The sequence below is a fragment of the Polynucleobacter sp. Fuers-14 genome (assembly GCF_018882045.1).
Lineage (GTDB): Bacteria > Pseudomonadota > Gammaproteobacteria > Burkholderiales > Burkholderiaceae > Polynucleobacter.
This window is the reverse complement of record NZ_JACVPG010000005.1, coordinates 57,672-112,691: the sequence shown is the minus strand read 5'-3', so window position 1 is coordinate 112,691 and position 55,020 is coordinate 57,672. Positions and strand designations below refer to the sequence as shown.

The following is a 55,020-nucleotide window of genomic DNA, read 5'->3' as shown; positions in this document are numbered from 1 at the left end:
AGTCCCAGATTCTGGGAGGGTTGCTAATAAATCCCGCTCTTAATAAAGCGGGATTATTTTTTGTCTTCAGGGTCTTTAAGAAGACCGTATTGGTTTGCTGCGAGTAAAAAGGCAATAGATGCGCAACCCATAGCAAAAAATTGCCATTGATGCAGCATTGCGGTGCCCACCACCGTCATTAGGACTGTCCAGCCTATTGCCATCTTGGCTTTTTTAGAGAGAGGTTTCATTTTAAGCATCAACTTTATTCAACATACGACGAAGTGTATCGTCCTTTACGACGTAATGTTGCCACAAGCCTGCTAAAGCATGAATGCCAATCAAAAAGTAGAGCGAGTTTCCTAGGAATTCATGGATGCCTTCAACTACTTTTTTCATCTCTGGATTAGGAGTGACTAGTTGAGGCCACACCAGGCCAAAAAAGTAGATTTCTTTGCCGCCATACTGAAAATACAGGATGCCAAAAATAGGCGATATCAAGAGCAGGGCATACAGCAGCCAATGCATGACCTTGGCTAATGAGATGAACAAAGTCTTTGGGTTTGTGGGCTCGGGAACACCATAAGTCAAACGGATGATGAGGCGAAGAGCCATAGCTATAAAAATGAGCTGTCCAATAACGCCATGAATTGATTTGCACAGCTCACGAGGCTCGCTGCCTTTGGGAAACTGTCCTTTGAGCTCAATCACTGCAAAAGCAGCGACAACTAGGAAGAAAACAAGCCAATGAAAGAAGATAGAGGCGGGGTGGTATTTGATTTTCGGCATTGCATATAGATGTTAAGTGAATTCATCACAAATGATAATGAATCTCATTCACATTATTAATGCCAGGGACTTTACCCTTTAAGGCGGAAATTCAGGTTTAGTTATTAAGCCTAACCTTGGCGCTGAGCTCATTTACTAAGCCACGCTTGTCTATTTGGGAGAGCCTAAGAGCCTCAACTTCAAAATCTAGCTGTCCAGGATGAAATTCCTCGTCATTCTGAAGATGGATGACATAGGTCCACACCAGTTCGCGCCCCCGGTTTTTAAAAACATCGACTACTCGTTTCATCTGGGCCGCCTTTAAGGTGAAGCTTATTGATTGCCGATAGATGGACTGGCAATTTTCATCTGTTGGCTTAGGTTATTTTTTAGTGCCACTAAGTTTCTAGCTTCAATCCGAATGACTCCACCCCTTGGACTATCAATATCGGCAATCAAAAAGAAAGATACCGCGATAACAAAAGGGAAGATCATGAATAGGCCGATATTCTTCTCAAAATTCCGCGCGCCAAACCCAACCAATAGATTGGCGCAAATAGCGATTGCTGACATCAGCGCCCAGGCCGTAAGGGGGATGCGATTCCACCAAGCTGCTTGTACATAGCCTTGAGAATTCAAAACATCATTCATACCAGCAGCAACCAATGCAATAGAAGCAGTGTGTTGCGTGCGAACGGTTGGAAGAATCTCATTCCAGAGGGCAGTTTGCAATTGATCTGTTTTACTACGAATCTCTTCAATCTTTTCGGGGCTCTGTTTTGAGTAAAACAGAATGCGTTGATCTGTATATTGAAGTAAGAGGTCCTTGGTAGCCGCTGCAGCCTTTGGGAGCAGCAGATCAGCTCTTAAGAATTCGGTACCAATGGCATTTGCCTCGCCTTCCTCAAAGAGCTCTCGCTGATCATGGCGATTGATAGCCATTGAGAAGGTAAAGCCAATAATTAAGGCTAGCAAGGTTAAGGTGGCGGTCTGAATAATGCCAAGATCTGCAGATGTCTCAGTATCTTTTGTACGGTAGCGACTCAGTGCGGCATATCCAAACCAAACAGAGAAGGCAAATACTGTAAGTGAGACGCCAAAGACAGCAAGAGGGTGGTTGAGGATGGGAAAAATTTAAAAGGTTCCTGGATACAAAATATCTTTAGTCACATTCTGAATATCGCGATGACCTGTGAATGCCATAGTGATATCCAACTCATTGTGAATTAACTCTAAACACTTGGTGACACCAGCCTCACCCATGGCGCCTAAGCCATATAGGAAAGGGCGACCAATCATCGTGCCGCGCGCACCCAAAGCCCATGCTTTTAAAACATCTTGACCTGAGCGAATGCCGCCATCCATCCATACTTCAATATCTTTGCCAACAGCATCCACAATTCCAGGTAAAGCCTGAATGCTAGAAATCGCGCCATCTAATTGACGGCCGCCATGGTTGGAGACAATTAAAGCATCGGCGCCCGAGTTTGCTGCCAAGCGCGCATCACCTTCATCTAAGATACCTTTGATAATGAGCTTTCCACCCCAGAGTTTTTTAATCCATTCCACATCACCCCAATTGAGGCCCGGATCAAATTGCTCTGCAGTCCAAGAAGACAGTGAAGACATATTGCCGACACCAGTAGCGTGACCAACAATATTGCGAAAGGTTCTGCGTGGCGTCATAGCCATACCCAAGCACCAGCGTGGCTTAGTCGCCATATTGATCATATTGGCAATCGTCAGCTTAGGAGGGGCGGAGAGGCCATTCTTAAGATCTTTATGACGCTGACCTAGGATTTGCAAATCCAGAGTCAGAACTAGTGCGGAACATTTGGCTGCTTTAGCGCGCTCAATTAAGCGCTCAATAAAGCCGCGATCTTTCATGACGTAAAGTTGGAACCAAAATGGTTTTGTAGTGTGCTCCGCCACATCTTCAATTGAGCAAATACTCATAGTAGATAAGCAAAATGGCACACCAAACTTTTCAGCAGCCTTGGCTGCCAAAATTTCACCATCGGCATGTTGCATGCCAGTAAGACCTGTAGGTGCCAGCGCCACTGGCATTGCAACCTCTTGGCCAATCATGGTTGTCTTGGTGGTGCGGTTAGTCATATTGACCGCTACACGCTGACGCAATTTAATCTTTTGAAAATCGGATTCATTGGCACGGTATGTTGACTCAGTCCACGATCCCGAGTCTGCATAGTCGTAGAACATCTTAGGGGTGCGCTTTTGATGGAGGACCCGCAAGTCTTCTATATTGGTAATGATTGCCACAATGTATCCTTCTTTTTGATGCTATTTTGTAGAAGCAAAAGCTTAATTTAAGCTCTATCTTAGCAATACCGGGGATTTGTTTCTACAATGCTAGGGTATCCCTTGCTTGGAGACCTCAAATAACTACTTCCCCATTAAGCCCCTCTGTATGTACCAACTGAATTTCGCCACCATTGCCTACTTGCTCACAGCTACCGCTTTATGGGCAGGTAATGCAATCGCTGGGCGAGTATTGGTTGGAAGCATCTCCCCAATTACCTTAAGCGCAGTCCGCTGGGGATTGGCTGCCTTACTGTTACTTCCTTTGGGTTGGCGTGTACTGATGCCGGGAAGTGCTTTATGGCAAAACAAGAAACGTTTCCTCCTCTTGGGTTTATTCGGGGTAGGTAGCTATAACGTACTGTTATATCTCGCCCTTCAAACATCTACCGCTATTAACGTCACCTTGATCGGCGCTAGCATGCCCATCTGGATGCTATTCATTGGCGCTGTGTTTTATCAAGTAAAGCCCGGCATCTTGCAGATGATTGGCGCAGTAGTGAGCTTGCTCGGTGTTGGCATTGTGCTTACTCGTGGAGACCTGTCGGCCTTACTGTCTATGCAAATGGTAGTAGGCGATCTTTTAATAATGTTAGCCACTATCTTGTGGGCCTTTTATAGTTGGATGTTAAGTCGTCCAGGCACCAGCACAGAACGCCAATGGCCATGGGCTGAATTTTTAATGGCGCAAGTAACAGTGGGTCTGTTGTGGACGGGATTTTTTGATGGTTTTGAAATTGCAGCTGGGCATGCTTTTCTGCATCTCAATTGGTGGACCGCCTCTTTAATTGTCTTTGTAGCAATTGGCCCCTCCTTAATTGCTTATCGCTTCTGGGGTCTGGGCGTGAATGGAGCGGGACCTACGGTTGCCGCTTTTTTTGCTAATTTCATACCCTTATTTACTGCGCTTTTATCGGCTGCCATGCTGGGTGAGCCTCCCCAACTATTTCATGGGCTCGCCTTTGGTCTGATTGTGGCGGGTATTGTTATCTCCTCGAAAAGAGGAGGGTAAAACTGCCAAAACTGGCAAAAACGCCCTTTTAAGCAGGGTTTTGGGGTCTAGACCACAAGAAAGCCTTAAATCGGTATCATTTAGGGCTAATCACTGAAATCCCTAGGAAATTACTATGCCAGGCTTACTCCCCAATGTTGATCCAGATGGATTATTGGAATTCTCGGTTGTTTATACCGACCGCTCCTTAAATCACATGTCTGAAGAGTTCAAGCGCGTGATGGTTGATATTTCGAGTGTCCTTAAAGATGCTTATAACGCTAGCTCTGCAGTCATCGTGCCCGGTAGCGGAACTTTTGGGATGGAGGCGGTAGCTCGCCAATTCGCCAACAATGAAAAATGCTTAGTCTTACGCAATGGCTGGTTTAGCTATCGCTGGACGCAAATCTTTGATTTGGCCAACATAACTAAAGACGTGACGGTTATCAAAGGTCATCAGTTAGAAGATTCAACACAGGGCGTATTTGCACCAGCTCCAATCGAAGAAGTAGTTGCCTTCATCAAGAAAGAAAAACCAGCGGTGGTATTTGCGCCGCACGTAGAAACTTCTGCCGGCATTATTCTTCCAGATGATTACCTAAAAGCAGTCGGTGAAGCAGTGCGCTCTGTAAATGGTTTATTTGTGTTGGATTGCATTGCTTCTGGCGCAATGTGGGTTGATATGGAAGCTTGTAATGTCGATGTGTTAATTACTGCACCTCAAAAAGGTTGGAGTAGTTCCCCATGCTGCGCATTGATCGCTCTAGGCGACCGTGCACGTGAGCGCATTGACGCAACCCAAAGCAGCAGCTTTTCTATGGATCTCAAAAAGTGGCTGCAGATTATGGAAGCATATGAAAAGGGTGGTCATGTGTATCACACCACCATGCCTACTGATGCCTTAAAGATTCTGCGCAATGTAATGAAGGAGACTCAGTCGCTTGGCTTCGCTGCATTGAAGGACAAGCAAATAGAGTTGGGCACAAAAGTTCGTAATATATTGGTCTCTCAGGGCTATAGCTCTGTAGCCGCCAAGGGCTTTCAGGCCTCTGGCGTGGTCGTAAGCTACACCAAGGACCCTGATATTCAATCTGGCAAGAAGTTTATTGCTCTGGGTATGCAAACAGCTGCAGGCGTTCCCTTGCAGTGTGACGAGCGTGCAGATTTCCGCACCTTCCGTCTTGGATTGTTTGGTTTAGAGAAGTTGGCGAATGTTGATCGCACAGTTGAACATCTTGCTACTGCATTAGAAAAAATTACTGAGACTGAAGCGCAGCCTGCGTAATCAAGTAATGTAGTTCAGCATTAAGCAATAAAGGCCATCAGATGATGGCCTTTATTACATCTGACAAATTAATTTGATCAGTTGCTTATCTAGCTAATGGATTAGGAGTGGCTTCACCAATCTTATGCAGTGTATTGTTATCAACGTGGTGAAATAACTCTGCTTGATCTTTAATCTTCATCACGGTGTCTTGTTCATAAGACCAAGTACCATCATCGTGAATTGAAATCTGAATGCGAAACTCAATCGTTCTGAAGGCGTAATCCAAAAATGGATTGGATGAGATGCCTGCGCAGCGATCATCTTCCTTTGCATGCAGTTCAAATTGCCTTGCATTTGCAGCAGCATTACCAGAGGCCATCGTAATCATGCCTCGAGGAATACTCAGTGTATGAATGATGTTGCCAGTTGCGGGCTCCCATAACCAATACCCTACTTGGTCATGATAGGTCTTTACTTGATCGGGTTTAGTGATGTGGGTGTGGTATCTCAAGCCATAAAAAAGCTGGGGGCCATTGGTTTGGGGGTCAATAGGCTGAAGCTCAATTCTCTCAACATAAGCTTGCTTCTTAGGTCCTTCTGCTTTGGGCTTTACGTCTAAGCCACGAACTCCTTCCCAGATGCCAGCCATGCCAGTCAAGGGCCCAAGCTGTTCTAGGGTATTGACGGAGTAGCCTTGGGGTTCGGTAAAAATGTCGTTTGGAAAATTACTCATCAGCAACCTTTTAAAAATGAAGCATTTCTCTCAAATTTTTGAGTATTATTAAATTATCCACAAACTATCTTGGAGAATTACATGATTTCTCGTATCGCGCGCTTGAGCCTGGCAACCCTTATTTCTGCTGCTATCGGCATTGCCCCCATCTCTGTGATGGCTGCTGATCCAGCTCCTGCACCTGCACCAGTGGCCGCACCTGCTGCCGCTCCAGTAGCTGCACCTGCCGCCACTCCGGCCGAGAAGTCAGCTGAGAAAAAAGCAAAGAAAAAAGCAAAGAAAGAAAAGAAGGCTGAGAAAAAAGCAAAAAAGAAATCTAAAAAGAAGGCTAAAGCAGCAGCTGACGCCGCAGCTCAGTAATACACTTAAATGAGCCCCTCTTAGTTGAGGGGCTCTGCACCATCGAAGTCATCAGATCTTTTGGGGTCTGGTGACTTTTTTCTTTGCGCATCATTGCGTACTAACAACCACATTGCAGCCATCACCAAAGTCATGCCGCTAATTTGCGTCCAAGTGATTGGCTCCGCAAGAATGAGATATCCCATGAAGATAGTGGAGACAGGGCCAAGTATTCCGGCTTGAGCTACTAATGGAGATCCGATGCGGTTGATGGCAATCATAATCAGCAGCATTGGAATGACCGTGCATAAGCTGGCATTCAGAAGGCTAAACCAATAAATGGGTAGAGGCTGTTCAAATATGGCCATTGGATTATGGATGGTTGATTGCGCTATGCTCAAAAATGCCGAGGCTGAACTGGCATAGACCACTAAGCGCACGCTACCAATACGCTTCACCATTTCTCCAGCGCCAATCATGTAGGCTGCATAGGAGCAGGCACTACCGAATACGAGAGCCATGCCTAACCAAGCGCCAATGCCAGTGGAGCTAGTATCTTGAATAAAGACAATGAAAACGCCAATGTAGCCAACGATGAGAGAGAGCCACTGTAGTTTAGAGACCGGTTTCTTTAAAACAAAATAAGAGATTAATAAAACAATGGTTGGCGTGAGGTAGAGAACAATTCTCTCCAGGCCAACCGAGATGTATTGAAGTCCCAAGAAATCAATGTAGCTAGATAAAAAGTAACCTAAAAATCCGAGGAAAAATAATTTGGAGCGATCAAGCCAGGTGATGGGGCTCATCGCCTTGCGGCGCGACTCCCACCAAAAGATCCCCCAGAACAAGGGGAGCGCCATGAGCATGCGTAAGGCTAGGAGGGTCTCCGCATTTGCACCGTAACCAAAGGCGAGCTTAACCAAAATAGCTTTGCCGGAAAATAGCATAGAGCCTACTCCGGCTATCAAAATGCCATAGAGGTAGCGTCGGTGGTGATGTGCTGCGCTTACTGAATGCATAACGATTTATAACAGCTTATTGAGTAGCGCTCGCATTTCTAAAATAGTCTCAGAGGGCGTTAGACCTATAGGACCAATCCCTTTACTCACTAGACTATCTGCCGCGCTGGCGTGCAACTCAACTGCAATCCCAGTGGCTTGCCATAGATCTAGTTGATGGCGTATACCTTGAGCGGCGATAGCGGCAATGCTTCCCGTCAGAATATCTCCCATGCCTCCAGTGCCCATACCGGCATTACCGGCAAGGCATTGAACTGGAGAATGTTGGGATGAGGCAATCAGAGTGTGCTGCCCTTTAAGAACCACGATCGATTGGGTTAATTCAACTAACTTTTGAATGGCGTCCACACGATCTGATTGCACTTTTTCTGTGGTGGTCATTAAAAGCTTTGCCGCTTCGCCGGGGTGAGGGGTGAGAACAGTCAACCCTGGAAGTGCTTGATTACGAACTTGTAGCTTCTCGAGTAGCTCAGTAGATTCACTGATTAAGTTGAGAGCATCAGCATCAATTACTAGTGGAATGTTGGAGTATGAAAGTGTTGCACCTAGGCATTGAATTGCTAAAGGAGATTTGCCAAGGCCTGGGCCAACAGCAATAACATCGGGCTGAGCGGTATTCAGTGTTTGACGAATATCGTCTGTCGCAAGACGAATCATGAGCTCGGGGTGATCGAAATCTGCGTGTGCTGAAGCAGGATCTAAGATTTCTAAGATAGTCCAGCCTGCGCCTAGATGTAAGCAAGCATTACCCGCCAAAATCAGAGCGCCCGCCATTCCTGGTGCGCCACCTATTAAAACAACTTTGCCTGCATTGCCTTTATGTTCTGAAGCCTCGCGCTCAAGAAATTTAACCAATTTAAGAGCGTCAAGGGTGTCTGGTTTGATGGTCATATTAATAGTATCGCTCTGATTTAAGAGGTCTTGAGCAAATTACAGGAAAGAGTATGCTGAGTATATGAAGATCCAATTTCTTGGTGCGGCAGGTGAGGTAACAGGCTCTCGCCATTTGGTTGAGGTCATGTTATCTGGCATGCCAAGGCGTTTCATGGTTGACTATGGCATGTTTCAGGGTGGACGCGAGGCAACAAATAAGAATCTTGAGCCCTTACCATTTTCACCAAAAGATCTTGATTTCGTGGTGCTAACGCACGCGCATATTGACCACAGCGGTTTATTACCTCGTCTATGCGCACAAGGTTTTGCTGGACCCATTTACTGTACAAATGCCACCTTTGAGTTATTAAAAATTTTATTGCTCGATAGCGCCCATTTGCAGCGCGCAGACGTAGAGAGGGCCGAGAGAAAAATCAAGGTTGGAAAGTGGCGTGGAGAGGTGCCTGTTGCCCTGTATTCCAGAGAGGAAGTTGAGATGACTCTGGCTCAATTTGAGCCTTTGGAATATGGGCAGTCATTAGAGTTGATGCCTGGAATTCTGTTGGAATTTCATAATGCTGGACATATTTTGGGTTCTGCTATCGCTGTAATCGATATTGCAGAAGATGAGCTTGAGAAAAAGCGTTGTGTATTTTCAGGTGACATCGGCATGAAGGGTAAAGTCTTAATGCCTGACCCTGATTTAATTCAAGAGGCTGATATTGTTGTGGTTGAATCTACTTATGGAGATAGATTACACCGCAGCTTGCAAGATACCGAGGATGAGTTAGTTGAGGTTATCACCTCAACCATGACCGCGCATGGCAATGTAGTAATGCCAGCTTTTGCAGTAGGACGCACCCAAGAAATTTTATTTCTCTTAATCGACTTAGTAAGAAGAGGGCGTCTACCTCATTTGAGCATTTGGGTTGACTCACCCATGGCTACTGCAGCGACACATCTCACTCAGCACTTTTTCTCCCAATTGGATGGTCAGTCTCAAGCTACTTTTGAGTGGTACAAAAATAACCCGGAAGCTGTGGATCTTCGCTTTATTGCGGATGTGGAAGAGTCAAAGGCCTTGAATAAAATTAAAGGTGGAGCAATCATTATTTCAGCGAGTGGCATGTGCGATGCTGGCCGTATTGTTTATCACTTAGCCAGTAATTTGCCGCGCGAACAAAATGCCATTGTCATCACTGGATTTCAGGCATATGGAAGTCTGGGTAGGCGATTGGTGGATAAGGTGGAGAAGGTTCGACTATTTGGTGAGGAGGTTCCGGTAAAGGCCTCGATTCACACAATTGGTGGTTTATCTGCTCACGCTGATCAGGCGGGTTTGCTAGACTGGCTTAGAGGATTCAAGCAGGAACCAAGTGCTGTCTTTGTTGTGCATGGTGAACCAGAATCATCATCAGTTTTAGCTCAATGCATCAGGGATGAATTGCATTGGACTAAGGTCATAATTCCTGAGCGCTTGCATTCTTATCAGTGCTAACCCAATTATCTTATTTAGTCGGCTACTTTTGCGCCTTGGATATTGTGACGCTTCATGGCGTCTGCCACAAACCCAGACTGCTTGAGTTCCGCGATGACATTGCTTAAATAGGCGTTTGTACTTTCATAATTGGCTCTAGCCTTCGGAATGCCAATCGCTTGATTGATCACCATGAAACGACCGGGCAGCATCCGTAAGCCCCCATAGCGCTTGGCATCACTCTCTAGCTGCTGTTTGACACCTGCTGCAACATTGCCTGTTCCAGACATAAAGTCATCCACTACGGCTTGTGAGCTAGCGGCTCTTAATAGGGCGGCATTTTTAATCTCACGCGTAAGGTAAAGATCATAAGCGCTGCCTTTGCCTACGACAATTTCATTGCCGGCAGCATCTACTTCATCATTCGTCTTTAAAGCAGAGGAGGCCTTCACCATATAGGCGCCTTCAATTTGTATATAGGCTGGGGTATAGCTAATATCAGCGCCACGAACTGGGTCGATCGCCACAAATACCAAATCAATTTCTCCGGTCTTCACTGCATCGACTGTTGCCCCCGCCGTTTTGAATGGGATCAGTTGGACGGGTAATGAAATATGTTTCCCAATCTCATTGGCAATATCAATGGTTACTCCGTATAAGCTTTTGGAGTTTGAATCCTGATTGGCCAGAATCGGATTGCCTAAATTAATGCCGACGCGCAGAACGCCATTTGGCGCAAAAGAAGTTAAGGTGGATTGGTCAATAGTTTTCATAGTCTTAGGTGATTGACTTATAGCGAGTTGTGATAAGCACAAAAGCGTCAGAGATAGGAGTGAGGAAAATATCAGCTTCATTAAAAGATGGAGATAAAAAAACCGCGGCGGACCGCGGCTTTTTGTGCAAAAGAAGGAATTACTTCTTAGCGTCAGCCGCTGGAGCAGCAGCAGGTGCTGTTGGAGCAGCGGCGGGAGCATCTTTCTTAGCTTCTTCCATATGAGCAGCTTCTGCACCATGCTTCTCGCCGCCCATATCCACGTTGCCGTCGCCTTTGAGGAGTAAGTAGGCGGTGGCACCAATTAAGACTAGCACCATGATGATAATTGAACGGTTGCTCATTGCTTTTCCTTCGATTTAGTTGAGATTCAGCCAATCTTAACTCTGCTTAAGTGCTAGGTAAATCCTGATAAGCCCTAAGCCCTCATATCCTTGGTTAATCTAGGTGTTAATACTGATTTAGTTCACAGAGTAAGATGACCCTAAATAGATGTCAAAAGGTTGCAATATGAGTCCAAAACTCCCCATTAATAACTCACAGACGATTACTGAGTTTTTAAATCTACACAAGAATCAAATATCGGAAGAAGATTCCGAGGATTCTTATAAGTTTGCTTTTGGTGACGAGGCTTTTTTGTCGCGCAGGGAAACGATTGGCATTCGTTTTGAATTGGAGTTATTAAAGCCAGAGATCCTACTCAAGGAGCATGGTATCGAACATACGATTACCGTATTTGGGTCGACTCGATTTATCAGTCATGCTGAAGCATTAACTCTGAAGGAAAATGCAAAGACACCAGAGAAGATTGCAGATGCCAACAGAGCGCTTCTGCATAGCAAGTATTACGAGTCAGCCCGAGAGTTCGGCTCATTGGTTGCTCATTACAACGCTACTCAAGAGAATAACTTTAATAAACTTCATATTTGCACAGGCGGCGGCCCCGGAATTATGGAGGCTGCTAATCGAGGTGCATTTGAAGCGGGCGATAAAACCATTGGTTTTAATATCAGTCTACCTAGGGAGCAGCACCCCAATCCTTATGTCAGCCCCGGCTTAAGTTTTCGCTTTCATTACTTCGCGTTGCGCAAGATGCACTTCATGTTGCGTGCTAGAGCGATTGTTGCCTTTCCTGGCGGATTTGGGTCCTGTGACGAGTTATTTGAGGTGTTGACACTGATTCAGACCAAAAAAGTCGTCCCCATCCCCGTGATTCTGGTGGGCAAAGAATATTGGAATGAGATGATTAACTTTGATCACATGGTGGAATTTGGTGTGATTGATCAAGAGGATATGCAAACCATTCACTTCTCAGAGACTGCCCAGGAGGCTTGGCAGGTGATTCAGGATTGGTATCAATTGGGTTAACAAGTACTCGCCTGTAAAATCCCACTATGAATCCAGCGCAAACTAGCATCGCCACATCTCTAGATCTTCCGGGCTATCTCTTGGGTGGTACCATGCTTTTATTGGTTATGATTTTTCATGGAGTGGTGCTGCTGCAGATTTCGAAGCGCTATGAAGTCAAAACTTTTCTATATTTGGCCGAAAAGAAATACTCTGCCGTAGCTCTCTGTTTTTACGCAAGCATCTTCTGCTTATTCTTAACCCATATCGCTGAAATACTGATTTGGGGTGTTGCTTTGTATGCATTCAAGTTGTTGCCTGCTCTGGGGCAAAGTATTCTATTTAGTGGTAGCACCTATACTGCAATGGGATTTATGGAAGATATCCTTCCTGATGGCTGGAAGATGCTGGCAGTGATCATCGCTTTTTCTGGAATGTTTTCCTTCGCATGGACTGCATCAGTCATGATCTCCATGACTAAGAACTTCCGCCAAGCCTATACCAAGCTTCATATGAGAAAGCTCAATATCTCATCTGACATCATTGATCGTTTTGAGTAATGCATGAGTAAAACTTGGGATGCCATCATTATCGGTGGTGGAGCAGCTGGCTTATTTTGCGCAGGAGTTGCTGGCCAGTTAGGAAAAAAAGTACTTGTACTGGATCATGCTGAGGTATTGGGTGAGAAGATTCGTATTAGCGGTGGCGGCCGTTGTAATTTCACCAATCTTCATTGTAGCCCAGCTAACTTTTTATCTCTCAATCAGCATTTTGTTAAAAGTGCACTCGCTAGATACCCCTCAACAGAATTTATCAAGCTGGTGACATCCTATGGTATTAATTACCATGAGAAACATCAGGGTCAATTATTTTGCGATGAGTCTGCCAAACAAATCATTGATCTATTGTTTGCAGAGTGCGCCAAGGGGAATGTGACTGTTCGTCATCCAGTCTCCGTGCAAGCGATTGAGCAAGAAGGTGATCGATGGTCCATTCAAACGAATGCTGGCACTGAAAAATCTAAGTCAGTCGTTATGGCAACTGGAGGGTTGCCGGTTCCCGCCATCGGAGCCACGGCCTATTCATTGGATATTGCCAAGCAGTTTGGCTTGAATGTGATTGATCCTAGGCCCGCTTTAGTACCGCTCTCATTTACTGCAGATAACTTCGGCGATCTCAGTGAATTAGCTGGTCTAGCTGTCCCAGTCAGAATCGCCTCCGGCTCTAAGGGATATCGATATGGCGCCTGTAGATTCAATGAGGACTTACTTCTGACCCATAAGGGCTTATCTGGTCCCGCAGTTCTTCAGGCTAGCAGTTATTGGGAAGAGGGCGAACCGATTCACATCGATTGGCTTGGCGCAATTGAGCGTCCTGGAGGATTTAACTGCGATGAGCTTTTTAATAATGAAGAGAATCGCTTAAAGCTTACCGAAACGATTTTGGCTTCTGTGCTTCCTCAGCGCTTAGCTAAAGTATTTGCAGAGCAGCGCAATCTAATGGGTCGAAAATGGGCCGAAGTCTCTAAAAAGGATCGTCAAGCTCTCAAGGAGCTGCTCACGAACTGGTCTGTAAAGCCAGCGGGTACCTTGGGTTGGAAAAAAGCTGAGGTCATGTTGGGTGGGGTGGATACAAAAGAGTTGGACGGTCAAACGATGATGTCGCGCAAACACCAAGGGCTATTCTTTATAGGTGAGTGCGTTGATGTCACTGGTCATTTGGGTGGGCACAATTTCCAATGGGCATGGGCCAGCGGCTATGCTTGTGCGCAATCCCTATAAATTTCTCATCGCACCAGGGCTTACTTCAGTTTTTTCTTCTTTTCACGCGAGCGGATATTTAAAAGCTCAACAGATAAAGAAAATGCCATAGCAACGTAGACATAGCCTTTAGGAATGTGAACGCCCATTCCTTCTGCGATCAATACCACACCAACAACAGTCAAAAATGACAGGGCCAGCACTTTAATAGAGGGGTGGCGCTGAACAAAATCCCCGATGGGTTTAGCGGCAATCAGCATGATGAGCACCGAAGCAAGGACTGCTGCGATCATGACGCTAATTTGATCCACCATACCTACTGCTGTTATCACGCTATCTAGGGAAAAAATAATATCTAGCAAGCCAATTTGTAAAACAGAGCCAATAAATAAAGAGAGCATTGACTTGGCGCGGTCTTTCCCCTGAGAGTCAATTTGTTCATCACCATGTTCACCCACCTCTACTTCAATATAAATTTCTTTAGAAGCCTTCCAGATCAGGAAGAAGCCACCAAGCAATAAGATTAAATCTCTGCCGCTAATCAGGTGGTCGGAGATACTTAAGAGGGGATTGGTAAGGCCCATTACCCACGATAGACTTAGCAATAAAAGAATGCGGGTGACAAGCGCAAACAAAAGACCAAAGCGGCGCACCTTCTCCCGAATTTCAGAGGGGAGTCTGTTGGCGATAACGCTAATAAAAATGATGTTATCAATGCCGAGAATAATTTCAAGGGCAGAGAGTGTCAGAAAGGCAATCCAAGTATTGGGATCACTCAGGAGCTGCATCGTGCTTTCGATCATTTTCTACTTTACTAATGTAACTATTGATGAGAGTTTAGCGAATAACACCAACCCCCTATTTCAATTTAATGACCACATCATTAGTTGGGTTGATTTCTCATCCAGTCGGCAGTATTGAAAAAGGATTCTTCTAATTGCTTGGCAACGTTGCCATCAATCCCGCAATCTTCCATGGCCTTATACATGCAAGCAAGCCATTGATCTCGTTCTTTTAAGCCAATCTTGAATGGCAGATGCCGAGCCCTTAGCATGGGGTGGCCATATTTGGGTGAGTAGATATCAGGACCGCCCATCCAGCCGGTGAGGAAGAACTTGAGTTTTTCCCTAGAGCCGGAAAGATCTTGCGGGTGCATGGACCGTAGATCCTCAAAATGGGGTTCTAGGGCCATTAAATCGTAAAAACGATCTACTAACGCGTCAATTTGGTCTATGCCGCCAATGGACTCATAAATGGATATTTTTTCACTCATTTTGTCATTTTAATGCGGTAAATTCGGGGAATTGGCAGTTCTTCTATTTCGGTATAGAGTTAAATGCCAAAGCTGTATTAACCCTTGTTTATAGGAGTGTACAAATGGATGCAAAAGAACTTCAAAAATGGCAACGTGAAAAAGCAAAAGAATTATTCGATTACTCACATACTTTGCTTGAGGCAGCAAAAAAATTAAGTGAGCATCATATGGCGGAGATTGAGTGGGGTATGAAAAATGCCCTCGATAGCGCCAAGTCAGCCGCTAAGAACGATTTAGCAAAATTAAAAGACTTGCAGGAAGATGCTGCAAAAGAAACTGCGAAACGTGCAGCTGCATATCAAAAGAAGGTAAAAGCAGTTTTAAAAGATCTCGGCGAAGGTGCTGCTGATGAAACTGAGAAGCATCTTGAAAAGGTTCGTAGCTCTTTGGTAACTTGGCTTGAGGACGCTGAAAATAAAATCCCAGCGCATGCTGAAAAGCTATCTAAGGTAGTTCATGAAATGTCAACGACTGGTCAGAATATGTTTAAAGAAGGGCGTCGCATTGTGAACCAAGTGGCCGAGACTGCCGAAAAGAATATCGATGACTTGGTTAAAAAATCTGGTGGTAAGAAGAAGGCTGATGAATAGCCCTGATTAAACCAAACAAAAAAACCGCCTCATGACTGGGGCGGTTTTTTATTTCCAGCCTTGTAGCCATAGCTCGCTATTGGTGAGATCACGCCATGCAATTTGCGTAGTTTGCTTCGAGTAGACCGCCTCAATTTCGACGAACTCAATTTTCTCGTTTGGTGGTTCTGGCAGAATTACTTTACTCACCAAGAAATGCTTTTGCTTGGCAATCGGTTTAACTGCGGTCCATTTGGTGAGGAGTAATTTCTTAGGGCTGAGTCGATTCATCGGTAATGCATTCCTATTCTTTTTATAAGGCGGTGCACTGGAATTCTTGACCATTGATCAAAAGCAATCCTGAGGAGGGAGAAAATATGGTCTTCGATTGAGTGGTTTGACCTGAGCATTTCTCATCAAAGTAGCTTTGGGTACCCAAACTGCCGCAATAATCCAGTGCCGCCCCCTTAAATTCCATTTGGGCCTTTCGGAGCACCATGGTAATTTTAGACTCGGAAGGGGAGCTACAACTCCAAGTGGTGTATGTCTCTCGACCGCAGGCACTGAGCCCGAGAAGGATCGCAAGGTAGAAGGCTAGGCGAATTTGGGGAGGGATTCTCAAGGATTGCACCCCTAGAGGATAGCGATATTTCCAATATTTCGCCTAAGAAACAGGTTTGGTATTAATATTTACAGCAGATTGTTTAATAAACAACAAATAAGTCTTGATAAGACATTTAAAACAAAATATTGAAGGAGACGCTGTGGATACAAATCGGAGAGATGCGCTTAAATTGGGTGCATCTGCTGCTATTAGCGGTATGTTTATTTCTAATGCAATTGCTGCTACTGATGGTCAGCCGCCGATTGTGGTGGAGCCATTGACTGGTAAAGCAGGCCTTAGAATTGCAAACTATCTGCCTAAAATGGGTGCCACCTCAAGATTAGGTTTGGTTACCAATGACGGTATGGTGGTTGATATCCCTGCAGAAGCGGCTCGTCAAAAAGTACAGCTCTCATTTGATCCTACTTCAATGATTTCATTGGCTGCCTCTGGCAACAAAGGCTTGCTGGAGTTGGCTACATTATTTAAAGGTCGCGGAAGTAATTTGGCGAATGTGAATAATGTGATCTTGCTATCACCTATTCCTAAGCCACAAAGCAATATTTATTGTGTGGGCTGGAATTACCTAGACCATTTTGAAGAGGGCCTCAAGCATCGTGCCGATACTGCTGTGAAGGAGTATCCAAAGGTTCCTGTGCTCTTTACTAAAGGCACGCAAACCATGAATGGCCCGTTCGATAACATTCCTTATGATGCTGGCATCTCCACCATGATTGACTGGGAGGCTGAGCTAGCAGTGGTGATTGGTAAAAAGGGTAAGAATATTTCTGAAGAGAATGCAATGGACTACGTCTTTGGCTATTCTGCCTTCAACGATACTACGGCGCGTGATATTCAGCAAAAGCGTCAGTCCGGCCAATGGTTTAAAGGCAAGAGCTTAGATGGTCACGGCCCAATGGGTCCATGGGTTGTTACTGCAGGTGGCGTCAATTTGGATGACACTCGCATTATTTGCCGTGTGAATGGTGTTGAAAAGCAAAACGCTAGTTATAAGCAAATGTATTTCAAGATCCCAGCAATTATTGCTGAGCTATCGCGTGGCTTAACATTACTGCCTGGCGACATTATTGCAACCGGCACTCCTTCTGGGGTTGGCGCAGGCAGAACGCCTCAGGAGTTTATGAAGCCAGGTGATGTTATGGAAACAAACATCACTGGCATCGGCATTATCCGCAACAAGATTGTTTAACTGATCAACTTAGTAAGCTTTTAGAACATCAACAAGGACTTAGAGAACCCAGAAGTGATGGGTTCCGTCCTTGCCTAGTTGTTCCACTAAACCAAACTCCCAATCAAGATATGCCTGCATCGCTGCAGGATCTACGCTAGTGCCTTCATAGGGGCGCTTATAGCGATCCAGGGGAGGCGAGGCTAAATGACTCGGACCTTTCTCCAACTCAAATCCTGCTTTTACCCAGGCAGTATTGCCGCCCTCTAAAACGAGTACCTCGGCTTCAGTCAATGCTTGTACTTCCTGAGCAGCAAAGAGGCTTAATTCAGCTGGTGTACTGGTAATGACATAGCGATCTACCTGAGGAATTTTTTTCATTGCTTCTGCCATTTGTGATCGAAGGGCATACCAACTTCCAGGGACGTGTCCTTTAACATAGTTAGCATGGGTGCTGAAATCAATTGCAATCGTATTGCTATCACTCTTAAGCCAATTGGAAACGGTTGCGGCATCTACGCTTTCAATGGTTGGAAGAGCGGGTAGGGGCGCCTTCCAAATACCTTTTTCTGTGAGATCGGAGGCATTGACTCCATCAAGAACATAGATATCCCAAGCCATTTGCGCTAACCAAGATGCGGGCATATTGGCGCGTACTCCGCCGCCACTGGGGTCTACCAACACTACCCGTGCGCCACGAACTGGAGAAACCATCTCCGTTTCCTGTACAAGCTGTCCACCAGGTACCGATCTAAAGCCAGGAAGATGACCTGCTTCATATTCTTCTGGAGTGCGCGTATCAAAGAAATAAGTCGTTCGATCAGATTGCGTTTTCCATGTCTGCACATCGCTGAGGCTAGCGCGCTTTACCCCTGCACGATCAGCAACGCTACGAGCGCGAATTGCCGCCCCATTTCTTGTGCCGTCACTCACTTCCTGAAACTTTCTGCTTTGCCCTTTATCCAATTCTTGACCAGCAAGCGTCCAGCCAATCGTGCCATTACGTAGCGCATTGACTTCGTTTGGAATGCCGGCATTAATTAGCGACTGCGTGCCAATAATGCTGCGAGTTCTACCGGCGCAGTTCACAATCACTTTTGTCTTTGGGTTAGGCGCTAATTCTGGGAGACGCAAAACTAGCTCTGCGCCTGGAACGCTAATACCGGTTGGAATACTCATAGTGTTGTATTCATCAAAGCGGCGTACATCAACAACAACGACATCTTCTTTGTTATCGATTAATTGTTTTACTTCTTGCGCTGATAAAGAGGGGGTATGGACCTTGGATTCTACAAACTCACCAAATGATTTACTGGGAACATTCACATCTTTAAATACTTCACCGCCAGCTGCTTTCCAGCCTTGAACACCTCCCTCAAAAACCGATACATCGGTGTACCCAAGATTGATTAAGCGTTGCGCAGCTAATTGAGCAAAACCTTCACCATCATCAAGGGTGACGATAGGTACGTTTTTCTTTGGTAGCTTTGCGTAAGCATCAATCTCTACCCTGGAAAGAGGCAGGTTTGCGGCAAAGAGGGGATGCTCTTGCGCATGAGGATCTTCCTCGCGGACATCTAAAAATGCAATTTCTTCTTTATTAAGAAGTTTGTTGCGAACGAATGAATGATTTTTAGTTTGAATGGTCATACCGTCTCTAGGATCTTTTATGGAGTCATTATCTTTTAATCTGACTCTTCATTGAATTATTGGAGGTCAGAATGCCTTTACCAAAGACTGTCCATGGAGAGCCGCAGGCCAGTTAAAAGAGCGGCCAAGCGCTCATTTTGGGGTAAGCGGACAGCCCAATAAGGCGGCAAATAGGCGACAAAGGCGATTTTCTGGGGATTTTTAACCTTTTTAGGTAATTTTGGTTCAATAAGGCTATTTTGAATTAACCCGCAAATATAAGAGTTATCCCTGATTTAGGGGGCGATTTTCTATGGTTTTTATGGGGATATACTGACCGGGCTGTCAGTATAAATATTCATTTGTTAATAGGAGACGAGATGTCACAACACGATACATTGTTGGCTGCTTTTGAAGCTTACAAAGCTGAAAACGAAAAATTTATTGAAAAAGGTATTAAGGCATCTGCTGCTCGCGCACGTAAAGCCTTGCAAGAAATTGCCGGTGCCTGCAAGGAGCGCCGCAAAGAAATCACTGCTGCTAAAGAGGCGATGGAAGCCAAGAAGTAATTCTCACTCCAGACTGATTGATAAGCCTGGCTTTTACGAGCTAGGCTTTTTTATTGGGGGCTTGTACTTTCAGTGCTGCGCTTAGATAGCAATGCTAAACAAAGTGAGTTTCATTGCCTGGCTGCGAATAGTTGCTAGCGCTTCGATCCATTAGCTCCATCAGCCCAATGACTTTCACCATCATGACTTTTTATATAAATGACCTCATGCTAAGAGAGTATATCCACGCTATAGTTAGACCATGAATACAGAGCAATTTCAACGGTTACTTGAGCAGGAAGGATTTCCTGAGCCGGTAGAGGTTCAGCAAGTTCCTAATGGAGAGCTTGGTAATCACGAGCATCCTTTTGAAGTGAAGGCGCTAGTAATTGAAGGCAGTATCGATATCGTCATACATGGGGAGAGCGGGACCTACAAAGCTGGTGATGTATTTGAGCTGGGATTGAAAGAAGTGCATTCCGAGTCCTATGGGCCTGAGGGCGTCAAATATCTCGCTTCTAGAAAACAATAAACAATATTAAGAAATTGGGATCGATATGAAAATCGGATTTATTGGACTTGGCAATATGGGCTTGCCGATGGCCCTGAACTTATTAAAAGCAGGACATCAAGTTACAGGCTTCGATTTGGTAAACAGTCAGCTTGATGTTTTTGCAGCTGCAGGAGGTAGCGTTGCAGCAAATGCAAACGACACCGCAAAAGATGTCGATGTTTTGATCAGCATGCTGCCCGCCTCTCGTCATGTGGAGGGTTTGTATATTGGTGATGCCGGTTTGTTGGCAAGCGCGAACCCTAAAACGTTGCTTATTGATTGCTCAACGATTTCACCAAAGGCAGCACAAACCGTTGCTGCTGCCGCTAAGGCAAAAGGGTTTGCCATGGTTGATGCGCCAGTCTCGGGTGGAACTGCAGGCGCGCAATCGGGCACTTTAACGTTTATGGTCGGCGGGGAAACGAGTGCTGTTGAGTGCGCGCGTCCTTTGTTGGAGGCGATGGGCAAGAACATCTTTCACGCTGGAGGCAATGGAGCGGGGCAGACTGTCAAAGTCTGCAACAACATGCTTTTAGGTATTCAGATGCTGGGGACGAGTGAGGCGCTGCGATTAGGTATTGCTAATGGCCTGGACCCCAAAGTTCTTTCTGACATCATGTCTAAGAGTTCGGGTCGCAACTGGGCTTTGGAGTTATATAACCCTTGTCCAGGCGTCATGGAAAACGTGCCATCTTCAAAAGGTTACGCTGGTGGTTTTGGCGTGGATCTCATGCTCAAAGACATGGGGCTGGCAGTTGAGAATGCAGAAGATCTAGATGCTAGTGTTCCTCTTGGGAAATTAGCGCAACAGCTTTATGAGAGTCATAGCAAAGCAGGTAATGGCCAGCTAGATTTCTCAAGCGTATTTAATTTAAAAAATTAAATTAAGAGTTGTCCTAAGAAACAACCAGGGGCTTTCCTTGAAGCTTGCTCATTTGGCCAATGACGCGGGCGCCAAGGAGCTGATGTTGATTGAAGATATCCAACACCTCTTTAACGCTCTCAGGGCTGCAAGATACCAATAAGCCGCCACTGGTTTGGGGATCGGTCAATAAAGCACGTTGAGCTAGTGTGAAATCTGCAGGAATGCCTACTTCATCGCCATAGCTAAGCCAGTTACGATCTGATGCGCCGGTAATAACGCCATCATCAGCCAGCATTTGAACATTAGATAGCAGGGGCACTTGGCTCCAGTCAATATGCGCTGTGCAGTTGGAGCCTCGTGCGAGTTCTAAAGTATGGCCAGCTAATCCAAAGCCAGTCACATCTGTTAATGCATGTACGCCAGCTAGTTTGGCTAAATCAGGGCCGGCAGAATTCAGCTTAGTAGTATTGGAGATCATCTCTCGATAGCCATCTGGCCCCAAAAGATCTTTTTTCAGCGCGGCAGATAAAACACCGACACCTAGAGGTTTGCCGAGAATCAGTACGTCTCCCGGTTTGGCGCTAGCATTACTTTTCACGCGCTTAGGATCCACAATACCAATGGCTACCAGTCCGTATATAGGTTCTACAGAGTCAATCGTATGACCACCAGCAATAGGAATGCCGGCGCTACGACAAGCTTCAGCGCCACCCTCTAGAATTCGGGCAATAGTTTTATTGGATAAGACCTTAATCGGCATGCCGACTAATGCAAGTGCGAATAGGGGTGTGCCACCCATTGCATAGATATCGCTGATCGCATTCGTAGCGGCAATTTTTCCGAAATCAAACGGATCATCCACAATCGGCATGAAAAAATCCGTTGTGGCTACGATTGCTTGAGACTCATTAATCTGATAAACAGCGGCATCATCAGAGGTTTCAATGCCAATGAGTAACTCTTTTGGAAAGGGCAGTTGAGGTACGTTCTGAAGGATTTCAGAAAGAACGCCGGGAGCAATTTTGCAGCCGCAGCCCCCACCGTGAGAAAGGGAGGTAAGACGCGGTTCGGTAGGGAAATTTTCTGTGTTCACGGTATTCATATAGTGAGAGTATCAGATGCAGAACGGAGTCTGTTTATTGGCGTAGCAGAGATTCTATTCTCCCCTTGACCTCGTTGCTATCAACATTCTCGATAGCACCAATCCAAACTCCTTCAATTTTGCCGCTTTTGCTAACAAGAAAAGTGGTTGGTAATCCACGGGCTTTCCAGGACTTGTAGGCGGTGCTATTGCGATCAAGTAGGATTTCAAGACTGTTTTCAGGGAGACCATTACCTTTTAAAAACTGCATGACACGCGGCTTCATTTCAGCAAGATTCACCGCCAAAACTATAAGTCCTTTGGAGCTGTAGTTTTCCTGTAGCTGAATAAGCTCTTCAAATTCTTCGCGGCAAGGTTCGCACCAGCTAGCCCAAAAGTTCACCACAACAACCTTACCCTTGAGGCTGGATAGATCTACTGATTTACCAGAGAGATTATTTAGCTGTAGAGATGGGGCTGTTGATGGCAGACCCAACTGAGCTGGCGCACGCCACTCTGCTCTAGCTGAAAGGCTAAATAAGGTCAGAAAAGAAAATGCCAGCACAAGAGAAAATTCTCGGGCTGGCTTATACATAAATAACTTCATCAAATTTCTTAATGAAACGTTAGGCAATACGTCTGCTGGTAATTTTGTACTTAAAGTTATCCGGGTCAAGAGAATCAAAGCGACCTTCGTTATTTTCAGCTTGTGGATACATTAAGAATGGAATATCAGCTTTACTGCCGAGCTTGGAGCCTGGCAATGTGATGTCATGGTCATAGTTATAGGCCATCCAGTTCATTTCCCAATTACCAAAGAGATAATCACGAATGGCGATCACTTTTGGATCAGTCACAGCTAGACCACCAGTTTCCTCAAGGATTACCTTGCGAACGTCGGCTGGATCAACCGGCACCCAACCATAACCTGATGCATAAAACTCAGCACGGCAATGTTGTGCTTTAGTAATATCACCTGACTTACCTAAGCTCTTGTAGCCGCGCGCAGAATCGGCAATGCGAATGCCATAGACATCACGCGCTGGTAAACCGGCTGAACGCGCTAGCGCTACAAAAACGGCGTTGATATCAGCGCATTTGCCGCCAAGGTTATTGGTTTCGAGCATGAGCTTGACATCGCCTTGACCGCAACCACGTGTTTTTGGGTCACGATGGGTGTTATCCACCACCCAGTTATAGATTGCTTTGGCTTTATCAACATCACTAGCGTTGGCTGGCAATTTGGCAAGCGCCTCTTGCGCTTTAGTTTTCACAATGCCATCGGTAGGGAGGTATTTAGTAGGGCGAGTCCAAAAGCGTTGATCAGCTTTGGAGAGCTTGAGTGCTGGATCTGGCGCTGAGAGTTCTAGGTTGCGATTACGAGTGCTTACCAAGATAGAAACTTTGACGCTATGAGTGGTTGCTGCAGCGTCCCATTTAGTCCAAACCATGCGCGCTTGCTTATCCGGCGTCTCATACATTTGGGTTGTCGCTTTAGGATCGCTCGCTTCTGAGCGGATGGCGATAGTGCGGAAATAATCCGTATCCAAAATGAGGGGTAATGGAACCCAACTCTGTGCGATGCCCTTAGGTGACTCTAAATTGACTTCAGTCACGATCTCGTATGTAGTCCACTCGAGTGAAGATTGAGCAAATACAGAAGCAATTGGGCTGAGGGTTGGTAATGCTAATGCGCCAACAATGGTTTTGATGGCTGAGCGGCGTGATGTAGTCATATTAGATTAGTGGGGTAGTTATAAAAAATAAGCTTAGTATTTTAAAGAATTAATTAACGATTAAAACTTCTTTTAGGTGAGCTACTGCGCTTGGCAGGAGCCTTCCTTGCTGGAGCTCCAGTTGTCCCAGCGGGCCTTGGCTTGCGAGATTGCTGGTGTTGCTGACTGCGCAGCTGAATCGGTTGCGCCACGGCATTTGGATCTGGTTCAAAGCCGGCAATCACCTCTTGTGGTAACTTTTGTTTAATGAGTTTTTCAATATCCCTGAGCATTTGATGTTCATCAACGCACACTAGGGAAACTGCTACGCCATTTGATCCTGCGCGACCGGTACGTCCAATGCGATGTACGTAATCTTCAGAAACATTTGGAAGGTCGTAGTTCACTACATGAGGGAGCTGGTCAATATCGATGCCACGTGCAGCAATATCGGTAGCAACCAATGCGGTTAACTTACCTGCCTTGAAATCAGCCAATGCTTTGGTACGAGCGCTTTGGCTTTTATTGCCATGAATGGCCATACTCGTAATGCCATCTTTTTCTAATTGGGTTACTAACTTATTCGCACCATGCTTAGTACGGGTAAAAACCAGTACCTGCTTCCAATCGTTACTCTTGATGAGGTGCGCCAATAAAGGGTGCTTATTTGTTCTATCAACCGGATGAATCAACTGGGCAATTGCTTCGTTGGTGCTATTACTACGAGCCACCTCAATCAACTCAGGCGAATTGAGCAAGCCGTCTGCTAATTGTTTAATTTCGGTAGAGAAGGTTGCCGAGAACAAAAGATTCTGACGCTTCTTAGGTAAGGCGGCCAAGATCTTTTTAATATCTCGTAAGAAGCCCATATCGAGCATGCGATCAGCTTCATCTAAAACCAAAATCTCAATGTCGTTAAGTGATACGCAATTTTGTGACATGAGGTCAAGTAGTCGACCTGGCGTAGCTACCAATATATCGAGACCGCCAGCAATGGCTTTGATTTGCGGATTAGCGCCAACTCCGCCAAAAATCACAGTGGATTTTAAGCCAGTATATTTTCCATAAGTGACAACAGACTCTTGGACTTGAGCAGCTAACTCACGAGTAGGGGTCAAGATCAAAACTCGTAATAATCTTTTGCCACTAGATTTAGGGGTGCTGCTTAAACGTTGCAGAATTGGAAGCGTGAAGCCAGCCGTTTTTCCTGTGCCGGTTTGTGCGGCAGCTAAAAGATCGCCGCCTTTTAAAACGGCAGGAATCGATTTTGCTTGAATTGGGGTAGGGCTGGTGTAGCCTTCTTCAGCAATAGCACGAAGAATGGGTTCTGATAAACCAAGATCTGTAAATAACATAGGGACCAATAAAGTATTGACCCGTATTCAATTAAACGACTATCCCGGCCAATGGGGTGAGCTGCCACGCTAGAGCGTTTGCAGTAAGAGCCTCTATTTTAAGTCATCAACTCCAAAAGCCAGATAATTAGAGAATTACGCTGGATTCCAGAGGTTTGGTACGACCCTATTCGCATAACCGGATACAAATGACTTTTCTGCACCAGTTGCAGGATCAAATACCGAGCGATGAATGCGGCCGATATTGCCACCATACACGTGAATGCTGATTGAGGTTTTGTCGCTCAAACTATTCTCGACCACATGAATGTCATGCGTATCGGGTGATACGGTATCAACGTTCCCAGGCAGGCTGACACATGCATTGCCTGCCTTGAAACTGGAATCTGCTTGGCGATAGTAGGGGGTGCCCGTTTCTTCACCACGTAATTGACCAATCATTCCCCAAACGGTGTGATTGTGTAGTGGTGTTTTTTGCCCCGGACCCCACACGAAACTCACCACAGAGAATCGATCCAATGGGTCTGCATAGAGAAGATATTGCTGGTAGTGCTGCGGGTGCGGTTTAGTGAACTCTTCTGGCAGCCAATCATCTACTGCAATCAGTTTCTCTAGTATTTTCTTGCCTTCAGTAAAGACGATCTCTTCACTTGGCTTTTGTTCAAGCAGCAAGCTAAGCTCTTTAACGAAGGTCAGTAATTTACCATCAGACATTTTTTGCTCCATTACTTACATTACTCGTCTTGGAATACACAATCAGGCCATGCCTTAGGCTTAAGTGTGTTGGTATCAACGCAAACGATATGTAGCACGGCGCTTGCAATAACTTGGAATTCTTCGCTATCAGGGAGCTTTCTTTGCGCAGTCTGTTTAACACTCACCTGAGTGCGTCCGCGATGTTCAATCACTTGATCTATGTAAAGCAAGTCATCTAGACGCCCTGGTTTATAGAAGTTCATTGTGAGTTCGCGCAACGGCATCACCATATTAAATTCATTCTCGAGTTTGGTAGGGCTTAAGCCTTTTTGGGCAAGCCATTCTGCGCGACTACGTTCAAAAATCTCGAGATAACGTCCGTGATAGACAAAACCTGCTGCATCTGTATCTGAGTAGCAGACTCGATGGGTATAAGTAAATACGGCAGGGTTTGGATTGTGGATAGTTGTCATCGATTGGTAAGCTAGTTTGGCAATATAAGAATCATATTACGGTGGGGCATACCTGCCTCATCATATATGGGGCCTTCTGGTTTAAAGCCTAGCTTTTCATAGAAGGGGATGGCAACCACTTGGGAGTGCAACACAATCGATTTTGCCCCTTGGCTTTTTGCTAAGTCAGTCAATTTCTCTAGAATTTGCAGCCCTATGCCCTGATTTCTGAATTGGGCCAAGATGGCCATGCGTCCAATTTGAGATATCCCACCGCCTAGATCTACCAGTCTTCCAGTGCCAATACAACATGCTTCTAGATAGGCTAGGGCATGTGCTGCAAAGGGGTCAAATTCGTCCAATTCGAGCTCGGCTGGGACCTTTTGCTCCCTTACGAATACCTCCTGGCGCACCAAAAAGGCCTCTACTTCAGCCTCTTTCCAGGGTTTTATTAATATTTCCAAGATTCCAAATGCCTCCAAGCGCTAATTCCCACCCAATTTACCAAATAAACGTGAATATAAGCATGGTTCGAAACCGTACAAAAAGCGCCCCATTCCATGGTTACAATGAATTGTGGCTCTGTATTGGGCCCATCCGTAACCTTTTACTCAACTAGGAGTTATCTTGAAGAAATCTTTATTAGCCGGTTTGTTTGCCGTAGTAGGTGTGACCTTTGCAAGCTCTGTTTTTGCACAGCTTCCTGCAAAGATGTTGCCTTTAGCTGCTGATGTTGTCGTTTTGAGCGCAACCGTTGATTCAGTAGATGCAAAGAAGCGTATCGTTGTATTGAAAGATGCTAACGGCAATTTGGCGCAGATGAACGTCGCTAAGTCAGTAAATGATTTAGATAAAGTTAAAAAGGGCGACGTGTTCTTGGTTGAGCATGCGCAGGCAGTTGCTGTTGGCTTAACTGCTGTTGGTAAAGATCAAAAACCAGGTGTTTCAGGCGTTCGCTCTGTAGTGATCGCTGGCAAAGGCGCTACTAAGCCATTTGAAGAGACAACTGAAACTGTTTATGCAACTGTAAAGATCTCAACCATTGATCAAAAGACACGTATTGTGAGCTTCACATTGCCAAGTGGCGAGAAGCAAAAAGTAAAAGTAGATCCATCTGTTCTTGGTCTTGAGAAGTTCAAAGCTGGTGATGACGTGATGGTTGAGTTTGTTGACGACACAGCTATTGGTTTCGTAACACCAAAGAAGTAATCAATACTAAGTAGCATATAACTGGTCAGTAGGACGGTTGTAAAAAAGCCCGCAAATGCGGGCTTTTTGTTTGATGGGGCTAGATTATTTTTTAGCGTTCGGAAAGAAAAGCTGCTCGCCATCAATTTTGTAGCTAGCAATGACGTCCTGCCCATTCTTAGAGATGAGCCAATCAATAAATTCTTGACCCTGTACTTTTTTCACATGAGGGAACTTGGCTGGATTAACCAACATAACACCATATTGATTAAATAGCTTTGGGTCGCCTTGAACTAGGATCGCAAGATCGCCACGATTCTTAAAGCTCAGCCAGGTGCCGCGGTCAGCCAAAATGTAGCCATTCATAGCGGAGGCGGTGTTGAGGGCAGGACCCATACCTGAACCTGTTTCTTTGTACCAGGGTTGGTTAGAGGAAGGAGAAATACCCGCACCTTTCCAGTAGCGAAGCTCTGCAGCATGTGTGCCACTTTTATCTGCACGTGATACAAAAGGAGCTTGTGCAGTAGCAATTTTTTGGAGTGCGACTTGAATATCTTTGCCACCACCGATTTTTGCGGGATCTGCTTTAGGTCCAATGAGTATAAAGTCGTTGTACATCACTTCGTAACGCTTAGTAGAAAAGCCTTCTTCAACAAACTTCTCTTCGGCAGGTTTGTCATGAACAAAAACGACATCAGCATCACCACGGCGGCCAATATCTAATGCCTGCCCAGTTCCAACAGCCACAACCTTCACCTCAATACCAGTCTTCATCTTAAAGATGGGGAGTATGTAATTGAACAGACCGGATTGCTCGGTAGAGGTAGTGGAGGAGACCACAATGCTTTTTTCTTGAGCGACAGCCTGTGTGCCGTTGAGGGCAATGCCCGTTAGGGTCGCTAGAAGTAGGTTGCGGATTGATTTTTTCATGGGCGTGCACCGAGTAATGTATTAAGGTAATATCATCGCATAATAATTACCACTTGAATATGCAATCAATTACATATGCAAATTGAAGTTAGACCAACCTTAGTATTAAATAATCAAGCCAAAGGCGGGGTCCCTATTGATTTGGTTTGGCTGTCTCAGCTGTTAAGGGATATCGGTCGCGGTAACTCGTTAATTTCAGCAAGTAAAAAATCCAGCACCTCTTATCGAAGCGCCTGGGGCAAGATGAATGATGTTGAGGCTGAGCTTGGCATGCCACTCATTACGAGGACCAAAGGACATGGCTCAAAGTTAACAAAACTCGGCGAGTTTTTAATTGAGTTTATTGATGAGATGCAAGCGGGGTATGTTGAGCATGGAAGCGCATATCAAGATACCTTACTTAAAGAAATCAAAAAGATTCAAAAGACTGATAGTAGAAAATGGAAGTTTCTCTCTAGCAGTGATTCCATCATTCAAAGGGCCGCCGCAGAGATTAAAGGCTTCGATTTGAAGATTGCTGGTTCGGGAGAGTCCCTTGAAAAGCTTCTGAGTAACGAAGCTCATATTGCCGGATACCATGTATCAGATGAGCGAAGCTCAAAGGCTATTCATCATCGCTTGTCAAAAAATGATATTCAAATATATCCTGTCATGAAGCGCACACAAGGCTTGCTGGTGAAAAAAGGAAACCCCCTCCGCATCTCTGCTCTCTATGATTTGGTGAATCCAAAAATTCGCTTTATCAATCGTCAGATCGGCTCCGGCACAAGGCTACTACTTGATGGTCTGCTGATAGAGGGGGGTATTGATCCTTCTGAAGTGAATGGCTATCTGCATGAAGAGTTCACTCATTCAGCGGTTGCGAATGCTATTTTGGCCGACAAGGCTGATGTAGGTTTGGGCGTGAAAAATATTGCTATTGAAAATGGTTTGGGGTTTATACCGCTTAAAGATGAGTTATTTTTCATCGCCATGCATAGGGAGATGGTTGCTCAATCAGAGGCCTCCAAATTAATCAGGAAGATAAGAAGCTATTCGGGAGATACGCCTGGATATAAGGCTGTAGGCCTTAATCGACAAATTGAGGGTTGGTTGTAACGTAAAGAAGTAGCTACTGTGTAGTAAATATAACTATAAATAGGAGGCAACATGTTTCATCTATTAGATAAAGAAAGAACGATTGCAGGGCCAGGCTTTAATCGCTGGCTTGTGCCACCGGCGGCGTTAGCTATTCACCTGTGTATTGGTATGGCGTATGGCTTCTCAGTGTTCTGGTTACCGCTATCTAAGGCATTGGGTGTTTCACTAGGCGGTACTGAGGCAATTAAATGTGCTGCCGATGTTGGCTTCTTTGCGCAACTTTTCACAACTACTTGTGACTGGCAAATTTCGACCTTAGGTTGGATGTATACATTATTTTTCGTGTTCCTTGGTATCTCTGCTGCTATTTGGGGCGGCTGGTTAGAGCGCGCGGGTCCACGCAAAGCGGGTGTTGTAGCGGCTTGTTGTTGGGCTGGTGGCATGCTCTTTTCTGCCTGGGGTATTTATCTCCATCAATTCTGGATGATGATTCTCGGCTCAGGTGTGATTGGAGGTATCGGCTTGGGGCTGGGCTACATCTCACCAGTTTCAACCTTGATTAAGTGGTTCCCAGACCGTCGCGGAATGGCAACTGGCATGGCCATTATGGGCTTTGGCGGTGGCGCAATGATTGGCTCACCATTGGCCGCAATGCTCATGAAGAACTTTGCAACGCCTACTAGTGTCGGTGTGGCACAAACATTCGTGGTGATGGGTGTGATCTATTTCATCTACATGATGATTGGCGCAATGAGCTATCGCGTGCCGGCGAGCGATTGGAAGCCTGCTGGTTGGACACCTCCTGTTGCTGATACATCTAAGGCGATGATCACTACACGCAGCGTTAGTGTTAAGAAAATCTGGGGTATTCCTCAATTTTGGTTGGTTTGGATTGTGCTAACTATGAACGTTTCTGCTGGCATTGGTGTGATTGGCATGGCATCTCCAATGCTCCAAGAAATTTTTGCTGGTAGCTTAATTGGTAATGCATTGAAATTTGGCGAGCTCGATAAGGGTCAGTTAGTAGCGATTGCTGGTATTGCCGCTGGCTTTACTGCGCTGCTGAGCTTGTTTAATATTGTCGGCCGTTTCTTCTGGGCCAGCTTGTCAGATAAGTTGGGTCGTAAATTAACTTACAGCATATTTTTCATATTAGGTGGGGTGTTGTATTTCAGCATTCCCTCTAGTGCTGCTGCAGGTAGTTTGGTTCTCTTCGTTGGTGCCTTCTGCATTATCTTAAGTATGTATGGTGGAGCCTTTGCTACTGTCCCTGCTTATCTTGCTGACTTGTTTGGTACTCAAAACGTAGGCGCAATTCATGGTCGATTGTTAACTGCTTGGTCTACAGCAGGTATCCTGGGTCCAGTGATTGTGAACTACATGCGTGACTATCAACTAAGTCTTGGAATTGCGAAGAGTCAGGTGTACAACCAGACGATGTACATCCTTGTAGGTATGTTAGTTATCGGCTTGATTGCTAATTTGATGATTCGCCCAGTTGCAGATAAGTGGTTTATGACTGATGCTGAATTAGCAGAAGAAAAGCGTCTTGCCCATGAAAAGGCAATGGGATCGATTGTTAAAGGGGAAGCTGGCCATGAGCATACCTCTACTTTGACAGTCATTTTGGCGTGGGCATTTGTAGGCATACCACTTGCTTGGGGTGTCTATAAAACCTTCTTAAGCGCTTTAAAGTTGCTTGGTTGATCAGGTTTCTAAGCATCGATAACCACCCTTCGGGGTGGTTTTTTATTTCTATCCGCTAGAATTAACTCAATCATGTTTATTCGCCCGATTTCCCTATTCGCATCGCTGCTTTTATTTACCAATCTTGCCTTTGCGCAGACCTCAACTGTTGCCGTTGCTGCCAATATGAAAGATGCTTTTAACGAGATTATGGTTGCCTTTAAGGCTAGCGGTAAAGCAGAGATGAGAGTGGTCTATGGCTCATCCGGTAACTTCGCGGCGCAAATCATGAACGGCGCTCCATTCAATCTTTTTATTGCGGCAGATGAGCATTTTCCGTTGGAGCTATTTAAGAATGGTAAGACGGTAGATGAGGGCGCTACATATGCGATTGGTAAGCTTGCCTTAATTGCCAAAACCTCATCTGGGATTCGTTTGGCTGACAGCAAGACAGAAATTGCTCGGGCAATTGCACAAACAAACAAAGTGGCAATTGCTAAGCCAGAGCTCGCTCCTTATGGTAAAGCTGCGGTTGATTATCTCAAGGCAGAAGGCCTATGGGATCTGGCTAAAGACAAGCTTGTCTATGGAGACAACATTGGCGTAGCTACAACATATGTGGTGAGCGGTGCGGCAGATATTGGTTTTACTGCCTTATCTTTGGCCAAATCTCCAGAGGTCGCAAAAGAAACTAGCCTCCTTTTGGTCGACGCTAAGTTATACGAGCCCATTAAGCAGCGCATGGTGCTAATAAAAGGTGCGCCCCAAGAATCAGTGGATATGTATCGCTTTATGCAGGGACCCCAAGCCAAATCCATTTTGCAAAGGTATGGATACACCACGCCTTAGTAGCTAATTACTTGGGTGCTCTCATGTACTTCAGCATCTCTTGTAAAGCTTCTTGCGGCGACTTCGCTAGTTGCTCTACTACTGCTTCATAGTCTTCGGCCGGCCGGTTCTGGCTTAGCTTGAATTTACCAACCAAGCTACTGATCTCAATCTCGATACCAATAATGGCCTTGAGCATCATTTGTACGTACTCTTCTGGAGCATCGTCTAACTTCCAGTTAGATTGATAGGTTGGTTCGTGAATATTGGTCATTTGTGATACATGACTTCTTAACCACTGTGCATCCTCAATTAACTTAATGCTACCTTCTGCATGAACCGCAGCATAGTTCCACGTAGGCACCACTTTTCCACTCTCTTGTTTTGATGGATACCAAGATGGGGTCACATATGCATTTGGCCCATTAAAGATTGCTGTAACAGATGTCTTGTTACTGCTCGCAACTTTAACGAGTGGATTCATTCTGGCGACATGTCCGTAAAGCTTGGTTTTGTCGGCGCTCAACATGAGTGGTAGGTGGTTGATTTCAAAATGGCCATCCAGATTCGCAACAATAGTCGCCAAAGGATATTCAGAAATAAGCTGGGCTAATACCGCTTGATCTTCAACTAAAAAATGTTTTGGTAGGTACATAAGAGACTAAGCGGAGTGGGTAAAAGGTTGTATTTAGTAAGAACATAGCAGAGATTGAGCTCATGTTCTTAAAATTCGTACTCCACCTGCATTCTGATGGTGTTTTTTGGTGATGCCGTGGTAGTCCCCCAAAGGTAGGCTACGTTGTATTTCAAGGCTTCCTTGCGGCCCAGTTTAGTTTTTCCAAAAATGGCTGGCCCCGCACTAGATTGTTGTTGTTCATTGGTGTTCCAGCTATTGACCTGTCCTAGCCAAGAGTAAATCTGAGCTCCAAGCTCCAGCTCTGGTTGAAGGCGGTACTTCACCTGGCCCTGGTAGCCGAAATAGGTCCCCTGATTTTCGGTGCCCGTGTAATGTCCTTGCATCAAGAAGTTGAGATTGGCGACCCACTTTTTCCATTCACTTTGAAATAAGAAGCCGTACTTGGCTTCATAGCCTTCATTACGATTTTGAGGACGCTCCAACTCAAGCAAGAAGCCGATGTCCACTGGGTATTTTCCAGTCTCCGTTAGTTGAAATTTGTTCTCCCATACCACCGCATCAAATTGAGAGTTGGTCCCATCCCAAATAGCTTTTCCATAAATCTCAGTGAACCACCAGGAGTTCACGCCATAACCGAAACCAATAGAAGCGCCTGATTGTCTATTGTCTTCACCGCTTCTGGGAGTCTGGGTTCCAAACTTCGTGTCTATCTCTCTTTCACCCTCTTCCACTCTTGGGGTGTAGATGTAATCTGCTGGCCCACTTAAGTATTCACCAGCATGAACCAAGGGGCTGGCAGAGAGAAGGGCTAGGCAACACAAGCCTTGCATTAAATTGTTTCTCATCATCATTTAACCCTCACCACACCTTGAGCAGTTTCCGGACTAAATTCGCCTTCAAATTTATAGACACCAGGACTTAAGGGTCCGATGTAGAAAGAGGCTTTGCTTTTGGCTTTGATTAATACCTCTCTGTTGAGGTCGTAGCTTTCAAATTCCTCTGGAGTGTCATCCAGGTTTTCAATCGTGAGTTTTACTTTGGTATCGGCGGGGATATCAATCTCTGATGGTAAAAATCGCCCATTTTTAATTGAAATCTGGATATCGTTGCTTGCTCCATAGGCAATATTTGTCAAATTTAACAACAAGAAAATGCTGATAAGTAACTGTTTTGTATAAGTATTTTTCATAAATGAGAACCATTCTCAAGTATAAGGTATATAATGAGAATCGTTCCTATTTATTGATAAAAGTGACAATCCTCCATGCATTTGGACCAGGTTGATTTGGAAGTTCTTTACCGAGTGAGCGCGGTTAACGCGCCTAAGGGTGCCCCTCAAATTAAAGGGCAGCTAGAAGATATTGGATTTTTACCTGGTGAACAGGTGACTCTTCTGCGCAAAGGTTTGCTTGGTAAAGGTCCATATATGGTTCGCGTCGGAGCTTCCACATTCGCATTGCGTCAAGCCGAAGCTCGCATGATCACGGTCGATGCTATTTCACATGCCTGAATCTAAAGTTCACTTTTTCTCGAGTGAGCCACTCGTAGCTTTATTGGGTAATCCCAATTGTGGAAAAACGGCATTATTCAATTTGCTGACTGGCAGTCGTCAAAAGGTGGCGAACTATTCAGGCGTTACTGTTGAGCGCAAAGAAGGGCGCCTATCGCTCGAGTCCGGAAAAAATATTCGCATACTGGATTTGCCTGGCGCTTATAGCTTGTATCCAAGATCCTTAGATGAGCGTGTGACCTGCAACGTATTGCTTGGTCGAGCTGAAGGTGAAAAACGTCCTGACCTGGTGATTTGCGTATTGAGCGCCATGAATTTGCGTCGTAACTTGCGTTTAGTACTTGCTGCAAAGCGCTTGGGGCTGCCTTGTATCGTAGTACTCAATATGCTTGATATTGCTAAGCGTCAAGGCCTGCATATAGACACTGCCGCACTTTCAAGTGAATTGGGTTTGCCGGTGCTCACTAGTATTGGCATTCAGTCTGATGGCGCTGATGAAATCAAGCAGTTCTTATCGAATCTGGACTGGCGTAATCTCAATGGATTGCGCACAGGTACTAGTGATGCGACCCTAGAGAATGTTGCCTCTCATATTGCCCATACTGAATCTGACAATATTCAAGTTCAACGAATTCTGCAAAACCTCAAGCTAGATCAAATCATTCCCGATCAATTGAGCGATCGTTTAGATGCGGTATTACTCCATCCAGTTTTTGGCCCCATCATTTTGGTGGCCTTACTCTTTTGTATTTTTCAGGCTGTGTTCAGTTGGGCTACGGTACCCATGGACCTGATTAAATCCGCAGTAGACTTTCTGGGTGATCAGATCGTCGAAGTATTGCCCAATGGATGGATACGTAGTCTATTGATCAATGGAATCTTGGCAGGTTTAGGTGGCGTGGTGATTTTCTTGCCGCAAATTCTGATTTTGTTCTTCTTTATTCTTTTGCTAGAAGAGTCGGGCTATCTTCCAAGGGCTGCTTATTTGCTAGATAGAGTGATGGGTTCTGTCGGCTTATCAGGCAGATCATTCATTCCACTTCTCTCCAGTTTTGCCTGTGCCATCCCCGGAATTATGGCCACCAGAAGCATCTCTAATGCGCGTGATCGCATGGTGACGATTCTGATTGCACCCATGATGACTTGTTCTGCACGTCTACCGGTATATGCCTTATTGATATCAGCATTCATTCCAGAGCAAAAGCTATGGGCGGGCATTGATTTACAAGGCCTAGTTTTATTCTTGCTTTATCTCGCTGGAATTTTGGGGGCGATGGCAGTAGCCTGGATTCTGAAGCGCTTTACGAGTGAGCAATTTAGGATGAACGCGCTCATGATGGAGTTGCCAAGCTATCACTTGCCTCGCTTAGGCAATCTAGCTATTAGCTTGTGGCAAAGAGCAGAAATCTTTTTGCGCCGTGTTGGCGGAATTATTTTGCTGATGACTATTGGTTTGTGGGTGTTATCTAGCTTTCCATTCCCGCCCGAGGGCGCAACAGGATCACCGATTCAATACAGCTTTGCTGGAATGATGGGGCAGGCATTAGCGCATGTGTTTTCACCAATTGGATTTAACTGGCAGATCAGTATTGCTCTAGTGCCAGGTATGGCAGCCCGTGAAGTTGTGGTTAGCTCACTGGCAACGGTTTATGCGCTATCTAGCTCGAGTGTCGACGCAGCTGATGCGCTGATTCCCTTAATCTCCAATGGCTGGTCCTTAGCCACAGCTTTATCTCTATTGGCCTGGTTTGTATTTGCCCCTCAATGTTTGTCCACCATTGCTGCAGTAAAGCGCGAGACGGGTGGCTGGAAGATTCCGATCATCATGCTGAGCTACTTATTTGCCTTGGCCTATATCGCCTCCTTTATTACCTATCACTTAGCTATTTATCTAGGTCTGGGTTAAGCCTGCTGACATCTATATTTGCTGCGGCACCGCATAAAAGGGTGCGGTAGTATTCTTGTTGTAGTTAAAAAATAGATAACAAAACAAGGAGATATAGATGAGTTCACGTCGCCAATTTATGAAGACTGCTTCAGCTGCTGGGGCCGGTTTAGTAGCTGCCTCTACTATGGGTGTAATGAAAGAGGCTTCAGCACATCCCACCTCAGTATGGGGAGGGGAGGTTTACACCGGTCCACGTGAAATGGTGAAAAACAGCAAAATTCTCTCGATCCAAAATGCGGATGGAACAGAAACCTTGGGTGTAGTTACCCCAAAAGGTGTTATCGATATTCGTGCCGTAGCTAAAAAAATGAAGATTGCAGCACCGACTACCTTGGATCAATTATTGCAAGAGGGTAATGCTGCGGGATTTAATAAGGTAGTAGCAAGCGCTGATAAATCTGGCGTGCCTTATTTAAATGAATCGGACATTACTTTCGGGCGCCTGTTTAAAAACCCTGGAAAGATTGTTTGCGTTGGCTTAAATTACCGTGCGCATGCGGATGAGGTTGGTATGGCTCGCCCACGAGTACCGCCGCTATTCAATAAGTACAACAATAGTCTTACGGCTCATAACTGTTTATTGCAAATTCCACCGCCATCGGTTTCTTATAAACTAGATTATGAAACTGAGTTGTTGATTGTTGTCGGCAAGCAGATGCGCAATGTTCCTGAATCGGCTGCTTTGGATTATGTGGCAGGTTATTGCACCTCAAATGATTTCTCATCACGTGATTTGCAACTGGAATTGCCAAGTGGGCAATGGATGATTGGTAAGACCTTGGACCAATACGCACCAATTGGACCTTACTTTGTTACTTCTGACTTAGTGGGTGACCCTAATAAGCTTGACGTAAAGACTTGGGTGAATGGTGAGTTGCGTCAGAACTCAAATACTTCCGACTTTATTCACAATACCCAAAAAATGTTGTCTTACATCAGCACTTACTGGACATTAGAGCCGGGAGATATTGTTTTCACTGGTACACCGCAAGGCGTTATTGCTGGTATGCCAAAGGACAAGCAGGTATGGCTGAAGAAGGGCGATAAGATCGTAAGTTCAGTAGAAAAACTTGGAGATTTAAAGTTCACGTTGGCTTGATCACTCTAGAGTTTGTTTATCAAAAGAAAAGCTACCCTAGGGTAGCTTTTCTTATCAGTGGCTAGAAAGTTTCTTAAACACTTAATCTGCTTTACTCGGCAATAAAAGTATTCTCAAGCTTTCCAATACCACCCATCTCAACGACTACAACATCGCCGTTCACTAAGTACTTAGGAGGTTTAAAGCCGATGCCAACGCCGACTGGAGTTCCGGTAGCGATCAAGTCTCCTGGGTAGAGGGTGATGCCTGCAGAGACCGTAGCGATCATATTGGGGATGTCAAAAATCAGATCTTTAGTATTGGAGTTTTGGCGTAATTCACCATTGACCCAGCACTTGACTGGGATGTTTTCGGCATCGACTTCATCTGCTGTAACGACCCAAGGACCCATAGGGCAGAAGGTATCAAAGCTTTTTCCTAAAAACCATTGCTTATGTCTTTGCTGCCAATCACGCGCAGTCACATCATTGATAGCGGTATAACCCCAGACGTGCTTCATAGCATCTGCTTCGCTAATGCCTTTGCCGCCTTTGCCTATAACAATAGTGAGCTCCGCTTCGTAATCAATGCAGGTGGATACGGCAGTGGGGATGATGACGTTAGTATTGGGTCCGGTTACACACTCGGGCGGCTTCGTGAAAAAGATTGCGTGGCTTGGAATATCCTCACCTGGTTTAGCGCTGCCATCAAATCCGCTGTTGGAAAATTCTTTAGCGTGCTCATGATAATTTTTACCTACGCAGAAAATATTGCGACGCGGTCTAGGTACTGGAGCGAGTAGGCGGATGTCGCTAAACGCATGCGTGGAAGTAGGTTCTGGGAGCTTGCCTGCGAGGTCAGATTTGAGAATGGCAACAATGCCATCTTCACTAACGTCAACGCCTAAGTCGAGCTCTTGAACTGTCGTGCCATCAGCAGACACAATTCCAACGCGAGTTTTGGTAGGCTCTTTGGCTAAAACAAATGCGGCATATCTCATGATTACTGTCTCCGGCTGGGGTTTTGTCTACGTTAACCCCTGTTTATTGTGATGAATCTTGTAGTAGGATAAAGAGCATAAATAATAACTAATTTACGTATTTGAGACAAAAAATGAGACAAAAATATTCATTTGCTACTGCCTTAGCCTTTTTATGTGCTTGCTTGGCCTCTCAGGGGGTCATTGCTCAAGCACCAGAAGCCTGGCCTACAAAGCCCATCAGTATGGTTGTGCCATTTCCGCCGGGTGGCGTTGCTGATACTGTCGGTAGACCGGTTGCAGAGGCACTTTCTCGTAGCTTGGGTCAACCGGTGATTGTAGAAAATAAAGCTGGGGCTGGTGGTGGCATTGGCATGGCAGCAGTAGCCAGAGCAAAGCCTGATGGCTACACGATTTTGATGGCCTTATCGTCCATTTCAATTATTCCAGAGGCAGATAAAGTGGTGGGAAGAGAGCAATCTTTTCAACTCAATCAACTTAAGCCGATCGCACGCTTTACAGCGGACCCAACGGTTTTGGTAGTGAGGGCGGACAGCCCATGGAAAGATTACAAATCTTTTGTGGCAGCAATGCGAGCCAATCCCGGTAAATATAATTTTGGATCGTCGGGTAATTACGGCACGATGCATGTACCAATGGAGATGCTCAAGTCTTCAGAAAAGTTCTACATGGTTCATATTCCGTATACAGGTGCAGGACCAGCGATTGTGGGTTTATTGGGCGGCCAAGTAGATGCGATCGCTACTGGACCTTCTTCCATTGTTCAGCAAATTAAGGCGGGCAAAGTACGTGCATTGGCCCATTGGGGTGATGGCAGATTAGCTAGCATGCCCGAGGTACCTAGCTTTAAAGAGATGGGCGTTAAGGTTGAGTTCTCTCAGTGGGCTGGTTTATTTGTGCCCAGCGCAACCCCTGAATACATCACCAATAAGCTCCGTGAGGCTGCTAAACAAGCTGCGAATGATGAGCGGGTACGCACAGTGATCAATGGAGCTAGAAGTCCAATTCAATATATGGATGCGCCTGAATTTAAGACCTACTGGGATAAGGAATCTACTCAGATGGGTGAGGTTGTGAGAAAAATTGGCAAAGTTGAATAATGAAAAAACAATTCCTTGCTTCTTTTCTGATTCTGCTTTTTTCCCAAGCGCATGCCGCAACTGTTCAGGAGCAGATGGATCAAAATCCAGCAGTGAAAACAGCAATTGAAGAGCTTGTTCTTGCGAATCATATTTTGTATGACCAAAATGCTGTAGATGGCTATGGTCACATTAGTGTTCGTAACCCTGCCAATCCTAATACCTTCTTTCTCGCAAGAAGTGTTGCGCCATCCGTTGTCAAAGTTGAAGACATCATGGAATTTGATATGAATGGCAAAGCTTTAAACGGCGATACACGAGTGGCTTATGGTGAACGCTTTATTCATAGCGGCATTCTGAAAAATCGCCCCGATATTAATTCGGTTATTCACGGTCATGCTGCACCTATCCTGCCATACGGCTTAACAGGCACAACACTCAAGCCCGTCTATCACATGAGTGCCTTTTTGGGTGAGGGTGCACCGGTTTTCGAAATCCGAAATTTTGCTAAGCCGAATCCCGATACGGACATGTTTGTTAGCAATGGAGACTTGGGTGATGCTTTATCCAAAACTATGGGTTTGCAATATTTTGTTTTGATGCGCGGCCACGGATATGCTGCGGGAGCGGACTCCATTAAGAAAGCAGTCTTTAGGACGATATACGCCATTCAGAACGCAAGCATTCAGTCTGAAGCAATGAAGATGGGGCAGGTGCAGTACCTTAGTCCTGGTGAGGCCATCGCTTCGCAGGAAACGATTGAGAAAACCATTGAACGCCCATGGCAGCTATGGAGTGAGCGCGTCAAAAAACCCTAATTCTTGTTAAACTCACGCATCATGCAGATGCTAGCCCGCCCCTTCAAGACAGCACTTATCCAGGGGCTGCTGTTAACTGTATTAACCCTCTCGCCATCTGTCAGTATGGCGGTCCTGCAGGATGAAATTCAGGTCTACGATGACGAAATTAATGCCAAGGGTGAAGCTAGTCTAGAGGTGCATTTAAACAGTACTCCCCGAGGCATTCAAAATCCCTCCTATCCAGGAGAGGTGATGAATAACAATGGTGTGCGGGTTACTCCAGAGTTTGCTTATGGCTTAGGCCACGATCTAGAGGCTGGCCTATACATCTCTTATGTGAACTATGACAACAAGTTTCAATATGCGGCGACTAAGGTCCGCATGAAATGGCTACCAATACGCGAAGACAAAGGAGATTCTTTCTTTGCAGGTGCAAACCTAGAGTTAGCTAACGTACAACCGCAGTTTGAGGAATCTCGATACAACAGTGAAATGCGTTTCATTGTCGGCAAGCATTTTGATGAGTGGCTTTTCTCATTTAATCCGGTTGTAGATATGCCGCTCTCGCAACCCTACGTAAATCAGTCGCCTTATTTTTCCACGGCAACTCGTTTATCTAGAGAGGTGACACCTGAGTTAGCGCTGGGGGTAGAGTATTACTCCAACCTGAATCAACTTGGTCAGCCCATCAACTACCAAAATACCCAACAATTGGGATTCTTGATGATGTACTACGAAGGCAAACCACTTTCTTTTCAGGCTGGAGTAGGTAAGGGCTTCTCTAACAGCACGGATTCGTTAACGCTTAAAGCGATTTTTTCCATTCCATTAAATTAACGCGATTAGCCTTAATCAGGCTTAATGTTGGCGTCCTTAATAACTTTGCTCCACATAGTCATTTCATGTGAAATTCGCTTGCTAGAATCTGCGGGCGAGAGATAGTTCACATACACACCTGCCGCCAACATACGTTCTTGCACTTCAGGGCGCTGCAAAATAACCTTGATATCCGCACTGAGTTTATCGATGATGGGCTTAGGAGTTCCTGCTGGAGCCAAAATACCAAACATGCTCACCACATCAAAGTTGGGTAAGCCTGTGGCTTCGGTCACCGTTGGTACATCTGGCAATTGGCTAATGCGTTTTGCGGTTGTCACAGCTAAAGGCCTTAACTGACCGGCTTGAATAAATTGCAGAGCTGCTGGAACTGTTTCAGACATCGTAAGCACTTGACCGCCCACTAGATCAGTCATAGCGGGGCCACTACCTTTATAGGGTACATGCAATAAATCTAAGCCCAGTTGATAGCGAAACATTTCCATCGCAAGACGTTGTGGCGCACCAGCTCCAGATGATGCGAACGTGAGCTTGCCTGGGTTGGCTTTTGCGTAGGCAATGAACTCTTTCATATTCTTTACGGGGACTGAAGGGTTCACTACAAACACCAGAGGTACCACTCCCACCACGTCAACTGGTGTGAAATCTTTTTCGAGGTTGTATCGAATCCTATCTTTATCAAGATTTGCGTTGATAGAGTGTGAAGTGAGAGCCCCCATTAAGAGCGTATAGCCATCAGCAGGGGACTTGGCAACCATATCCGCACCAATATTGCCGCTATCGCCTGCGCGATTATCGGGAACTACCTGCTGGTTTAGTGACTTGGAGAGCTCTTGCGCTATGATGCGACCAATCACATCAGTAGCACCACCTGGTGGGTATGGAATGACTAGCCTAATAGGTTTGTCGGGATAGTTTTTAATAGCAGAGCTATTGGTTTGCGCCAATAGTGGAGTGGTGATCAGGCTACTGCAAAGGAGTAGGCCAAAGCCTCTAATTAGATGTTGTCTCATTTTGTATTTTTAATGGCGGATTGAGTCACGATTTTCTATTATCTACAGATTAAAAATTCATGCGCTGCGTCAATGAACTGCAAATTTCCCTTATTACAATGAAGAAATGAACCTTGAGTCCCATCAAATCGAGATTATTGGATATTGCGCCGCATTCTTGACTACTATTGCCTTTTTGCCGCAGGCGATACAGTCTTGGCGCACCAAAGACCTATCGGGTATCTCCCTCGGGATGTACTCCTTATTTACTGCGGGGGTGGGTTTGTGGCTGGTTTATGGCCTCATTATTGAAAAGTGGCCCCTCATTTTGGCCAATGCTCTCACCTTTGCCTTGGCGCTCAGCATCTTATTGTTGAAATTGCGTCATACTTCTAAATATCAGAAATAAAGCACTCATTCATTAAAATTCTTCGAAAGGTTTTTATGTCTTCAGCATTCGTGATTGATCCCCCAGCAGTAATTTCATTGCCTGTGACTGGCGATACTCGTCGCTTCGCCGTGAATCGTATTTACTGCGTTGGTAGAAACTACGCCGATCATGCACGAGAGATGGGTCATGATCCTGATCGAGAGCCACCATTCTTCTTTATGAAGCCTGCTAATTCAATTGTGACTGATGGCAAAGACATGGCTTACCCAAATTTATCAAAGGATGTTCACCACGAAATTGAAATGGTGGTCGCTATTGGTAAAGGCGGCGCAAATATCCCTGCAGAAAAAGCCTTGGAGCATGTCTATGGTTACGGAGTTGGTCTGGATATGACTCGGCGCGATCTTCAAGGTGAGGCTAAGAAGATGGGCCGCCCTTGGGATACCGGCAAAGCATTTGATCAATCTGCCCCTTGCGGTGAGATCACAGCAGCTACTCAGTGCGGTCATCCTGCCAAAGGCGCCGTTAAGCTCTTAGTGAATGGTGAAGTTCGTCAAGAGGGCGATCTCAATCAGTTGATTTGGAATGTTCCTGACACGATTGCTTATTTATCTACCTTATTTACCTTGGAACCAGGTGACTTAATTTTCTCCGGTACGCCAGCAGGTGTTGGCCCAGTTAAAAAAGGGGATGTACTTGAAGGTAGTGTTGCCGGTTTGCCAAACTTAAAAACAAAAATTCTTTAAATCAAAAAGAAAGTCGGATTGATGACAAGTTTTCTCAAGAAAGTATTGCTGATTGGTGCAACGTTAGCTGCATCGGTTTTTTTGGTTTCATGTGCTAATACTGAGAAGATCTCATCAACTCCACCTGCCAGTCTTTATGCTGATGCAGCTCCTTTAGATTTGCGAATCAGCAAATGGCCTTACCCTTATCCACTCAAAGAGTTTAAAACTTCTTTACAGGGACAGGCTGCAAGCATGATGTATATGGATGTTGCGGCCTTAGGCAAGCAAAAGGGCGTGGTGGTGTTATTTCATGGCAAGAATTTCTCTAGTGATTATTGGTCCTTCACTATTGCGGGCCTTTCAAAGGCCGGCTATCGTGTGATTGCTCCTGATCAGATTGGCTTCGGAAAGTCTTCTAAGCCAGATGTGGCATACCACTTTGATGATTTAGCTGCCAATACGCAAGACTTACTGAAGTCCCTCAATATTAAGCAGGTTTCAGTCATAGCGAACTCCATGGGCGGCATGGTAGGTATTCGTTTTGCGCGCTTATATCCACAAGCCGTCCAAAAGCTAGTGCTGGAGAACCCTTTAGGACTTGAGGATTACAGTAAAGACATCCCTCCGCAACAGAATGACGATTTGCTCAAGCTAGAAATGGCTCAGACGGAAGCGAGTTATCGCCGCTTTCTGCAAAGTTATTTTCCAAACTGGCAGCCTGCTTATGAAAAGTTTGTAGAGGTCTATGTGCGCGTGCAAAAAGGTCCAGACTATCCGGCCTATGCAAAGACTTCAGTGCTGACTTACCAAATGATTGCTGAAAAACCAGTGGTCAATGATTTGCCACAATTAAAGATGCCGGTGTTATTGGTGATTGGCCAAAAAGACCGTACAGTATTTGGTCGACGCTTTGCCCCACCAGAGGCGGTGAAGTCCTTGGGCAACTTTCCAGAGTTAGGTAAGAAAGCGCAAGCAGCTATTCCGAATGCAAAGCTAGTACCGGTTGAAAATGTGGGACACGTACCTCACGTTGAGGTACCCGATCAGTTTCTGAAAATCGTGGTGGAGTTTTTAAACTCTAAAAGCTAGTCCAGCAGCCTTACTTATTCCCCATTCCACTGAGGCGAACGACCTTCTAAGAAAGCGTTCACACCCCCTCTAAAGTCCTTGCTGTTATAGGTTTCTCGCATCAGATCTGTGCAGTCTGGAAGATTGCTTTGGAGTAAGCGTGCCAATGTCAGCTTGCTGGCTTTTTGTGTGATGGGAGCAAGGGTCGCTAATTTTTGAGCGAGCGCATTGGTAACAGATTCGATTTCTGCAGGCTCTGCCGTTTGATAGAGGTAGCCTGAGGCTAATAATTCCGGCGCCTTAATGAGTTCCGCAGTCAGAAGCATCTTCTTCACTGTTGGAGCTCCTAGGTGAGCTGCAAGCCAAGACAAATTGCTTGGCGATAAACAATTTCCTAAGGTCTTGGCTACTGGTATACCGAAACGCGCATCCGGCGTCGAGATCCGAAAGTCGCAGAAAGTTGCCATCAATAAACCGCTGCCGACTGCTAAACCTTCAATCATGGCAATAGTCGGCATCGGCAGTTGTTGCAGTGAGGAGAAAATATGATCAACAGCAACTTCATATGCTTCATTCTCTTTGAGATCAACAAATTGCTGAATATCACTTCCAGAAACAAATGCTTTATCTCCTGCCCCTCGCAAGATGACCACTCGAATTTCAGGATTATTAGCTAAGGAGTCGCAAATCCTTTTGAGCTCTTCATACATTGGCCAAGTGAGGGCATTACGAGCGGCGGGGTGATTAAAAACAACCCGTGCCATATTCCCATCAATCTGTAGATCTAAGCAGGGAGGGGAGGGGCTGGTAGTCATGAGCCCATTCTAAACAAAAGCCCTTTCCCAAAGCCCTGAATTTATGGAATTACCCCTACTCTAAGAGTCCTGCGCTAGAATTCCCTTATGTATATGTTTCTACCTTTCCTGACAGCTTTTATCGGACTTGTCTTAGTCTGGTTTGAGAAGCGTCTTGCAGGTTTGACAGTTTTGGCGATTACCGTTGCCATTCTTCTGGTTTGGTTCCGTTTTCATGCAACTGACCATCTCAACATCAGTCTGTAATTGATTGTGAGTAAACATTCTCTACCCTCTCTAGCCGCGCTTGGTAATCAGCTTGCATTGCTAGCCGTTGTAGGCATGCTGTCATATGCCTTTGTAGATCAACTCTACTTTGGTGAGCTGCCTTGTCCTTTGTGTTTAATGCAGCGCGTTGGATTTGTGGTTATTGGTTTTGCTTTGGTTCTGAATCTTCGTTCTGGCGCTTATTCATCTCACTACGGATGGGGCATTATTGGGGGCCTGGTTGGAATGATGGTTTCTCTTCGTCAGGTCTTCTTGCATATTCTGCCGGGCGACAAAGGATTTGGAAAAACATTTTTAGAGTTGCATTTTTATACTTGGGCTTATGTTGGGTATACCGGTTTGTTAATGGGCTTAGCAATTCTCTTAATGCTACCTAATCGTGAGGTCCGCTCACGCTCATGGTTTGCTAATGCACTTGTGATTGCTTTCATTCTCTTGGTTTTGGGCAATCTCGTATCTACACTCTTGGAGTGCGGTATCGGCCCCTGCGCTGATGACCCAGTGAAGTATGAGGGCTGGTTGTGGCTACGCTCTCGCTTTGGTTTCTAATATAGACCGCCTGATCTAGTTTTGCATTTTTGAGCATGCAATTTTCTAAAGTTCTGAAGAGCTTTCTCCTTGCTTCTGTGTTGTTGACCATGGGCTTTACTGTTCTTGCGCAAAGTACTTCCCAGAAAAATGCTACCTGGCCAAAACAACCCATTCGCATCATCGTAACCTTCACGCCAGGCGGTGCTCCAGATATATTAGCGCGCGTTTTAGCAGAAAGTTGGCAGCAAACTTTAGGCGTACCAGTGCTAGTTGAGAATCGCCCAGGCTATGGCGGTAATATTGGCGCTGATCTCGTTGCTAAGAGTGATCCAGATGGCTATACCTTATTAATTGGTACGGTGGGTATTCATGCGATTAATGGCGCACTGTATGAAAAGATCTCATTTGATCCTGTGAAAGATTTCACACCTATTAGTTTTTTAGCAAGTACACCAAATGTATTGATAGTCAATAAGAAACTGGGTGTTAACAATCTTCATGAGTTAATTGAGCTAGCAAAAGCCAAGCCAGACCAATTGACTTTTGGTTCATCAGGCGTTGGCACTTCTTTGCACATGTCAGGTGAATTGTTTAAACAAATAGCAGGTGTTCAAATCCGTCACATTCCTTATAAGGGACGAGCGCAATCTTTACCTGACTTACTCAGTGGTCGCATTTCTATGCTTTTTGACAATCTTTCCTCTTCCTTAGCCTTGATTAAGGCTGGAGAGGTTCAGGCCTTGGGAGTGACTACACTGAAGCGCTCACATGCCGCCCCTGAGATTCCCACTCTAGCTGAGCAAGGTTTGGCCGGTTTTGAGGCTGTATCTTGGTTTTCATTGATGGCACCAGCAAACCTTCCGCCTGATATCCAAAAACGCTTAAATCAAATGGTGCGCCAAACTTTGAGCAATCCCAATGTCAAATCCAAGCTCTTGGCTGGTGGCCTGGACCCCGCTCCAGGTAGCCCAAAAGACCTTTCTAAGTTGATTGCCTCCGAGGCAAGCAAATGGGGCAAGGTAGTACAGCAATCAGGTGCAAAATTAGAGTAATAAACCCCTATTTTCTTGTCAACCCAAGCCTATTTTTAAGCGTTAAAGGTATGTGGTCTTCATTTTTTCCTCTTTTTCATAAACCCCTCAATTTGCCTAAATTTTCAGCATTAGACATTTCTAAGTTCGGCGTGACTTTGACTGTCTGTTTGTTGGTCGGTTGCGCTACGCAGACTCAGCAAATCAAGATGAATGAGTCCAAAGAGCAGTTTAAAAATGGTGATCTGCAAAATACGACGGCGGCCATTCAGGGCGCCTTCAAGGATAAAAATACCCTGTATTACATGGAGCTGGGCGAGGTACAAAGACTGCAAGGTCCCGCTCAGATTCCCAATAGCACCCAAAACCTATTAGCTGCAGATCAATTAGTCAGTCGTTGGGAGGTGACTACCAGCGACAAACTCAGACGCTCTTTTTCAGGAGCAAGTGGTTACGTTTTGTCTGAAGGTTTCAGTAGTGAGTATGACCCTAAACCTTATGAAGTGAGTCTATTAAGCCAAACCATCGCTTTAAACCACATCTCTCAAGGACACTGGAATGATGCCATGGTGGAAGCCAAAAAGATGGCGCAGCGTGAAAAGGTTATTGAGGAGTTGATACAGAGTAGGGTGGCCGCAGTCTCCAAGGTAGAGCAGGAGCAGCAAAATAATCCCAATACTCAAGGTGCATCTAGTCGTATTGAAAGTATTAGCGGTTACCCAATCAATCTATTGGATGACGAGGAAACCCGTAGCCTTAAGAACTCGTATCAGAATCCTGCAGCGTATTACCTGTCTGGTTTTATTCACGAGTCACAAGGAGAGGCAAGTCTAGCTGCGCCAGGTTATCGCTTGGCAATTGAGTTGCGACCACAAGTCAACTTCTTTAAAACCAGTATTGCTAAGTTAGACTCCAATATTGCCAATCAAGGCAAAAAAGCGTTTGCTGATACCTTGATTATTGTTGATACAGGTTACATGCCCAAAATTATTCCTTATCAAATCAGCCAGTCTTTTAATCTGGGCGGTAACCCAAAGTTGGTGACCTTAACCTTTCCGGTCATCGAAAAATCTACTGAGCGTTTCAGGCCAACCATGGTTCAGTTAGGCGATAAGGTGGCTAATCCAGAGTTGGTTGCCAATATTGATGCTATGGCTCGCAAGAACTTGCGTGATGAGATGCCAGCCTATGTTTTAAGAGCATCCTCTAGAGCCTTAGTCTCTCTAGCCGCGCAATATGCAGCGGATCGAGCCGCCCAGCAAGCGGCGAACAAGCGGAGCCAGAATAACCAAAACAATCAGAATAATGGTAGCGCTGCTCTAATTGGCGCGATTGCAGGAATGATTACGGGATATAGCTTACAAGCAATCAATGTGACTGATGTGCGTCATTGGTCAACTTTGCCCGCGCAAACATACATGGCCAGAATGGGTTTGCCGATTGGACCAACTGTTCTGAAATACACTTTGCCATCGGGCGTAACCGCATCTCAAACGGTTAATTTAGTAGGCGGGTACAACGTGGTTTATATCCGCATGTTTAGAAATAGGGCAACTGTACTGACCTCGAATGATCCTACTGCACTTCCTCCCAAAGATCCGGTTGTTAGCACTCCAATAGTCGCATCTCCAGCCGCCATCTCGCCAGTAAGCCCACAACCCGCTCTCGTTGAATCTAAACCATCTGAGGGTGCATTTGCAGGCTTTAAGAAACTATGGGGAGGCTTTCAGGATCCGCAGCCCGAAGAGCCTGCTTCAGCAGCGGTAATAACCACCCCAGTAGCGACACAGGCAACCCCCGTACCTGCGGCGCCTATCTCAAACCCGACCCCCAATTCCACCCCCAACACTATCCCCGCTAGCGGTAATATGGAAGGGGTGAAGCCTTACGAGCCACCCAATCTGTTGAATAGCTTTCAGCAGCTTTTTAATTAGGAAAGACCCAGATGAAAAAATACCTCGCAATCCTGATGACGGCACTTGCTCTTGTCGCATGTAGCTCAACGCCATCCATGAAGGACATGACGGTACGCATGGGTGATACGGATAGCATTCAAATTACTGATATGCGTAGTTTGATGCGCAATGGCGTATTGACAGCGCAGGTAACCATACAGAATGACAGCAAATCCAATCTCGTGTCTTATCGATTTAAGTGGATTGGTAAAAACGGCATGGCGGTAACAGATGAGGAGCCGTGGAAGCCTGTAACAGTAGGTAAGGGGCAGTCGACCGTTATCATGGGAATCGCCCCAACGCCAGATGCTACTGACTTTCGTTTTGAATTAAATCAATACAAATAAAAATCAATTAACTATTTAATATTAAAAAGATTTAGGCTTATTAAGGATGATCATGAACACTAAAACTATTCGCTTATCTGCTATTGCATTATCAGTAGCAGCGCTTGCTGCATGCTCAGGACCGCAGGTTCGTTACGGCGATGCGAAGGCGGTAGAGACCGTTAATGCAAACTATGGATCAACTGATCTACAGATGATTGCCGAGGCAATGACAAGATCACTGCTCCAGTCTAAGGCTATCTCTGGAAGTAAAGATGCGCCTATTGTGACGCTTGCAGATGTGAAGAATAAGACTTCTGAATATATCGATACGCGTGTAATTACCGATAAGATCCGCACGCAGTTAATGAAGAGCGGTCAAGTGCGATTCGCAGTGAGTGTTTCTGAAATGCAAAATCAGACTGAAGAGCTCAAGCGTCAAAATCAGTCAGGTTTATATAAGAACAGCACGATTGCCAAGACGGGCAATATGCAGGGCGCTCAATACCGCATCGAAGGATCGATTGCTTCTATTGTCAAAAACACCAAGGATGTGAAAGACGTTTATTACGTATTTAATCTCAACCTCATTAACAACGAATCCGGTTTGCTCGAGTGGGCTGATGAAAAAGAGATTCGTAAGACTGCTACACGCTAATACGCAACTCAACACCATAAAGAATTGAGCAACACATGAATAAAATATTATTAGCTTGTGCGGGTATGAGCGTAGTTTTTTTGGCTGGCTGTGCTAGCAAGCCGCCTGCTCTCGTCGAATCTGCGTATATTGGCCAAGTTCCAGCAGACCCACCCAAAAATCCCGTAATCAGTGCTGAGGCCCTAAAGGCCGATTCCAAGTCAATTGCAGTCACTGATATCTACTTTAAGAAAGAAGGAAAAAATTTAACGTTTGTCGAAGAAACTAGGACGACAACAGATAGCAATATTTCTTCTGCGATTGCGCCCAAGACTATTGAGGTGGATGCGGATAAAGCCAATGCATCTGCTATTGCTGGCGGGGCAAATTCATCTGCGTTCCCAGTGAAGTTCACTAATTTGGCCGATCCTACAGCTACTAGTCCAGGTGTAGCCGCAGCGCCTGTAACGGATACGGCAGCTCCAAGTAACAGCTCTTCAAGCGCCAATACTCAAAGTATGAAGAAGTCGGGATATCAGGCCAATAATGAGTATGGAGAATTGCGTTACTTGGCCAACCCCATTCGTGGCCTGTTGATTAAGTCTGGCTATAAAGTGGTTCAAGCCAAGGCTGCCGTAGCCGCCCCTAATCAAGGCGATGAGTACTTTGATATTGTTAAACGGATCAAAGCTGGCGATTTCGGTGATGCAGACTATGTTTTATACGGTGTGTTGGCGGAAGTCTCTAGCACGGATAACGTATCTGATATTCCTGGAACCAAATCTACCTCGCAACAGATGACGCTTGAGGTAACGGTGGACTTTAATATCGTCGACACCAAGACAACGCAAATCGTTGCGTCATTTGTAGCTTCTGGTGAAGGTAAGGACGTCCAAATCGATGGCAGAGACACTGGATATAAACCAAGTAATGCAAAGTTAATGAAGTTGGCTTCATTGGATTTGGCTGAGGATGTACGCAAGCATTTGGCTGATCAAAACTTTATTACTAACAATCCTGGTTCGGCAGGGCAGTTGCGTAACCTCAAAACCCGTTTAAATGACGATGCCTCCACTTTGAAGGTCTATAAGTAAGGGACTCAAAGTAGTTTGCCTTAAACCTGTACCGGCGGATGCGTCTTCTCATAGCGCTCCGCCGTTCTTCTAAAGAGATAGAGCAAAAAGCACGCAGCTAAGCCTAGACTTAAGCTGTTGCCAGCCCAAAAGCCATTGGCGCCCTGTAGGAATGCCGGTGTATTGCCAAATATATTAAAGCCCATGAGGTAGCCGCCACCAAGGCCTACGCCCCAGAGTGAGCCTGCATAAATCACCATCGGTAAAAAAGCAATGCGATAGGCCCGCAGAATAAATGCCGCGGTAACTTGAAGGGCATCAAATACTTGATAGAAGGCTATAAATAAGAAGAGGGGGATAGAGAACGCCTTTACCTCTGCTGGTGGATCGTATAAATCCAATAGCTGTATTCTGAAAATCCAAACTGCGATACCAATAGTGATGCACAGCGTGGTGGTAAAAAAGACAGATGACCAACCGATCTCTTCGGCACGCTCGGGCTTGTTGGCACCAATAGATTGCGATACTAAAGTCATAGTCGCAATTGAGAGGGATAGCGGCACCATGTAGATGACGGTTCCCATGTTGGCTACGATTTGATGTCCCGCTAATGCCGTAGTTCCAAGGCGGGCAATAAAAAGCGACATAAACGTGAAAGAGGTTACTTCAATCAAGTAACTAAATCCAATAGGTGCACCGAGCTTTAATAATGTCCAGATACGATGCCAATCCGGCATGCTAAAGCGGGCAAAGATCTTAAATGGTTTATAAAAGCGATCAAATAAAACGAAGCCTAGAGTCATGAGTAGCCAAGACCAGTTAATGATGACGGTAGCTACAGCGCAGCCTGGTCCGCCCATGCCCTCTATGCCTAAGCCTCCATAAATAAAGAGTAGGTTTAAGGGTAGCTTGAGTCCTAGGCCAATAATTTGTACAACAGTGATGACGGTGGGGCGTGAAACTGCATTGTGTAGGGCCATCAATACGCGCATAGCCATGCTGGCTGGTAAGCCAATTGCTAGGATATTGAGATATAACTTTGCTTTACCTTCAATAACATCATTGACTCGGGAAATAGCTAGCAAGTGATCTGCATTGAGCAAAATGAAGCAGCCCAAAATAGTGAGACCTAAAGCAAGCCAAGCCGCTTGCCGCACTTCTTCGCCGATTTCTCCAAAACGTTTAGCGCCAAAGAGTTGTCCTGCAATTGGTGCTAACGCCGAGATCACTCCGGTGAGGCCTACGTAAATGCTGATAAAGATGGCTGATGCCATTGCCAGCGCCGCTAAATCATCGGCTGAATAACGTGCCGTCATCGCAGTATCGAGCACGCCAAATGCAATCACAGCAAGCTGCCCCACTAATAAAGGTCCGGCTAGTTTTAGTAAAGAGGGGATGTCCTCGCGAAGGCGCGATAGTTTAAAGTGCAGCACGAATTATTCCGGGATAACTTCGTAGAGACGCAGGCGTTCATCGCGGTCAGCAGCGCGACGATCTTCCCAGAGCAGTGTGAGCTTTTTATTATTCAGCTCTGCATATGCCTTTGCTTCGGATTGGCTGTGGGTTAGCATCCATGGGCAATTGGAGTCATCTCGCAAATTGAGCTTGGAGAAGTATTCAAAAGAGGCGAGCTGTGCAGGACCTAGATTGGTCGTGTCTATGCAGCTACCGCCAGCGGGGATTACTTGCGCCAATCGCGCAGAAACCTGACGATAGGTTTTAGCGTAGTTAATAGTTGGCAGCCATAAAGACATCAGCAGTACCCACATCAAAGTAGTCCCTGATGCTGAGATGATGAGGCAGCGCCAGATTTCTTTCGGGGCCCGAGAAGTTCTCCAGCGAACTACTGCCAGCCATACACCCGTAGTAGCAAGAGCCACGATAAAGGCCAAAACATTAAATTGACCAGTAAATCCAGGTAGTAGGCGTGCAATATTGGCGGCCGTAGATTCTGGGTAGCCAGTTACTTTTGCGAGCCAAATAATCCAAATAGCTAGCGCGATCAGCGTAAAGCTAAACATTGCAAACCAATCAATAAAGCTAATGACGCTTCGCTTAAGAACAGGCAGGCTAAATGCGGCAATAATCGAAAGGCTTGGAATCAAAATCATTAAGTCATGTTCATTTGCTTCTAGGCGGAACAAAACATAAATTAAGCTGCCGATGAATAAACTCAAAGGAATGCAAAGATGGGGTGCGCGCCATGCGCCCGATTCTTTAATGCGACCCCAGTGCGCAAGGGAGATGATTGCGAGCGGCCAGACGGGCCACGCGTAAGCCCAGAAGTTCACACTCAAGAAACCGAGTGATTCAATTGATGGAGTAGCGCGCATTTCCGGTACATTGCGCCAGCCTTCTTCAGCGATATGACGCCATTGCGCTGGCAGATCGGCTAGATACCAAATCAGCGGCCAAATCGCAAAACCGATTAAACCTAAAACGGTGCTAGTCAGCGTCCAACGAAAGCGTAACTTCGCATTGCTAGCAATGACTGCAATGATGGTGGAGGTAACAATGATTAAGCTGAGTGTGAGATTGCTTGATAGGGCGACGATGGCAATACCAAGGCCAGTCCAAAAACCACCTTGCCAAGGTTTATCTAAGCCGCGCACTGTGCCATATAGCACGATGCTAATACCCATGAGCTGCGCCATCATTGGTGTTGTTTCATGGGCGCGTTGCGCTAGACCTACGCATGCCAAGAAAATGAGCAGCGCACCATCAGCTAAGGTCATGCCGTAGCTCTTTAAATCAGGCTGACCACCAACCGCTAATGCCATCGGCTGCACTTCACGACGACGACCTAATAAATAGGTGGCATACCAAATTGCTAGTGCAGCAGAGAAGAAGCAGATGGCGGCGTATAAGCGTGCAGCATTAGCGGCGCCAATAAATGGACCAAACCACTCAATGAGGGTGGCGCCCATCCAATAAGGCAAGGGTGCACCAAGAGAGATATCGCGTCCAGCTAAGTGGGGAACCATCCAGTCTAAGGAGTTACCGCGAAATAATGTCCACATGCCACCAAACCCAATGGCATCTTCATTCTTCCAGGGGTCCCGAAAGAAGAGGCCAGCGAAACCATAAACTAAGGTCAGCGCAAAAATAATAATGCGCGGAATAGATTTAGTGGCAGCGGCAGTAAGTTTGACCATGGGTGAAGTCCAAAATAAAAAAGGCAGCAAACGCTGCCTTAATTATCTCGCAGAGCAGGTATTTAACATACCCCGCGAATAGAAGTGGTTTAAGCCTTCTTCTTAGCTGGCTTTTCAGCAGCTTTAGCTTCTGCAGCGGCAGCTTTTTTCTCAGCTGTTTTAGCAGCGCCATCACCGGTAGCTTTAGCAACAGCTTTAGTACCGAATTTCTGACGGAATTTCTCAACACGACCAGCGGTATCCATAATTTTCTGGGTACCAGTGTAGAAAGGGTGTGATTCAGATGAAGTCTCGATCTTGGCTAATGGATATTCATTGCCATCTTCCCACTTGATTGTCTCTCTAGTAGACATAGTGGAGCGAGTCTTGAAGCTGAAGTTATTGGAAACGTCTACAAAGACGATTTCACGATATTCGGGGTGAATGCCAGGTTTCATGTTGAGTCCTATGAGCGGGGAGCCGTTTGAGCCAAATTGGCTGAAATACTTTCCCAGGTTTTAAAAGCGGTAAAGGCGAAATTATGCCATGAAATCAACAACAAAGCGCTGTTTAGGTGTCCAAAAAGGGCTGAAACAGCCCTCTAGACCCCTAAATTAGCCTCCGCGACGCATTAAGTCGAAGAATTCACCATTATTTTTGGTCGATTTGAGCTTATCCACGATGAAGTTCATCGCCTCGATATCGTCCATATCGGCCAGCAATTTACGCAATACCCAGATCTTCTGGAGGTTCTCAGCTTTAACCAAGAGCTCCTCGCGGCGGGTGCCAGACTTATTGAGGTTAATCGATGGGTAAACACGACGCTCAGCCAAACGACGCTCAAGGTGAACTTCCATATTGCCAGTGCCCTTGAACTCCTCGTAGATGAGGTCATCCATACGGCTACCAGTTTCAATCAGAGCAGTTGCGATGATCGTCAATGAGCCACCTTCTTCAATATTACGGGCGGCACCAAAGAAACGTTTTGGACGTTGTAATGCATTGGCATCCACACCACCAGAGAGTACTTTGCCTGATGAAGGAACAACAGTGTTGTATGCGCGTGCAAGACGAGTAATTGAATCAAGCAAGATGATCACATCCTTACCCATTTCAACTAAGCGCTTGGCTTTTTCAATCACCATCTCGGCAACTTGAACGTGACGTACTGCTGGCTCATCAAAGGTAGAGGCAACGACTTCACCGCGAACAGAGCGTTGCATCTCAGTTACCTCTTCAGGACGCTCGTCAACGAG

At 45.6% G+C, this 55,020-nt stretch carries 64 protein-coding genes (1 of these 64 cut by a window edge); 32 read left to right on the top strand and 32 right to left on the bottom strand.

Annotated features, from left to right (window positions below):
* Nucleotides 1-53: 53 nt before the first annotated feature.
* The 5 genes from ICN40_RS03490 to ICN40_RS03470 all read right to left on the bottom strand — a co-directional run bounded on the left by ICN40_RS03490 (nt 54) and on the right by ICN40_RS03470 (nt 3,027).
* Complete coding sequence (locus tag ICN40_RS03490; RefSeq protein WP_216191165.1) at nt 54-230, bottom strand: hypothetical protein; 177 nt, start codon at nt 228-230, stop codon at nt 54-56.
* A 1-nt stretch (nt 231) separates the two neighbouring features.
* A complete protein-coding gene (locus ICN40_RS03485) occupies nt 232-768 on the bottom strand; it encodes a cytochrome b (protein WP_216242197.1) in 537 nt (178 codons plus the stop codon).
* A 97-nt stretch (nt 769-865) separates the two neighbouring features.
* Nucleotides 866-1,057 carry a hypothetical protein gene (locus ICN40_RS03480; RefSeq protein ID WP_072582957.1) on the bottom strand — a complete coding sequence of 64 codons (192 nt, stop codon included), beginning with the start codon at nt 1,055-1,057 and terminating at the stop codon, nt 866-868.
* A 23-nt stretch (nt 1,058-1,080) separates the two neighbouring features.
* On the bottom strand, nt 1,081-1,689 hold the full coding sequence (locus ICN40_RS03475; RefSeq protein WP_237767746.1) for a hypothetical protein: 609 nt from the start codon (nt 1,687-1,689) through the stop codon (nt 1,081-1,083).
* A 192-nt stretch (nt 1,690-1,881) separates the two neighbouring features.
* Nucleotides 1,882-3,027: an alpha-hydroxy acid oxidase gene (locus tag ICN40_RS03470; protein ID WP_072582955.1), complete on the bottom strand. Its 1,146-nt coding sequence runs from the start codon at nt 3,025-3,027 to the stop codon at nt 1,882-1,884.
* Nucleotides 3,028-3,175: 148 nt separating this feature from the next.
* Between ICN40_RS03470 and ICN40_RS03465 the strand changes: the two genes are divergently transcribed.
* Complete coding sequence (locus tag ICN40_RS03465; RefSeq protein WP_072582954.1) at nt 3,176-4,078, top strand: DMT family transporter; 903 nt, start codon at nt 3,176-3,178, stop codon at nt 4,076-4,078.
* Nucleotides 4,079-4,193: 115 nt separating this feature from the next.
* Nucleotides 4,194-5,342 carry an aminotransferase class V-fold PLP-dependent enzyme gene (locus ICN40_RS03460; protein ID WP_216242195.1) on the top strand — a complete coding sequence of 383 codons (1,149 nt, stop codon included), beginning with the start codon at nt 4,194-4,196 and terminating at the stop codon, nt 5,340-5,342.
* 85 nt (nt 5,343-5,427) lie between these two features.
* On the opposite strand, the gene ICN40_RS03455 is transcribed toward ICN40_RS03460, so the two are convergent.
* Nucleotides 5,428-6,057 (bottom strand): FABP family protein, encoded by a 630-nt coding sequence (locus ICN40_RS03455; RefSeq protein ID WP_216242193.1) that lies wholly within the window; start codon nt 6,055-6,057, stop codon nt 5,428-5,430.
* Between the two features lie 81 nt (nt 6,058-6,138).
* Here ICN40_RS03455 and ICN40_RS03450 point away from each other — a divergent pair, with 81 nt between their 5' ends.
* Entirely contained in the window at nt 6,139-6,417 is a 279-nt protein-coding gene (locus ICN40_RS03450; RefSeq protein ID WP_216242191.1) for a protein tyrosine phosphatase, read from the top strand.
* 20 nt (nt 6,418-6,437) lie between these two features.
* Here the strand turns inward: ICN40_RS03450 and ICN40_RS03445 are convergent, their stop codons facing one another.
* Both ICN40_RS03445 and ICN40_RS03440 read right to left on the bottom strand, forming a co-directional pair.
* Complete coding sequence (locus ICN40_RS03445) at nt 6,438-7,415, bottom strand: DMT family transporter (protein ID WP_216242189.1); 978 nt, start codon at nt 7,413-7,415, stop codon at nt 6,438-6,440.
* A 6-nt stretch (nt 7,416-7,421) separates the two neighbouring features.
* Entirely contained in the window at nt 7,422-8,306 is an 885-nt protein-coding gene (locus tag ICN40_RS03440) for an NAD(P)H-hydrate dehydratase (RefSeq protein WP_216191173.1), read from the bottom strand.
* A gap of 64 nt (nt 8,307-8,370) precedes the next feature.
* Here ICN40_RS03440 and ICN40_RS03435 point away from each other — a divergent pair, with 64 nt between their 5' ends.
* The gene (locus ICN40_RS03435) at nt 8,371-9,786 is read left to right on the top strand and encodes an MBL fold metallo-hydrolase RNA specificity domain-containing protein (RefSeq protein ID WP_216242188.1); all 1,416 of its coding nucleotides are present in this window, start codon (nt 8,371-8,373) and stop codon (nt 9,784-9,786) included.
* Between the two features lie 14 nt (nt 9,787-9,800).
* Here ICN40_RS03435 and ICN40_RS03430 read toward each other — a convergent pair whose 3' ends face one another.
* Together ICN40_RS03430 and ICN40_RS03425 are read right to left on the bottom strand one after the other, a co-directional pair.
* Nucleotides 9,801-10,538, bottom strand: coding sequence for an ABC transporter substrate-binding protein (locus ICN40_RS03430; protein ID WP_215321775.1), 738 nt, complete (start codon nt 10,536-10,538; stop codon nt 9,801-9,803).
* A 139-nt stretch (nt 10,539-10,677) separates the two neighbouring features.
* Complete coding sequence (locus tag ICN40_RS03425) at nt 10,678-10,881, bottom strand: hypothetical protein (RefSeq protein WP_072582947.1); 204 nt, start codon at nt 10,879-10,881, stop codon at nt 10,678-10,680.
* 166 nt (nt 10,882-11,047) lie between these two features.
* On the opposite strand from ICN40_RS03425, the gene ICN40_RS03420 reads away from it, so the two are divergent.
* The 3 genes from ICN40_RS03420 to ICN40_RS03410 are packed head-to-tail and all read left to right on the top strand — an operon-like array spanning nt 11,048 to nt 13,665.
* Nucleotides 11,048-11,905 carry an LOG family protein gene (locus ICN40_RS03420; RefSeq protein WP_216157133.1) on the top strand — a complete coding sequence of 286 codons (858 nt, stop codon included), beginning with the start codon at nt 11,048-11,050 and terminating at the stop codon, nt 11,903-11,905.
* Nucleotides 11,906-11,931: 26 nt separating this feature from the next.
* Nucleotides 11,932-12,444 (top strand): hypothetical protein, encoded by a 513-nt coding sequence (locus ICN40_RS03415; RefSeq protein WP_216191177.1) that lies wholly within the window; start codon nt 11,932-11,934, stop codon nt 12,442-12,444.
* A gap of 3 nt (nt 12,445-12,447) precedes the next feature.
* On the top strand, nt 12,448-13,665 hold the full coding sequence (locus ICN40_RS03410) for an aminoacetone oxidase family FAD-binding enzyme (protein WP_216242185.1): 1,218 nt from the start codon (nt 12,448-12,450) through the stop codon (nt 13,663-13,665).
* Between the two features lie 20 nt (nt 13,666-13,685).
* Here the strand turns inward: ICN40_RS03410 and ICN40_RS03405 are convergent, their stop codons facing one another.
* Together ICN40_RS03405 and ICN40_RS03400 are read right to left on the bottom strand one after the other, a co-directional pair.
* On the bottom strand, nt 13,686-14,447 hold the full coding sequence (locus tag ICN40_RS03405; protein WP_216157124.1) for a TerC family protein: 762 nt from the start codon (nt 14,445-14,447) through the stop codon (nt 13,686-13,688).
* Nucleotides 14,448-14,527: 80 nt separating this feature from the next.
* Nucleotides 14,528-14,917: a group II truncated hemoglobin gene (locus tag ICN40_RS03400; protein ID WP_215321780.1), complete on the bottom strand. Its 390-nt coding sequence runs from the start codon at nt 14,915-14,917 to the stop codon at nt 14,528-14,530.
* Nucleotides 14,918-15,021: 104 nt separating this feature from the next.
* Here ICN40_RS03400 and ICN40_RS03395 point away from each other — a divergent pair, with 104 nt between their 5' ends.
* Nucleotides 15,022-15,549, top strand: a complete 528-nt coding sequence (locus ICN40_RS03395; protein ID WP_216242183.1) for a hypothetical protein — start codon at nt 15,022-15,024, stop codon at nt 15,547-15,549.
* A 48-nt stretch (nt 15,550-15,597) separates the two neighbouring features.
* Here ICN40_RS03395 and ICN40_RS03390 read toward each other — a convergent pair whose 3' ends face one another.
* The gene (locus ICN40_RS03390; RefSeq protein WP_072582941.1) at nt 15,598-15,819 is read right to left on the bottom strand and encodes a TIGR02450 family Trp-rich protein; all 222 of its coding nucleotides are present in this window, start codon (nt 15,817-15,819) and stop codon (nt 15,598-15,600) included.
* A gap of 473 nt (nt 15,820-16,292) precedes the next feature.
* Between ICN40_RS03390 and ICN40_RS03385 the strand changes: the two genes are divergently transcribed.
* Nucleotides 16,293-17,342: a fumarylacetoacetate hydrolase family protein gene (locus ICN40_RS03385; RefSeq protein WP_072582939.1), complete on the top strand. Its 1,050-nt coding sequence runs from the start codon at nt 16,293-16,295 to the stop codon at nt 17,340-17,342.
* A 39-nt stretch (nt 17,343-17,381) separates the two neighbouring features.
* Here the strand turns inward: ICN40_RS03385 and ICN40_RS03380 are convergent, their stop codons facing one another.
* Nucleotides 17,382-18,971 carry a rhodanese homology domain-containing protein gene (locus ICN40_RS03380; RefSeq protein WP_216242181.1) on the bottom strand — a complete coding sequence of 530 codons (1,590 nt, stop codon included), beginning with the start codon at nt 18,969-18,971 and terminating at the stop codon, nt 17,382-17,384.
* 359 nt (nt 18,972-19,330) lie between these two features.
* On the opposite strand from ICN40_RS03380, the gene ICN40_RS03375 reads away from it, so the two are divergent.
* From ICN40_RS03375 to mmsB, 3 genes are all read left to right on the top strand, one after another.
* Entirely contained in the window at nt 19,331-19,519 is a 189-nt protein-coding gene (locus ICN40_RS03375; RefSeq protein WP_072582937.1) for a hypothetical protein, read from the top strand.
* A gap of 241 nt (nt 19,520-19,760) precedes the next feature.
* Nucleotides 19,761-20,030 carry a cupin gene (locus ICN40_RS03370; protein ID WP_216121870.1) on the top strand — a complete coding sequence of 90 codons (270 nt, stop codon included), beginning with the start codon at nt 19,761-19,763 and terminating at the stop codon, nt 20,028-20,030.
* 25 nt (nt 20,031-20,055) lie between these two features.
* Nucleotides 20,056-20,934, top strand: coding sequence for a 3-hydroxyisobutyrate dehydrogenase (mmsB, locus tag ICN40_RS03365; protein WP_072582935.1), 879 nt, complete (start codon nt 20,056-20,058; stop codon nt 20,932-20,934).
* Between the two features lie 13 nt (nt 20,935-20,947).
* On the opposite strand, the gene selD is transcribed toward mmsB, so the two are convergent.
* The 7 genes from selD to ICN40_RS03330 all read right to left on the bottom strand — a co-directional run bounded on the left by selD (nt 20,948) and on the right by ICN40_RS03330 (nt 26,679).
* Nucleotides 20,948-22,018, bottom strand: a complete 1,071-nt coding sequence (gene selD, locus ICN40_RS03360) for a selenide, water dikinase SelD (protein WP_216242179.1) — start codon at nt 22,016-22,018, stop codon at nt 20,948-20,950.
* Nucleotides 22,019-22,052: 34 nt separating this feature from the next.
* Entirely contained in the window at nt 22,053-22,604 is a 552-nt protein-coding gene (locus ICN40_RS03355; RefSeq protein WP_216121873.1) for a TlpA disulfide reductase family protein, read from the bottom strand.
* 19 nt (nt 22,605-22,623) lie between these two features.
* The gene (locus ICN40_RS03350; RefSeq protein ID WP_072582933.1) at nt 22,624-23,733 is read right to left on the bottom strand and encodes a transglutaminase family protein; all 1,110 of its coding nucleotides are present in this window, start codon (nt 23,731-23,733) and stop codon (nt 22,624-22,626) included.
* Nucleotides 23,734-23,786: 53 nt separating this feature from the next.
* Nucleotides 23,787-25,067 (bottom strand): DEAD/DEAH box helicase, encoded by a 1,281-nt coding sequence (locus ICN40_RS03345; protein WP_216242177.1) that lies wholly within the window; start codon nt 25,065-25,067, stop codon nt 23,787-23,789.
* 135 nt (nt 25,068-25,202) lie between these two features.
* Nucleotides 25,203-25,781 (bottom strand): hypothetical protein, encoded by a 579-nt coding sequence (locus ICN40_RS03340; protein WP_216242176.1) that lies wholly within the window; start codon nt 25,779-25,781, stop codon nt 25,203-25,205.
* Nucleotides 25,782-25,801: 20 nt separating this feature from the next.
* On the bottom strand, nt 25,802-26,236 hold the full coding sequence (locus tag ICN40_RS03335; RefSeq protein WP_072582931.1) for a YbgC/FadM family acyl-CoA thioesterase: 435 nt from the start codon (nt 26,234-26,236) through the stop codon (nt 25,802-25,804).
* Between the two features lie 11 nt (nt 26,237-26,247).
* On the bottom strand, nt 26,248-26,679 hold the full coding sequence (locus ICN40_RS03330) for a GNAT family N-acetyltransferase (RefSeq protein WP_237767745.1): 432 nt from the start codon (nt 26,677-26,679) through the stop codon (nt 26,248-26,250).
* A gap of 163 nt (nt 26,680-26,842) precedes the next feature.
* On the opposite strand from ICN40_RS03330, the gene ICN40_RS03325 reads away from it, so the two are divergent.
* The gene (locus ICN40_RS03325; protein ID WP_072582930.1) at nt 26,843-27,424 is read left to right on the top strand and encodes a hypothetical protein; all 582 of its coding nucleotides are present in this window, start codon (nt 26,843-26,845) and stop codon (nt 27,422-27,424) included.
* Between the two features lie 84 nt (nt 27,425-27,508).
* Here the strand turns inward: ICN40_RS03325 and ICN40_RS03320 are convergent, their stop codons facing one another.
* The gene (locus tag ICN40_RS03320) at nt 27,509-28,333 is read right to left on the bottom strand and encodes a substrate-binding domain-containing protein (protein ID WP_216242174.1); all 825 of its coding nucleotides are present in this window, start codon (nt 28,331-28,333) and stop codon (nt 27,509-27,511) included.
* Between the two features lie 75 nt (nt 28,334-28,408).
* Here ICN40_RS03320 and ICN40_RS03315 point away from each other — a divergent pair, with 75 nt between their 5' ends.
* The 3 genes from ICN40_RS03315 to modA all read left to right on the top strand — a co-directional run bounded on the left by ICN40_RS03315 (nt 28,409) and on the right by modA (nt 31,948).
* Nucleotides 28,409-29,431: a substrate-binding domain-containing protein gene (locus ICN40_RS03315; RefSeq protein ID WP_216242172.1), complete on the top strand. Its 1,023-nt coding sequence runs from the start codon at nt 28,409-28,411 to the stop codon at nt 29,429-29,431.
* Between the two features lie 51 nt (nt 29,432-29,482).
* Nucleotides 29,483-31,120, top strand: a complete 1,638-nt coding sequence (locus ICN40_RS03310) for an OFA family MFS transporter (RefSeq protein WP_215321794.1) — start codon at nt 29,483-29,485, stop codon at nt 31,118-31,120.
* Between the two features lie 72 nt (nt 31,121-31,192).
* Nucleotides 31,193-31,948 (top strand): molybdate ABC transporter substrate-binding protein, encoded by a 756-nt coding sequence (modA, locus tag ICN40_RS03305; RefSeq protein WP_216242171.1) that lies wholly within the window; start codon nt 31,193-31,195, stop codon nt 31,946-31,948.
* 7 nt (nt 31,949-31,955) lie between these two features.
* Here the strand turns inward: modA and ICN40_RS03300 are convergent, their stop codons facing one another.
* From ICN40_RS03300 to ICN40_RS03290, 3 genes are all read right to left on the bottom strand, one after another.
* Nucleotides 31,956-32,582 carry an FMN-binding negative transcriptional regulator gene (locus tag ICN40_RS03300; protein ID WP_072582928.1) on the bottom strand — a complete coding sequence of 209 codons (627 nt, stop codon included), beginning with the start codon at nt 32,580-32,582 and terminating at the stop codon, nt 31,956-31,958.
* A 68-nt stretch (nt 32,583-32,650) separates the two neighbouring features.
* Nucleotides 32,651-33,415: a hypothetical protein gene (locus tag ICN40_RS03295; RefSeq protein ID WP_216242169.1), complete on the bottom strand. Its 765-nt coding sequence runs from the start codon at nt 33,413-33,415 to the stop codon at nt 32,651-32,653.
* A complete protein-coding gene (locus ICN40_RS03290) occupies nt 33,412-33,753 on the bottom strand; it encodes a cupredoxin domain-containing protein (RefSeq protein ID WP_072582927.1) in 342 nt (113 codons plus the stop codon). The genes ICN40_RS03295 and ICN40_RS03290 overlap by 4 nt, the downstream gene beginning before the upstream one ends.
* 75 nt (nt 33,754-33,828) lie before the next feature.
* On the opposite strand from ICN40_RS03290, the gene ICN40_RS03285 reads away from it, so the two are divergent.
* From ICN40_RS03285 to ICN40_RS03275, 3 genes are all read left to right on the top strand, one after another.
* A complete protein-coding gene (locus ICN40_RS03285) occupies nt 33,829-34,074 on the top strand; it encodes a FeoA family protein (RefSeq protein WP_072582926.1) in 246 nt (81 codons plus the stop codon).
* Complete coding sequence (locus tag ICN40_RS03280) at nt 34,067-35,980, top strand: ferrous iron transporter B (protein ID WP_216121885.1); 1,914 nt, start codon at nt 34,067-34,069, stop codon at nt 35,978-35,980. Before ICN40_RS03285 ends, ICN40_RS03280 begins: the two co-directional genes overlap by 8 nt.
* 97 nt (nt 35,981-36,077) lie before the next feature.
* Nucleotides 36,078-37,121 carry a fumarylacetoacetate hydrolase family protein gene (locus tag ICN40_RS03275; protein ID WP_216242167.1) on the top strand — a complete coding sequence of 348 codons (1,044 nt, stop codon included), beginning with the start codon at nt 36,078-36,080 and terminating at the stop codon, nt 37,119-37,121.
* Between the two features lie 91 nt (nt 37,122-37,212).
* Here the strand turns inward: ICN40_RS03275 and ICN40_RS03270 are convergent, their stop codons facing one another.
* A complete protein-coding gene (locus tag ICN40_RS03270; protein WP_072582128.1) occupies nt 37,213-38,100 on the bottom strand; it encodes a fumarylacetoacetate hydrolase family protein in 888 nt (295 codons plus the stop codon).
* Between the two features lie 113 nt (nt 38,101-38,213).
* On the opposite strand from ICN40_RS03270, the gene ICN40_RS03265 reads away from it, so the two are divergent.
* The 3 genes from ICN40_RS03265 to ICN40_RS03255 are packed head-to-tail and all read left to right on the top strand — an operon-like array spanning nt 38,214 to nt 40,816.
* A complete protein-coding gene (locus ICN40_RS03265) occupies nt 38,214-39,200 on the top strand; it encodes a tripartite tricarboxylate transporter substrate binding protein (protein WP_216242164.1) in 987 nt (328 codons plus the stop codon).
* A complete protein-coding gene (locus tag ICN40_RS03260; protein WP_216242163.1) occupies nt 39,200-39,997 on the top strand; it encodes a class II aldolase/adducin family protein in 798 nt (265 codons plus the stop codon). The genes ICN40_RS03265 and ICN40_RS03260 overlap by 1 nt, the downstream gene beginning before the upstream one ends.
* A 21-nt stretch (nt 39,998-40,018) precedes the next feature.
* Nucleotides 40,019-40,816, top strand: coding sequence for a transporter (locus ICN40_RS03255; protein WP_072582538.1), 798 nt, complete (start codon nt 40,019-40,021; stop codon nt 40,814-40,816).
* Between the two features lie 11 nt (nt 40,817-40,827).
* Here the strand turns inward: ICN40_RS03255 and ICN40_RS03250 are convergent, their stop codons facing one another.
* Nucleotides 40,828-41,829, bottom strand: a complete 1,002-nt coding sequence (locus tag ICN40_RS03250) for a tripartite tricarboxylate transporter substrate binding protein (RefSeq protein WP_216242160.1) — start codon at nt 41,827-41,829, stop codon at nt 40,828-40,830.
* A 106-nt stretch (nt 41,830-41,935) separates the two neighbouring features.
* On the opposite strand from ICN40_RS03250, the gene ICN40_RS03245 reads away from it, so the two are divergent.
* Genes ICN40_RS03245 through ICN40_RS03235 form a run of 3 tightly spaced genes read left to right on the top strand, consistent with a single transcriptional unit; the run spans nt 41,936 to nt 44,016 of the window.
* On the top strand, nt 41,936-42,217 hold the full coding sequence (locus ICN40_RS03245) for a SemiSWEET transporter (protein WP_216121897.1): 282 nt from the start codon (nt 41,936-41,938) through the stop codon (nt 42,215-42,217).
* A 35-nt stretch (nt 42,218-42,252) separates the two neighbouring features.
* The gene (locus ICN40_RS03240) at nt 42,253-42,945 is read left to right on the top strand and encodes a fumarylacetoacetate hydrolase family protein (protein ID WP_216242158.1); all 693 of its coding nucleotides are present in this window, start codon (nt 42,253-42,255) and stop codon (nt 42,943-42,945) included.
* 21 nt (nt 42,946-42,966) lie between these two features.
* A complete protein-coding gene (locus ICN40_RS03235) occupies nt 42,967-44,016 on the top strand; it encodes an alpha/beta fold hydrolase (protein WP_216242156.1) in 1,050 nt (349 codons plus the stop codon).
* Between the two features lie 14 nt (nt 44,017-44,030).
* Here ICN40_RS03235 and ICN40_RS03230 read toward each other — a convergent pair whose 3' ends face one another.
* Nucleotides 44,031-44,810 carry an enoyl-CoA hydratase/isomerase family protein gene (locus ICN40_RS03230; protein WP_216242154.1) on the bottom strand — a complete coding sequence of 260 codons (780 nt, stop codon included), beginning with the start codon at nt 44,808-44,810 and terminating at the stop codon, nt 44,031-44,033.
* 87 nt (nt 44,811-44,897) lie between these two features.
* On the opposite strand from ICN40_RS03230, the gene ICN40_RS03225 reads away from it, so the two are divergent.
* The 7 genes from ICN40_RS03225 to ICN40_RS03195 all read left to right on the top strand — a co-directional run bounded on the left by ICN40_RS03225 (nt 44,898) and on the right by ICN40_RS03195 (nt 50,651).
* A complete protein-coding gene (locus ICN40_RS03225; RefSeq protein WP_158009030.1) occupies nt 44,898-45,056 on the top strand; it encodes a DUF5993 family protein in 159 nt (52 codons plus the stop codon).
* Nucleotides 45,057-45,062: 6 nt separating this feature from the next.
* Nucleotides 45,063-45,626 (top strand): disulfide bond formation protein B, encoded by a 564-nt coding sequence (locus ICN40_RS03220; protein ID WP_216242152.1) that lies wholly within the window; start codon nt 45,063-45,065, stop codon nt 45,624-45,626.
* 35 nt (nt 45,627-45,661) lie between these two features.
* Entirely contained in the window at nt 45,662-46,660 is a 999-nt protein-coding gene (locus tag ICN40_RS03215) for a tripartite tricarboxylate transporter substrate binding protein (RefSeq protein ID WP_216242150.1), read from the top strand.
* A 92-nt stretch (nt 46,661-46,752) separates the two neighbouring features.
* The gene (locus ICN40_RS03210) at nt 46,753-48,573 is read left to right on the top strand and encodes a COG3014 family protein (protein ID WP_255561112.1); all 1,821 of its coding nucleotides are present in this window, start codon (nt 46,753-46,755) and stop codon (nt 48,571-48,573) included.
* A gap of 11 nt (nt 48,574-48,584) precedes the next feature.
* Complete coding sequence (locus ICN40_RS03205; protein ID WP_215359777.1) at nt 48,585-48,941, top strand: YcfL family protein; 357 nt, start codon at nt 48,585-48,587, stop codon at nt 48,939-48,941.
* Between the two features lie 46 nt (nt 48,942-48,987).
* Complete coding sequence (lpoB, locus tag ICN40_RS03200; RefSeq protein ID WP_072582137.1) at nt 48,988-49,578, top strand: penicillin-binding protein activator LpoB; 591 nt, start codon at nt 48,988-48,990, stop codon at nt 49,576-49,578.
* A gap of 35 nt (nt 49,579-49,613) precedes the next feature.
* Nucleotides 49,614-50,651 (top strand): hypothetical protein, encoded by a 1,038-nt coding sequence (locus ICN40_RS03195; RefSeq protein WP_216242149.1) that lies wholly within the window; start codon nt 49,614-49,616, stop codon nt 50,649-50,651.
* Between the two features lie 20 nt (nt 50,652-50,671).
* Here the strand turns inward: ICN40_RS03195 and ICN40_RS03190 are convergent, their stop codons facing one another.
* The 4 genes from ICN40_RS03190 to rho all read right to left on the bottom strand — a co-directional run.
* Nucleotides 50,672-52,063 carry an MATE family efflux transporter gene (locus ICN40_RS03190; protein ID WP_216121909.1) on the bottom strand — a complete coding sequence of 464 codons (1,392 nt, stop codon included), beginning with the start codon at nt 52,061-52,063 and terminating at the stop codon, nt 50,672-50,674.
* 3 nt (nt 52,064-52,066) lie between these two features.
* Entirely contained in the window at nt 52,067-53,785 is a 1,719-nt protein-coding gene (locus tag ICN40_RS03185) for a glycosyltransferase family 39 protein (RefSeq protein ID WP_072582140.1), read from the bottom strand.
* 89 nt (nt 53,786-53,874) lie between these two features.
* Entirely contained in the window at nt 53,875-54,222 is a 348-nt protein-coding gene (locus tag ICN40_RS03180; protein ID WP_072582141.1) for a type B 50S ribosomal protein L31, read from the bottom strand.
* 156 nt (nt 54,223-54,378) lie between these two features.
* Nucleotides 54,379-55,020, bottom strand: partial view of a transcription termination factor Rho gene (gene rho / locus ICN40_RS03175; protein ID WP_011903147.1) — the 3' portion only. The gene runs 621 nt beyond the window's last position; the window shows 642 of its 1,263 coding nt (coding positions 622-1,263); the start codon falls outside the window, past its right edge; the stop codon is at nt 54,379-54,381.

Bases quoted from the DNA above. Each gene is read 5' to 3' on its own strand.
- ICN40_RS03490 (WP_216191165.1), bottom strand. From the start codon at position 230: ATGAAACCTCTCTCTAAAAAAGCCAAGATGGCAATAGGCTGGACAGTC.
- ICN40_RS03485 (WP_216242197.1), bottom strand. From the start codon at position 768: ATGCCGAAAATCAAATACCACCCCGCCTCTATCTTCTTTCATTGGCTT.
- ICN40_RS03480 (WP_072582957.1), bottom strand. From the start codon at position 1,057: ATGAAACGAGTAGTCGATGTTTTTAAAAACCGGGGGCGCGAACTGGTG.
- ICN40_RS03475 (WP_237767746.1), bottom strand. From the start codon at position 1,689: ATGGCTATCAATCGCCATGATCAGCGAGAGCTCTTTGAGGAAGGCGAG.
- ICN40_RS03465 (WP_072582954.1), top strand. From the start codon at position 3,176: ATGTACCAACTGAATTTCGCCACCATTGCCTACTTGCTCACAGCTACC.
- ICN40_RS03460 (WP_216242195.1), top strand. From the start codon at position 4,194: ATGCCAGGCTTACTCCCCAATGTTGATCCAGATGGATTATTGGAATTC.
- ICN40_RS03455 (WP_216242193.1), bottom strand. From the start codon at position 6,057: ATGAGTAATTTTCCAAACGACATTTTTACCGAACCCCAAGGCTACTCC.
- ICN40_RS03450 (WP_216242191.1), top strand. From the start codon at position 6,139: ATGATTTCTCGTATCGCGCGCTTGAGCCTGGCAACCCTTATTTCTGCT.
- ICN40_RS03445 (WP_216242189.1), bottom strand. From the start codon at position 7,415: ATGCATTCAGTAAGCGCAGCACATCACCACCGACGCTACCTCTATGGC.
- ICN40_RS03440 (WP_216191173.1), bottom strand. From the start codon at position 8,306: ATGACCATCAAACCAGACACCCTTGACGCTCTTAAATTGGTTAAATTT.
- ICN40_RS03435 (WP_216242188.1), top strand. From the start codon at position 8,371: ATGAAGATCCAATTTCTTGGTGCGGCAGGTGAGGTAACAGGCTCTCGC.
- ICN40_RS03430 (WP_215321775.1), bottom strand. From the start codon at position 10,538: ATGAAAACTATTGACCAATCCACCTTAACTTCTTTTGCGCCAAATGGC.
- ICN40_RS03425 (WP_072582947.1), bottom strand. From the start codon at position 10,881: ATGAGCAACCGTTCAATTATCATCATGGTGCTAGTCTTAATTGGTGCC.
- ICN40_RS03420 (WP_216157133.1), top strand. From the start codon at position 11,048: ATGAGTCCAAAACTCCCCATTAATAACTCACAGACGATTACTGAGTTT.
- ICN40_RS03415 (WP_216191177.1), top strand. From the start codon at position 11,932: ATGAATCCAGCGCAAACTAGCATCGCCACATCTCTAGATCTTCCGGGC.
- ICN40_RS03410 (WP_216242185.1), top strand. From the start codon at position 12,448: ATGAGTAAAACTTGGGATGCCATCATTATCGGTGGTGGAGCAGCTGGC.
- ICN40_RS03405 (WP_216157124.1), bottom strand. From the start codon at position 14,447: ATGATCGAAAGCACGATGCAGCTCCTGAGTGATCCCAATACTTGGATT.
- ICN40_RS03400 (WP_215321780.1), bottom strand. From the start codon at position 14,917: ATGAGTGAAAAAATATCCATTTATGAGTCCATTGGCGGCATAGACCAA.
- ICN40_RS03395 (WP_216242183.1), top strand. From the start codon at position 15,022: ATGGATGCAAAAGAACTTCAAAAATGGCAACGTGAAAAAGCAAAAGAA.
- ICN40_RS03390 (WP_072582941.1), bottom strand. From the start codon at position 15,819: ATGAATCGACTCAGCCCTAAGAAATTACTCCTCACCAAATGGACCGCA.
- ICN40_RS03380 (WP_216242181.1), bottom strand. From the start codon at position 18,971: ATGACCATTCAAACTAAAAATCATTCATTCGTTCGCAACAAACTTCTT.
- ICN40_RS03375 (WP_072582937.1), top strand. From the start codon at position 19,331: ATGTCACAACACGATACATTGTTGGCTGCTTTTGAAGCTTACAAAGCT.
- ICN40_RS03370 (WP_216121870.1), top strand. From the start codon at position 19,761: ATGAATACAGAGCAATTTCAACGGTTACTTGAGCAGGAAGGATTTCCT.
- mmsB (WP_072582935.1), top strand. From the start codon at position 20,056: ATGAAAATCGGATTTATTGGACTTGGCAATATGGGCTTGCCGATGGCC.
- selD (WP_216242179.1), bottom strand. From the start codon at position 22,018: ATGAATACCGTGAACACAGAAAATTTCCCTACCGAACCGCGTCTTACC.
- ICN40_RS03355 (WP_216121873.1), bottom strand. From the start codon at position 22,604: ATGAAGTTATTTATGTATAAGCCAGCCCGAGAATTTTCTCTTGTGCTG.
- ICN40_RS03350 (WP_072582933.1), bottom strand. From the start codon at position 23,733: ATGACTACATCACGCCGCTCAGCCATCAAAACCATTGTTGGCGCATTA.
- ICN40_RS03345 (WP_216242177.1), bottom strand. From the start codon at position 25,067: ATGTTATTTACAGATCTTGGTTTATCAGAACCCATTCTTCGTGCTATT.
- ICN40_RS03340 (WP_216242176.1), bottom strand. From the start codon at position 25,781: ATGTCTGATGGTAAATTACTGACCTTCGTTAAAGAGCTTAGCTTGCTG.
- ICN40_RS03335 (WP_072582931.1), bottom strand. From the start codon at position 26,236: ATGACAACTATCCACAATCCAAACCCTGCCGTATTTACTTATACCCAT.
- ICN40_RS03320 (WP_216242174.1), bottom strand. From the start codon at position 28,333: ATGAAAAAATCAATCCGCAACCTACTTCTAGCGACCCTAACGGGCATT.
- ICN40_RS03315 (WP_216242172.1), top strand. From the start codon at position 28,409: ATGCAAATTGAAGTTAGACCAACCTTAGTATTAAATAATCAAGCCAAA.
- ICN40_RS03310 (WP_215321794.1), top strand. From the start codon at position 29,483: ATGTTTCATCTATTAGATAAAGAAAGAACGATTGCAGGGCCAGGCTTT.
- modA (WP_216242171.1), top strand. From the start codon at position 31,193: ATGTTTATTCGCCCGATTTCCCTATTCGCATCGCTGCTTTTATTTACC.
- ICN40_RS03300 (WP_072582928.1), bottom strand. From the start codon at position 32,582: ATGTACCTACCAAAACATTTTTTAGTTGAAGATCAAGCGGTATTAGCC.
- ICN40_RS03295 (WP_216242169.1), bottom strand. From the start codon at position 33,415: ATGATGATGAGAAACAATTTAATGCAAGGCTTGTGTTGCCTAGCCCTT.
- ICN40_RS03290 (WP_072582927.1), bottom strand. From the start codon at position 33,753: ATGAAAAATACTTATACAAAACAGTTACTTATCAGCATTTTCTTGTTG.
- ICN40_RS03285 (WP_072582926.1), top strand. From the start codon at position 33,829: ATGCATTTGGACCAGGTTGATTTGGAAGTTCTTTACCGAGTGAGCGCG.
- ICN40_RS03280 (WP_216121885.1), top strand. From the start codon at position 34,067: ATGCCTGAATCTAAAGTTCACTTTTTCTCGAGTGAGCCACTCGTAGCT.
- ICN40_RS03275 (WP_216242167.1), top strand. From the start codon at position 36,078: ATGAGTTCACGTCGCCAATTTATGAAGACTGCTTCAGCTGCTGGGGCC.
- ICN40_RS03270 (WP_072582128.1), bottom strand. From the start codon at position 38,100: ATGAGATATGCCGCATTTGTTTTAGCCAAAGAGCCTACCAAAACTCGC.
- ICN40_RS03265 (WP_216242164.1), top strand. From the start codon at position 38,214: ATGAGACAAAAATATTCATTTGCTACTGCCTTAGCCTTTTTATGTGCT.
- ICN40_RS03260 (WP_216242163.1), top strand. From the start codon at position 39,200: ATGAAAAAACAATTCCTTGCTTCTTTTCTGATTCTGCTTTTTTCCCAA.
- ICN40_RS03255 (WP_072582538.1), top strand. From the start codon at position 40,019: ATGCAGATGCTAGCCCGCCCCTTCAAGACAGCACTTATCCAGGGGCTG.
- ICN40_RS03250 (WP_216242160.1), bottom strand. From the start codon at position 41,829: ATGAGACAACATCTAATTAGAGGCTTTGGCCTACTCCTTTGCAGTAGC.
- ICN40_RS03245 (WP_216121897.1), top strand. From the start codon at position 41,936: ATGAACCTTGAGTCCCATCAAATCGAGATTATTGGATATTGCGCCGCA.
- ICN40_RS03240 (WP_216242158.1), top strand. From the start codon at position 42,253: ATGTCTTCAGCATTCGTGATTGATCCCCCAGCAGTAATTTCATTGCCT.
- ICN40_RS03235 (WP_216242156.1), top strand. From the start codon at position 42,967: ATGACAAGTTTTCTCAAGAAAGTATTGCTGATTGGTGCAACGTTAGCT.
- ICN40_RS03230 (WP_216242154.1), bottom strand. From the start codon at position 44,810: ATGACTACCAGCCCCTCCCCTCCCTGCTTAGATCTACAGATTGATGGG.
- ICN40_RS03225 (WP_158009030.1), top strand. From the start codon at position 44,898: ATGTATATGTTTCTACCTTTCCTGACAGCTTTTATCGGACTTGTCTTA.
- ICN40_RS03215 (WP_216242150.1), top strand. From the start codon at position 45,662: ATGCAATTTTCTAAAGTTCTGAAGAGCTTTCTCCTTGCTTCTGTGTTG.
- ICN40_RS03205 (WP_215359777.1), top strand. From the start codon at position 48,585: ATGAAAAAATACCTCGCAATCCTGATGACGGCACTTGCTCTTGTCGCA.
- lpoB (WP_072582137.1), top strand. From the start codon at position 48,988: ATGATCATGAACACTAAAACTATTCGCTTATCTGCTATTGCATTATCA.
- ICN40_RS03195 (WP_216242149.1), top strand. From the start codon at position 49,614: ATGAATAAAATATTATTAGCTTGTGCGGGTATGAGCGTAGTTTTTTTG.
- ICN40_RS03185 (WP_072582140.1), bottom strand. From the start codon at position 53,785: ATGGTCAAACTTACTGCCGCTGCCACTAAATCTATTCCGCGCATTATT.
- ICN40_RS03180 (WP_072582141.1), bottom strand. From the start codon at position 54,222: ATGAAACCTGGCATTCACCCCGAATATCGTGAAATCGTCTTTGTAGAC.